The organism is Candidatus Culexmicrobium sp. (assembly GCF_058356305.1).
The window spans coordinates 1-56,413 of sequence record NZ_JBTVBB010000030.1; the positions used below are offsets into that span (position 1 = coordinate 1).

A 56,413-nucleotide genomic window follows, 5' to 3' on the forward strand; every position below is an offset into this window, starting at 1 on the left:
ATGAAGGTTCATTGTCGCTGAGATCAGGGAAAACTGACAGATATAAATGCAAGTATGTAAACAAAGACCCAGTTCTCCATTGGTATATAATAAAGCTACTTAAAGAGCTGGGAGTTGAAAATCCAAACCCACCAAAATATCGAAAATCAGAAGACGACTATGAAATAAACATCAATGCAACCATAACTAGAATACTACGTAGAATTGGAGTAGAACCTGGACACAAAACTATAACAAATCCCACCCTAGACCCAAGAATCTTCACAAACCCTGAACTAAGAAAATACCATTTCCAAGCAACATTAGCTGAGGAAGGTTCAAGCTCACTACGCATAAAGGGTAGAAGAATAATCTTGAGAATATCATGGGGGCGAGCGATTGATATAACTGACAAATTATCACCCCAACAACAAGAAGTAATAAAGGAATTAGTCCCACCTGGTAAAAGAAGAGAGATGGCTATAGGAAAGTTATTAGAACAAATCAAAGACTCGCAATTAATAAAAAGTATTATGAATGTTATAGATAGAAATCGACCTAATCTCATCAGAGATGAAGTCTCCCTTCTAAGATATTTTCACAAAGATTTTTTCAAGGAAGAGTCCTCTTTTATATACCCTCACAAAATAACTGTTAGCAAAGATAATAGAATAACTGTATTGTGGGAAATATACATAGAGAGTCCAAAAACAGTAGAATTAATTGTCAAAGAATATGGAATGCTTCCGGGAACTTGGAAGGACTATAGATTGGAAAAACAGTTGGAAATTTATAGAAAATATAGGGATAAAAAACTTAGCGACATAGAAATAATCAAAGTTAATCAACAAATTGCACAGATACCTGAAAGCATACCAAAGGAGTGGATGAATAAAAAGTTCAATAAGGAAACAAAAGATTTTAACTATGTTTCAAGTAAATGAGATGATGAGAAAATGTCAGTTAAAAAAAGCTTTTCGGATGTAAAAATTCTTAGGAAATTGATAAGGGAGCCTTTTAAGTATTATGATAAAAAGATCTTGTATAAGGAGGAGTTTTTCCATTATTTTAGGGAGAAGGGTTGGGAGGAAAAGGATATTGAGGATTTATGGGTTATGGGTATTGCTAAGAGTGGTATTGTGCAGTGGGGTATTATTCCTGAGATTGTCGAGTTTCCTTCTAAGGTTGAGGCTAAAACTGCTATTAGGCTGTTAGAGTGAATTTTCTTAGAGAGGTTAGATTGAAATATTACTTTGTACTTATCAATTTAGGGTTTGATGAGTGGATTTAATAGATTTGAATGAATTAAAGAGATTGCTGTTAACTCCTTTTAGATATTTTAATAGGAATTATGTTTTCAAAAATGAGTTTTTCCAGTATTTTAAGGATAGTGGTTGGAGTGAGCAGAGGATAAAGTAGTTGTGGGTTTTAGCTGTGGCTAAGAGTAGGATCGTTAGGTTGGCTGTTACTTTCGAGGCTGATGAGTTTCCTCCTAAGGAAATCAAGAGTAGGTCTGTGCTTGAATTGGTTGAGGATTATGAATGTGAAGATTAGTGATTTTTCTTGATTTTTGTTGGTTTATGGTTAAGTTAATTTGTTTTCATTTTTGATTATAAGGTTATGATTTGAGTTTGATTGACATGTTATAATATTCTGTTAATTTTACTCTCATATTTTTACATGTCTATGTAAATATTTAAATTGCTTGTTTATCGATGTTTTTTGATAAGATTATCAAGTATTTTTATTATGCTTTTTTGGGATATATTTTACAGCAATGTCTCATGTTAAGGTTATTCTATATACTACTCCATTGTGTCCTAGATGTCTGGTGTTGAAGGAGTGGCTTAAAGGTAGAGGTATAGTGTTTGAGGAGAGAGATCTTTCTGATCCAGATGTTATGGCTGATTTAATTATGAGGGATGTTTTTGTGGCTTCTTCACCGCTTCTTGAGGTTGATGGTAAATTTTATTTGGATAGTGATCTTTTTAGTGATTCTTCTTTGAATGAATCTTTACTTTTAGAGTTGTTGGAGGGTTAAGTTTTGGATAGGGCTGAGTGGCTTAAGCGATATGTTGGTTGGCTTGGCTCCTTTAAGTCTTCTTCTACGAGTAGGGTTATGGTTAGGACTAGTAGTGGCTTCTTTGAGCCTTGGAATAGAAATAAGATTGTGGATCAATTGTTAAGGGAGACTGGGTTAGCTGAGAAGTTTTTTGGTATTTCTCCTATTTCTAGGGAGGAGGCTGAAGTTATTGCACGTGAAGCTGAGCGTAGAATATTTAGTATGAATGTAAGCTTTGTTAGTGCTCCATTAATTCGTGAGGTGGTTAATAATATACTTTTGGAATGGTCTGTTAAGAAACCTGAATATATTATTTATAGAAATATTTTGACTAGGGTTGGCACTCCTGTTTATGATGCATATTTAATTGATTTGGGTTTAGGTTTTGAGGCTAAGGAGAATGCTAATCTTCAACCTAATCCTGAAACTTCACATAAGAAGAAGGCTGACAAGCTTTCAAAGGAGCAGTATCTACTTTTATTGCCTTTACATGTGGCTGATGCACATTTAAAAGGTGATATTCATATTCATGACTTAGAGTATTTTGGAACTCGGCCCTTCTGTATCTCAGGGGACGAGAAAATTGTATTCCAGAATAGTGATGTTATATGTATAGAGCCAATTAAGTCTCTTGTTGAGAGATGTGATTTAGTGGAGATTGTAGATGGTTGGGAAGTCTATGTTCCTAATAGGGAAATTAAAGTTTTGTCTGATGGTGTTTTCCGTAGAGTTAGGAAGGTGTTTAGAAAACGGTATAATGGTTTTCTTTTAGAAATTGAAACTGTTAAGGGGTTAAAGCTGAAATGCACTCCTGACCATAAGGTTAAGACTAAGGATGGTTTTAAAAGAGCTGATGAATTGAGAATTGGAGATGAAATTGAAGTTGTAGGGAAAATTGAATGTGATGAATTAAATGAAATTGATTTGCTGAAAATTATTGATGATAAGGATAATTGGTATGTTAAACCCGTGGTAATCTTTAATGTATATAGGCTTCATAAGCTGTTAAACATACCATATAGTACTGTCTATTACTGGAAGAGAAAGAAATTTATGCCCCTTAGCAAGTATATTGAGCTCCTATCAATACTGGAGGATAATAGATATTTGGAGAAATCTATTGTTCTTCCTAAGGAGCTTTATATTAAATTTGGAAAGTCAAGGAACTTTGTTAAAGCTAAACTTTCAGTGAATAGGGATTTTGGTATGTTGCTAGGCCTCTATATTAGTGAAGGTCATTATGACAGTAAGGAAATTGCCATAAAAAATAGTGACTTTGAAATTTTGGATAGATTTAAAAAGCTATGTAAAAGAGTGTTTGGACTTGATACGAGAAGAAATGTTAATTCAAGTACTCCTCGAGAAGTTTTGTATTCGAAAACAGTTTCACAGATATTTAAGGCTTTAGGTTTGGATAAGAAATCATTTGAAGCATCTCTACCCCCTATTTTCTTGAAGGGTACCGCCGATTTTCTAATAGGCTTTCTATCAGGTTTAGTATCTGGGGATGGTAGCGTTAGAATACTTAAAGGTAACAAGCAACAGTTAACACTTATAATATGTTCTGAAAGATTAGCTGATCAAGTCGTCTTTATATTCAAGCGACTCGGTATTACGCCCAGCATATCTAAACACTTTAAGTTTAATCGAGTACGTCCTATGTTTCAAATTACTATATCTTACAAGGAAGATATTGAAGCCCTTTTATCTCAAGGTTTTGAATTAATTGGGAGGAAACAAAGATTTTTAAGGAGCTTTTGTCTTAAAAATTCAAAATTCAATGAGCATTTAAAGGTAACTCAAAGGAAAATAAAGGTTAAGTCCATTAGAAAGATACCTTGTGATGATTATGTGTATGACTTAATGGTAGATAGTGAAGAACATTGCTACTCAAATTTGACTGGAATAATAGTACATAACTGTCAAGATCATGACCTCCGCTATTATCTTTATTATGGATTGATGCCTGACGGTACTGGATTTAAGACTAGTGTAGCTGGACCTGCTAAGCATCCTGAAGTAGCTGTTCTCCATTCAGTTAAGGTTTTGGCAGCTGCACAGACTAATTTTGCTGGCGGCCAAGGCTTCTATAACTATAATGTATTTCTAGCTCCCTTCATGGAGGGTTTGAGTTATCGTCAAATTAAACAGTTGGCTCAAATGATGTTCTATGAGCTCAGTATTGATGCTGATGAGTATTTAGTGGTGGAGAATTCAGGTGAGCTTAAACTGGTTAAGGCCGGTGAATATTTAGATAGTTTCTTTGATGGGGCTAAAGGTAGTTTTAAACTTAATTTAGATGTTCTTTATGGTCCTAAATTTAAAGTTTGTTGTTATGATCCTGTAGCGAAAAAAGTGAGATTTGTTGATGCTACAGCCATAATCAGGCATAGTATCGATGAACCATTAATACAGATTACAACGAGGAATGGTAGAATAGTGAGAGTTACTGGAGACCACTCACTCTTCACTATAAATGATGATGGATATATTGTACCTGTTAGGGCGAGGGAACTGACTAAAGGTGACTGGATAGTTGCAATTGGATGTTGGCCTCCACCTTCAGATAATATAGAGGAAATCAATCTTATTAACCTCATAAAATCGAGAGGCCTCTTAAATGAACTAGGCAATTATAGGGTTAACTTGGCTGAACATGTTTTACTCAAATATAAATCTAATATCAAGACTATTGGGTTAAAATTAGGTTTCACCGATAAAGCTATTGAGGGATGGTTTGCTCGTCGTAGAATTCCTCTCAAGGTTGTTGCTTCACTTGAATTGGATCGCCAAGAACTTATTGACGCTAAAATAGTGCCACCCTACCATAAGAGGCCTTATGTTCCATGTCTATTAACTTTAAATGAAGGTCTCTTGAGATTACTGGGATACTATGTTGCTAAGGGATCAATATGTAAGAAGCACTTAGATTTAGGGGTTATAATGTCTATTTCTGATGAGTGCATTAGGGATGAAATTTCAATTTATGTAAAAGAATTATTTGGTGTTGAACCCCTTAGGAATAAGAGGTCTATTAGGTTTGGTGGTAAAATTCACGCCCTTCTTTTCAGTAGATTACTTGGTGCTGGACCTACTTCCCATGAGAAGCACATCCCTCCCATACTCTTTAAACTTAATTTAAAATTGATTTCAGAATTTCTTTTTGCCTATCATAGGGGAGATGGCTTTACTTGTAAAGATCGAGTGGGATTCGATACTGTTTCTAGAAGCCTAGCCAATGGACTAGTCTTTCTATTACAAAGACTAGGTCTCTATCCTATTATAAAGAAGCGTAGGAGAATTACTCGTTTCACTAAAAATGAGATGAAGGTGATTTATAGAATTCTTATAACTGGTCGGCGAGATATCTCAAGGTTATTGGAAATAATTCCAAATCTCAAGGATGCAAGCAAACTAAATTACATACTATCGAAGTCCAAGGGTAGAGAAATTAAACGTAGAATACCATTATTCAAAAAATTAAGAGAGGAACTTAAAAGGACTAGACTTCCAAGTGCCTTTAATCCTAAAGTTAAAAGTGTTACTATCGAAACAGTTTTAAAGAAGTTGGGAAATCATGCCTTTCAAATAGGTGATTTATCTAGTCTTCTAAATGGTCAATTAGTAGCTGAGGAAATAGTTTCAATTGAAGAAGTTGAATCTTCCAATGGTTATGTCTATGATATTGAAGTTTTAGGTTTTGAAAACTTTTCCGGTGGCCATTTGGGACAATTTCTACTTCATAACACTCAATGCTATGTTGCACGTGGAGGTCAGCTAGTTTTCTCTAATATTCAGCTTTCTCCTGGTGTGCCTAGGATTTGGAGAGATAAGCCTGTAGTTTTGAGGGGATGTGTTGGGCCTGATACATATGGTGATTATGAGGATGAGGCTCGCTTATTCTTTAGGGCAATTTATGAAGTTGCACTTGAAGGTGATTTTTGGGGTAAACCCTTCAACTTCCCTAAACTTGAGACTTATATTACTCCTGAATTCTTTAATGGGGATTACTATGAGGATTGGCTTGCAGTTCATAGAGTTGTAGCTAAATTTGGAACACCATATTTCGATAATGCTATTCCAGCATATCGTGGCTACGGTAAGGGGGTTTCCTGCTATCAATGCTGCGCTTACGCATTTACTGAGACTCCTGAGAGTGATCCTGAATTTCATGATAAAATGTATTTTGTTGATGGTAAGCATTTCAGTATGGGTGCATGGCAAGTTGTGACACTTAATCTTCCTAGGGCAGCATATAGGGCTAGGGGTGATGATGATCTCCTTTTAGAAGAGTTATTTAGATTGATGGATTTAGCTGTAGATGTATTTAAGTCTAAGATGAAATGGATGGATTTAATGATTCAAAATGGTAGGTTGCCCTTCGCTACTCAGAGGCCTAGAGATCCAAGAACTGGTGAGAGGGGGGCACCTGCAGTTGATTTCAATGAACTTGTATATGTTATAGGTGTTGTTGGTGGAAATGAGATGGCTCAATGGCATACTGGATATCAATTACATGAATCTGATGATGCTGTTAGATTATTAGTTAAAGTGCTTCTTCATATGAGAAGGTATAAGGAGGAGCTTGAAGCTAGGCATGGAATTAAACTTGCATTGGCAAGAACTCCTGCAGAGAGTTGTGCCCAGAGACTTGCAGTATGTGATCTATTGTCTGATGAATTCAGATCTATGGCTGAGAGGACAGTTAAGGGTGACGTTGAAAGTGCTAAGAAAATGTTAAGTAGGGGTGAGCGTGATGTTCCAGTCTACTATACTAATGGTACACATATATATGTTGGAGCAAATATTCCATTGAGTAGAAAATTATCAATTGAACATAAATTTTTCCCAATATTGTCTGGGGGTAATATCTTTCATATATGGCTTGGAGAAGCCTATCCTGATCCAAATGCTCTACTTAAAGTTACTGAGAGAATAGCTACAAGGACTCAAATCGGATATTTTGCATACACTAAGGACTTGACTATCTGTAATTCTTGTGGAAGGGTTTCCTCTTTACTTCATAAGCACTGTCCATATTGTAATTCAAGTGATGTATGTTGGTGGAGTAGAGTTACAGGATATTATCAGGATGTGAGTGGATGGAATGAAGCTAAAAAACGGGAGCTTCTAGATCGATATAGAGTTAAGGTTTCAAAGTTTTAATAGCTTCATCCACTAATACTTTTCCACCAAGCTTCCTATGTCTAATGAATACTCCTGGGAGATTCATTTTTGATGCTAGTTCAATTATTTCATTCACTTCTATTTTTCTAGCTTTTCTCATTATTTGTTCTGCACTTTCCTCAGTTATTACTTCAGCTAATATGAGTGAGAGTTTCTTCTCATTATATTTGTCTAGATAGCCAAGTTTAACTAGTTCAGAGGATATTTTATCTAATGCTTCATATGAGTCATTTATTGATGGAATTAATGGGATTCTTAATTCAAGTTTTACATTGGAATTGAATGCAATTTCTATTGTTTCCTTTATTTTATGGATTAATCTACTGCTTACATGTATACCTATTGCTTTCTCATAACTTTCAATGTTGAATGGTGCCTTAATGTCAATTGCTAGACAATCCAAACAACTATATTTAAACAATAAATCTCTGATTACTTCTGGATTTGAACCATTTGTATCTATACCAAACTTCATTCCAATTTCATGTGCCTTTAATCCTAGTTCTATTAGTGCCTTTGATTGAAGTGTAGGTTCGCCCCCCGTGACTTTACATGCCCTTGACAATATTGATGATCTCTCCATAAACTCTTTTAGCTTATCAATTTCCATAGCTTGCTCCTCTCTTATTTCCCACATTGAATGATTATAGCAGTATGGACATCTGAAATTACATCCAGCAAACCAAAATACACATGATGGCTCATCTGGATAGTCTATTAGGCTTAGCTCCTTAAATCCAGCTAGATAAACCTTCATTTTTAACCTAATTTTAATCTTGTGTTACTATAACTTATTGTTTACCTAATTTATGTGGACCTCTTTAATTTACAGTATTCGTTAATCAGCTTCCTTACTTTTCTGGCATCTACAGGGTTTTCAGTTTTTCCCTTAACTTTAAAGTAACTTCCAATTATGAAGCCATCAGCAAATTTCCAGTAATTTTTGATGTTTTCTAATGTTATTCCACTTCCAATGAATATTTTTGCTCTACTTTTTCTTGCCTCTTTAAGTAGGTCAAGTCTTGGTGGTGTTCCTGTTTTTGGACCAGTTATTATTACTGCGTATGCATTTCCCCTTTCTATTGTATCGTTAATGACTTGATTTATGCTTCTTTTGGTTAAGGGTTGTCCATGCTTTACATTTATATCTGCTAAGATTTTAACTTCATTATCTTCTATTTTTAACTTGAAGATTGTTTCTGCTATTTCCCTTGCAACTGGACGTAATATTCCCTCAGGGGCATCTATTGTTTGACATAATGCATTTACTCTAATGAATTTCCCTCCCGTTAAGTATGCGATTGCCATGGCTTCTGGACCTGAATTTCTCAATAGATTTACTCCTACTTTCAATTTTTCTTCAAATTTTACCACTATCTCTCTAGAAATAATGCTCATAGCAATTATTGTTTCTTTCTCTCTTACTCTCACTTGATATGGTTTATCACCGAAGTTTTCAATTAAGACATATTTTACTCCACCTTCCATGTAACTTTTTGCGTCTCTTAGTGCTCTCTTTATTATGTTGTTAAAATTTCCTTTATATCTTGGTGAGCCTGGTAGGGGTGGCAGATGTATTACTCCTATAATTGGCTTCTCTTCTTCAAACAACATCTTTCACCATTATATATTAACTCCTAGCTTTCTTCAATAGATTTATTGTTCTATAGTTGTAATAAGTATCAGTTTAATGTTTAATTGGGTTACTAAGTTTTCCTCTTCCTCTAAATATTTTATACACTAAACATTTCTACTATTATGAAAATGTTTGTGTAGTGGTTTATATGGATCAGTTTTGGAGTAAAAACGGTCTGTCGGTTAAAGTTCTATTTTCTCTTCCAGGAGTTGCAACTCAAATAGTGATTTCAACTTGGGAGAATGTTGATATTCTTCTTGATTGTGGTTCAGGAGTGCTTAGGGACTTGCTTTTCAATCACTATTACAAACCAGAATTATTTAGTGATATTTCAGCCATACTGATATCACATGAGCACTTTGATCATGTTGGCGGCCTATATCCGTTAATGGACTTCATGCACATGATTGGAAGAGAAAAACCATTAACAATAATTGTTCCAAGACCATCAGAAGTAGCAAAGAAGCTCATTGAAGTGTTGAGAACTTTCCGTAAATCGAAACTTACATATCAAATAGCCTTAATTGAAGTTGAAGATCAAGATATAATTAAAATTGAGCCATTAACAGTTAAAGCTTTCAAAGTTGTTCATCGTGGAAGTACAAGGATGGAGCCATATGGCTCCTTAATCCCTGCAATGGGATACACAATTCTATATAGAGATTTGAAAATAGTTTATAGCGGTGATACTGGCTTCATAAAGACACTTGAAGATGAGGTAGAAGGTGCTGATTTAGCGATTCTAGAGGCTACATGGCCAGAGGGTAAAGGCGTGAATGAAATTCACTTAAGCGAAAAAGAGGCAGTTAAAATTGGAAGGAGGGCAAAGGAGTTTATGTTAATTCATAGGTTGAGGGATCTTAAATCCATATTGAAGTAGCCTCATTCACATGGAATGTAGTCTGTTATGCTTTAATGGATGATTGCTTCATTTCATCTCTTAACCTCATAAGTCCATTAAACATTGCCCTTATACTTTCTTCGTATTTCTCTGGGGATTGACCCATTCCAATTCTAGCATATCCCTTAAGTTTAAATGTCTCGCCCGGACAGATTAGTATTCCATAGTTTCTGAATAGTTTTTCACAGATTTTATTGCTGTCATTTGACCACTTAAACTTCCCAATAAAGTATGCTCCCGCTTTTGGATGGTAAATTTTCATTAAATCCCCATATTTTTCAGATACTTTACTTAGGATTTCCTTATTTCTTTTGACTATTCTTCTTCCTCTCTCTAACAATTTGCTTCTAACATTTTCATCTAGGTATTTGGTTGCTAATGAATCACTTAATTTGGATAGTGAAATACTTGTATAATCTTTTATGCTCCACATCTTCTCAATTAATTTTTCTTTAACTATTATCCAGCCTATCCTTAGTCCTGGTAGTCCATATGCCTTTGATAATCCGCTTGTTACAATTACATTTTCAATACTGCCTATTTCAACTAAGCTGTCAGTTTGCTCTTTATGCTCTAATCCTCTATAAACTTCATCGAATATCATTAGGGATTTGAATTTAGAGGCTTCATTATATATTTCAGCTAATTCTTTGCTTGATAGGATCATTCCTGTTGGGTTATTTGGATTTGTTATGAATATTGCCTTAGGCTTCACATCTCTTATAGTGTTGATGAGCTTGTTTAAGTTGAGTTCAAAATTTTCTTCGGGTTTCCTCCAAGCTTCAATAATCTTTGTTTTTCTCCATTTTAGTAAATTGTATATTTGCATGTAGTTTGACATTTCCACTATGACTTGTTCTCCCCTTTTAACTACTGATAATATTGTTAGTAGGTTGGCTTCTGAGCTTCCACTTGTTACTAGAATGTTTTCTTCATTTTTTAGCTCTATAGGTTTCAGATATTGCTTTTCTCAGTTCTGGACTCCCCTTAGTCCAGCCATAGCTGACTTTTAATTCTTCTTCAAATAATGGTTTTCCAATAAGTTCTTTTAGTTCGGCAATAGTTAATGGTTCAACACCACTTTCACTCAACAATACTCTTGCATAATTCTCCCTTAAGCTCTGCCATCTCTCCAATTCAAAAATCGGTAAATCTTCATCTACCAATACTATTCCCTCTGTGCTTAAGGTGGACTTGGAAATTTAAAATATTTAATTGTCAAAAAGCTTTTAGTCTACTTTTCATTTCATAATGGTTAATCTTTCTTGAATCTTCTTCTTATTTCATCCAGTCTATCCAGGAATGATTTTTCAAGGTCTATTTGATAGGCAATTGCTATTTTGAAGATATGATATAGAACGTCAGATAATTCCTTGGATAATTGGCTTCTGGCTTCTTCAAAGTTTTTATTTCTTCTCTTAAGTTCAAGATAGGTTATATTTCTAGCTACTTCTCCAACTTCTTCAATCATATGTGTGAAGATGTAAAATCTATTATGCATTAATGTCCAGTTAGATGACATCTCGTTTAAAAACTTCTCCACCATTTGCTGGACTTCACTTATTGTAATATGTCCATTACACTTTTTCATGTCATTATCTCTTAGGGTATTACGCTTTAATTTATGTTGCTTAAATAGAAAATTGATCTAAAAGATCAACTAAATTTTGCAAGTATTTTTCATAATCTTTTACACGTGGTGGCTTCTTACCTCTACTCTTCAAGATGATGTGCCCCTCTTTCCTTAAACGTTTGGCTTGAACCTCCACTCCGCCTGGGAATTTTGGGTTTAAGCTACCATCATCTTTAACTACTCGCCAGTATGGTGTCACTTGCTTTTTACCATTTCTAATATCCTCCTCTGTGGCTTCAGCTACTATTTTCAGGAATATTCCTGTGGTTAATGAACATGTAACTTTAACTCCATATTTCTCAGCTAGTCTCTCTCTAATTTGACTTTGAGTTATAAGTTTGCCCTTTTCAACTTTCCTTATTAATACATCAATGTCAAGTGGGCTTGGTATTAACATTTTTCCTTCTCCAAATCTTTTAATCATTCTTGGTGGTATGTCGACTATTTTTTGTTTCTTCTTCATTTTCTCCTTCCAACTTATACGTGTCTTCATATGCTTTCTTCCTTTGAACTTTAATGTTACCTAATTCATGGTTAGTATTGTAATTTATAATGTCTGATTATTATTTCAGCTATATTTAGTTTTTCTAGAATTCTTATGGGTACTTGTAGGCTTACTTGAACTATTCCGGGTAGTCTGCCTATTTCTACTGCTCCTGATATTGTAACTCTATTTCTTACTTCTTCAATACTCATGTCAAGTAGTTTTGTTATTCTTTTAAAGCCGTTGACTGCTGCTTCATTGATAGTGGGTCCTGAACCTATTATCTGTATTGGAGCCACTGGCTCTGGCTCTATGCCATACTGTCTACCTAGCCTTAATATTTCCTCCCACTCCTCTTTCCTCCACGGTTTAGCTAGGGGAGGCAGATCTTCCTCCGGTGGTAGTAATATAGGTCCATCTAAAGCTAATCCCTTAATTACCTTAACTTTCACGGTTAATTCAGCTGTAATATCTGTTGTATGGCCGGCTACTTCTCCATCACCTTGCATTGCATGTGCATCTCCAGCATAGATTCCTGCACCCTTAACTTTAACTGGTGCTATTAGTATTGCTCCAGCTCTAACTGAGTTTACATCTAGGTGGCCATCAGTTAGATCCCTCTCATACTGCTCTCTAGTAATTCTATATGGGTGTGGAGCGTCTATTAGGAAGTATCCAAAGTCTCCAGCATTATGTGAATCTGGTATATTTACTGCTGGTGTAGTTCCCAATTGCCCCATAAAAGGCCTTAATCTTGAAGCTAAACCAATAATGTCTGCTTTACCGAAGGTTAATATTGAGACTTGCTTTGAATTAACTGGTATAGCTGAATATTCACTTGCACTTTTAGCTATTTCTCTAGCTAAATCTTCATTTACTGTTAGGCCAAATTTTCTTTTTTCATCAAAGATAATAGTATAGCCATTAACCATTCTAAATGGACTAGATGGGGCACCACACTTTTTACATTTAATAGCTTCTTGACCAATTCCTTCAACTGTAAATTCAGGCCATGGGTCATGGCAAACTGGACATCTCTTAGCTACATATGGGTCCCCAATAAAGGCTCCTTCAACAGGTTGATCAACACCAGAGGATGTAGCCTTAGACTTGACCCTAATATCTTCAATATATATTGCGACTGCATCTCCAACGTCAGCTCCTTCAACTAGAACTGGAACATTAACTTCATGTCCTCCCCTCAAAGTTGGAGTAATCATTGGCCCCCAACAGCCGGGAGCAGTGAGAAACTTTATCTTCCCTCCATCAGCAATAGGTCCAGTCATCTCAACTTTAGGTCCAATAATTCCATTCGTATATATTTCATTATATAATTCGGAGCTCATAACCTACACCAAATAGACTCTCTATATAAATCTATTTTAACATTGAGTTTAGCTATCTCCATAAATTAATTGACAAGTGAATATGGAAGTTTAACTTAAACTTTATCATTATGTTATCTAATTCACTTGTCGGCTTGAATAATTTTCTTTTCAGGGAAAACCAACTTTTATAAGTACTCTAACAACTTCTAAGAACACGCCCACTGAAACTGTTAAATATTTGAAGGGTAATGGTGGAACGACTATACACCATGAAGGAGGCATCGAAGCTACTAGGTGTACATATTAGGACTATTCAGAAGTGGGATAGGGAGGGTAAGATTAGGTGTGTTAGGACTATTGGTGGTAAGAGAAGGGTTCCTGAGAGCGAGATAAGGAGGATTCTAGGAATTCACGAGAAGAGGAAAGTGGTTAGATATGCGAGAGTCTCATCACATACCCAGAGAGATGACTTAGAGAGACAGATTGAGCTTATAGAGAACTACGCTAGGGAGAAGGGATGGGAGGTAGAGATACTCAAAGATGTGGGTTCTGGATTAAAGGAAAACAGGAGGAACTTCCAGAAACTGCTAAAGATGGTTATGAATAGGGAGGTTTCAAAGGTCATCATAGCATATCCAGATAGACTGGTGAGGTTCAGGTTCAAGACCTTAGAGGAGTTCTTCAAGAGCTATGGAACTGAGATCATAGTGATAAACAGGGTGGAAAAGAGTCCAAAGGAGGAGCTAATTGAGGATTTGATCACAATAATATCCCACTTTGCTGGTAAATTGTATGGAATGAGGAGTCATAAGTATAAGAAGGTGGTTGAGGGTGCAAAACAACTCATACGTGACCCTTAGCTATAAGATAAAGCACAACTACGATGTCAAGGAGTTTTTGAGCAGTTACAAGTATCTCCTACAAAAAACAATAGACACTATCTGGGATAACATCACATGGACTGAAAAAAAGACAGAAGAACTACTACGTGGTTAAGCGGAGAGGAAGAAATGTGAAGAGGTACTATTATGTAAAGCGACTAATTCCAGTAATCCCCAAGTCCAGGGAGTTCAAGAGGAGTTTGAGGAATACTCTACTCAAGGACTGGAGCTATGCATCACACTATGTAGATTCAGCAATAAAGACTGCTTACTCAATAATCAATTCTTGGAAAAGGAACTACATCAGGGGTAAGAGAAAGAAGAGGAAGCCAATGGTTAAGAGGAGGTTCGTCAGGGTTAAGGAGACATTGTACACCTACAGAGATTATAGGATTAGGATGACCATCAAACCTAGAAAACTCTACCTAGAATTTGACTTATCGAGAGCGTGGTTTAGGAGGAGGGTTAGGGGATGTGACCTTGGAGAGTTAATCTTAAAGGAAGATGAACTGATAATAACCTTCAGGAAGCCGTTGAAGGAGAGAAGTGCAACAGAGTACATTGGTTGGGACTTGAACAAGTGCAGTCTGGATGGTTTTTCACCAAAATATGGGTGGATTAGAGTTGACCTAAGAGGGCTATATCACATCCACAGAGTACATGAGATCAAGAGGGGGAGGGCTCAGAGTATTGCCTCGAAGAAACCCTCGTTAAAGTCCATAGTCTCAAAACATGGCAAAAGGGAGAGGAATAGGGCTAAGGACTTCGTACATAAACTGACCACGGAGTTAATCAGAATCTTTCCTAACGCTATGCATGGATTTGAGGACTTAGAAAAGCAAGGGATGTATACTAAGAGCAGGAAGCACAATAGGGATGTTTCAAAACAGAACTGGAGGATGATAGTCCAGCACATGAGCTATAAGAGTAGGGTTATGCTGGTCAATCCTAGAGGAACTTCATCCACATGCCCCATGTGTGGAGAGAGGTTGATGAAGCTCCGAAAGGGGCGGGTGGTAAAGTGTCCTAGATGCGGTTTGACTTTAGATAGACAACTGTGTGGTGCGATAAACATATACCTTGAGATGAGGGGTTTTCCTCCCTCTCCAAGCACCTTCTACCATGTGGTGATAAAACTAATGATCCCTAGGTGGAAGGTGTGGATGAGGAGAGGAGTGGGGTTACCCCGATAGGGGCTGAGGGCAATGATAAGCCTCCTATGAACTCAAGAAGGGGATTGAACCTGATGAAGCCCAAGGCTCACATAGGCTTACCAATGCCTATGTAAGCTGAACCCCAAGTATAATTTAAACACTTAAACTTGAACGTGCCTTATTCAAACATTAGTGGTGCGGGGGGTGGGATTTGAACCCACGAAGGCCTTCGCCACAGGGTCCTAAGCCCTGCGCCTTTGACCTGGCTCGGCAACCCCCGCTCACAACTTTCTAATATTGTTTACTGGGATAAGTTTTATGTTTATCTTTTGGTTTACATGTTTGTTTGTCAATTATATTCTATATCTTTCTTTCAGTCATTGTTTGCTTTATTAATTTTGCTTTGGAGCTGAATATGGCTGTTATTTTAAATGTGTTTCCAGAGGGTTAGTGGTGTTATTCTTTTTTCATTAAGTGTTGGTGTAAGTCTTTTCTCTCTAATTCTATTTAGGGCTTGGGTTAATGGTTCAGCGTCGAGAGCTATTGTTGTGATAAATGCAGCTAATCCACACCATTTTCCCCATATGGAAATCCATTTTTCTTCAGCTTTCTTTACTGGTACACCATAAACTTCACTTATAATTCTAGCAAGCCATCTATCAATTGGAGGGAGTTTGTATCTTCTATCTGATAGTATTAATGCTAGTCTAACAGTATACTTTCCAATACCCTTAATTTCAATTAAATCTTTTTCATCATATTTATGTAGCTCTTCTTCCGAAAGAGTTTTTGAATGGAATGCTTCAGCACATTTTTTAACTGTTTCAGCTCTATAGCCGAGTTTACATTTTCTAAGTTCATTAATGCTTGTTTTCACTATTTCCTCTGTGCTTGGAGGGATAATGGTTGTTTTTCTATCTTCAATTTCAACTTTTAGTCCTAAGTTTTTATGGATTAATGCAAGCATGTTCCAGCCTTGCTTAAAGCTTGCATTTTGCTGGCATATTCCTATGAGTAGTGAGTTCCATAGACTTGTCTTCCTTAGATGGAATCCCTTAAGGAGATTGTATGATTGGGAGAGTAGTGGATCTCTTCTCCATATATTATGGAAGTCTTTTAGGTCTTCATTTATTCCTAAAATATTCTGTACCTCTTCAAAAGGATCATTGATGTAATTAATTTTATTTTGGGAGAATAAGGCTATCTTTAACTTTCTTGAGTTTTCCTCTCTCACTATTGCTATGATTGGCTCTTCATGGCTGATTGGAATGGTTAGTTCAAATCCATTAAAATACCATGAAAAATTATAGGTTGAAGCTGTTAATTTGAATGAGAAGTCTTCTGGTAGACTAATGGTTTTTGAAGCTATTTTGTGAAGCTTCATAATACTCACCAATTAATTGTTTCAGTTCAAATATCTCTAAGCGATTAATGTTTTACTTTAACTTATAAGCAGTTCATATTGTTAAGTTATCTTGGGGTTTTCATGTTGAGGGTGGCACTTGGCTCTATTAATCCTGTTAAGGTGAAGGCGACTTATAATGTTATGAAGCGAATTTATGGGGAGACAGTTACTGTAATTCCAGTTCAAGTGGAATCTGGTGTGAAGCATACTCCTATAGGTGAAATGGAAATTGTTAGTGGTGCGAAGAATAGGGCTAGAAATGCCTTAACGAAAGTCAATGCTGATCTTGGAGTTGGAATGGAGGGTGGAATTGTAAGGAAATTTGAAAAGTATTTTCTTACCGGTTGGTGTGCAGTGATGAATAAATTAGGGGAATATTTTCTTGGATGTAGTGTGTATATGGAGCTTCCTAGATATATTGTAAATAAGGTCTTTGAGGGTTTAGAGTTAGGTGCCCTCATAGATGAATTGACTGGTATTAAGGATACTAAGAAAAAGATGGGTGCAGTTGGAATATTTACTAGGGGTATTATTAATAGGCAAATGGCTTGGGAAACTGCCTTAACTTATGCCATGGCTCCCATAATATCATCAAAATATTATAGGCATCCTCATTTGTGATTTGAGAATCTATCACTTCAAGAAGGTTATCTTTCAAATATTGTGAATAAGATTTAAAGTATTTGAATATAGTTGAAATAATTTAAGTTCACCCTACTTAATTATCTTCATTCAATTCAACTATGATTTCTGATTGAAATATTTTTGTATTAGTGTTAACTGAATTATTCTAGGTTATTTCGAGGTTAGATGATGAAGCTGGATGAAATTGATAATGCAATACTCCGTATTCTCCTTAGTAATGCTAGAGCTTCAATTTCAGATATCGCACGTGAGGTAGGTATTAGTCGGCCTACAGCTAGAAAGAGAATTCAAAAACTTTTAAACTCAGGGTTAATTAAGGGTTTTACAGCAGTTATTGATGAAGATTTACTTAAAGGTTTTCAAGTTATTTTTTGGATTAAATCTCCTGATATCGATAAAATTGTTGGTGAACTTGAGGGGATGAGTGAGGTAACAAATATCTATGTAACTAGTGGTGAGCGAAACATAGTCTGTATTGCTAGAATTCCTGATATGACTAGTCTTGAAAATCTAATTAATAAGCTATCCAACTACAATTTGCCCTTCGAGTTAAGCATCGTTTTAAAATCTATATCAAAATCATTATTTCCAGAATTTCTAAGCATTATAAAGTTGAAATGTGATTATTGTGGTAAGGAAATTATAGGTAAAGCATTAACCCATATAATACATAATAGACGTCTTTATTTCTGCTGTCCAACATGTCTTAGGGAGTTTAGTAAAAGGCTTAAGAGACTCAGACTTGATAAACCTTCATAATTGCGTCTAAGTTGCCAGTTGTCTTAGGGGAAAAATTTTGACATGAGGGAGAAAGAAAGAGGATTTGGCAAAATTGTCTTCTTCTCTTATTTTATTGAGTACGTGAATATGTTTATGATGGAAAGCAATTGAATTGTTATGTTCAACCTATTTTTCTCCCTTAATTTCTTTCTTTAATCTTTCAAAGAATTCTAACATGAACTTGTATCTTTCTTTAGCAATTTGCTTTGCCTTCTCAGTATATAATCTTTCTGGTATCTTCTTTAATTTAATTTCAAATTCAATGTTTGGTGTATGCTTTGACATGTCTTTAACTTTTCCATTAATCAAATTTTCTTCTATATATTTTGATGTAGACATTTCTGAGTATATTCTCTGATTAAATTTCCCTGCTAACATATATGCTCTAGCGATTCCAATTGCGCCTAATGCATCAAGCTTATCTGCATCAGATAATATTTTTGCTTCAATTGTTTTTGGCTCAACTTTTCCCCTAAATCTATGTGAAAGTATACAGTGTTTTATTTTCTCTATTTTCTCTTCTGTGTAGCCTATTTTTTCTAAGAATTCTTCTGCCATTTCTGCACTTAGAACTGCGTGATCATATCCTTCTCCCTCTTTTGCTCTAGCTATGTCGTGGAGTAGAGTAGCTGTGACTAAAACGTCTAAGTCTACTTCTGGGTACTCTTTAGCTATTAGTAGACATAGCTTATAGACTCTCATTACATGCTGGAAGTCATGTGCAGAATCTGCTTCTACCATCATTTTTCTTGCGAAATCCATGACAACTTTATATTTGTCATCAATTCTATTTCCCATTTCAAATTATTTTTTATCTTAGGTTTTTAAAGTCTTTAGTTTTTATGTCCAAGTATAAAGTTGGTTGAAATCTTAGATAATTATTAACATTTTATGCTATTACTTTGTCAATAATCTTTCTAATTTTCCTAATTTTTTCCAATGCTTCTTCTAGATAATCAATACCCTCTTCAGTTATGATGTAAACTCTTGTTGCAGGCCCCTCCTCCTTTATATGCCATTTAGAGAGTAGTAGACCAAGTTTCTCCATTCTCCTTAACACTCCATAAATTATTGGTTTCGGTACATCTATACCATATCTTTCTTTTAGCTGACGATAGATTTCTCCTCCATGAATTGAACTATCCTTTAGGATTTTTAATATAAGTATGTGTAGGAGCCCTCTTACCGGGGTTTTGCTAAAGAACATGTGTGGATGTCCATGGTGCTTGTGATGTTTATGATGTTTGCATTCTCCCTGTAGTTCATCAAACATTAATGTCACCTATCCAAGTATATAATATTCTTAGATATAAAATTTACTTTTGACTTCATATTTCACAACACTAAAGTCCATTGCATTCCCCTTATTTACTCAAAATGAAATTTCATGAAGAGTACTTTAATCTGATGAGACAAGAGCTAATAAATTACGGATTTTAAGTAGCTCTTCCAAGAGAGTTTTTATTCAAGCTTTATTTCTTGTCTAAGTTCTAAGACTTGTAGTTTCAATATGCATTGTGAAAGAATAGTCGATCTTCGATATGTCATGGATTTGTAATCCTTACTACATCATATTATATAGCAATCCATTACTAGGATACTGGTAACTTTTAAATTTTAATAAATTGTTGATGTTCATGCTGAAAGTAATATAGTGTATCAAGATTTAGCGAAGCAAGTTTTATTATTTAGAGAGTATTTAGCTATGTTTTGAAGTAAAGATTAAGGATCAGCTTGAAGCCATATTTGTTGTAGGAAGGTTTGAAGAGATGTCTTCAGCTTCATTTTCTTTTTTAGATTATATGCAAAATTGAATTCTTATTAAATAATATTTTGCTCATAAAGTTACATTTTATATTTGTTTCTAATTTTAATGAAGTTTGCTTTTAATTTTATTTTATTTGAAATATTTAATTATAGTAACTATCTGTAAGACTTATTAACTGTAAATTTCATATTTGGATATAGAACAATTTATTGTAGAATGGCCTGAATTTAATTAAATATATATGCGTTGAGGTGTTGCTGTGTCTGCTCTCAATGAGAAGTTAGATGAGAGAGCTTATCCATTATTTTTAGGAAACCTTATATTCATCAAGAATGAGAGGGTTTTTGGCTTTCAAATTAAAGCCATCAATATGGCTAGTGTTTTAGCAAGAATCTTCGCTATATTCGATAGTTACAACCTTAACACTTTATCGATAAATTTTCCACCCATGGTTAAACGGGGGCATAGAACTATATTGTTCATATTAACAGAATTTCCAGAAGAACTGAGAGATCCAAGTATTGTCAAGAGTGCACTTCTGGGAATTATGGGTGTAATTGAAGTAAAAATCGTAAAGCCTCATCCATGGGGAGTTCTTTTTGATTTTTGCCATTTTCCATTAGTTGATAATCTTAATCGAAGATATATTCTCTTTTCAAAGACAGCTATGAAATCAATTAGTGTAATGATTAAAGAAAAGTTTGGGAGTGGAGGCTTAGTTCTAATTTATTATACTGGCTTTCTTATGGGTGAAAGTGAGGCTGAAAACTATATGAATCGAGGCATTAGAGATCTTAATGAAGCCATTGAAATGTTATTGTTAGAGGCTTTTGCGTTAGGGCGTTATCGAGGAGAAATTGTTAAGTTACATTACACTAGACTATCTAATGAAAGTGAAATTATCATTAGAGCCTATGATCTATGGGAATGTATGATTGCTCTAGAACATGGTGCTAGTGGCCCCTCAAGCCAATTAGAGAGAGGTATAATTGCTGGATTGATAAGCAAGTATACTAGGAGGAAGGTTAATGTAATGGAAGATAAGTGTGTTGCAAAAGGGGATTCGTTCTGTGAATTTCACGTGGTTTTTAATGGTTAAACCACTATAGTTAATCCAGCATCTTTTGGTCCTACTATTATTATATATCTATGTGTCCTTATTAGTTCTGGGAATATTTCACTCACACCTTTTTCTAGGATTAATTTCATATTATATGCACATAGCCCCATCATTGCTAGTTCTAGTTTTTTATGAAGCATTCTCTCATATTTCAGCAATCCATCTATTAGGTTATGTGTTATGAAACATGACATTTCTCCTGTTGCTCTTAAGTTCTTAAATCCTAGCTCTTTCACCTTTTCATACTTCTTTTTCCATAGATTTATAGTGTATTTTGGATCAACTTTTCCATCTTTAATATACCATCCTTCATAGCTTATCACTTCTAATGCTCCATCTTTCTCATATTTTTCAATTTCAATACCATACTCTTTCATTTTCTTTCTGACTTTTTCTGGTGTATCTTCCCCTGCTACATATATTCCAGCATAACCTTTTTCTATACCTGAAATCAAGTATGTGAATAAAACATTATACTTGTCTACTGGTCTTTCATAAAATAATATGACATGATCTGTTGGATTCATTTCTCGTACAAACTCTAAAATTTCATCTTTACTTTTAAGGAGACTGCTAATCTTACTTGTCAAGTTTCTCCCCATTTGAGCTATGTGATATGTTTCACATATAAATTGAAGTTTTTAACAGTATTTAGAGTTGCCTGTTAAGCTTAGGGAGACTATGGTTTTTCGGTTTTCGTACTAGACATGTTTGATCTAGTTCAGGAGGATTGTGTTTTATAGATTATAGCTATACTGAAGATTAATAAGGAGAAGTTTGCATTTTATAAGTGGCAATATATTTGATAGAAAATATTTTACTAGATTGGTTTGGTACGTTATGTAATCGTGAAGTTATAAGTGAAAAATATCCTTTTACTTTATCTTTAATTCTTAAGGAATGGTTTAATGGAAGTTTAGATATTTGGTTGCATGCCGAGAAGTTGACTCATGAGTGGTTTGAAGGATATTGGTCTTCTAGAATTGGTGATGGAGATTTCCTTGAAGTCTTTAGGGAATCACAGATTTTATGTATGAAGAAGTTATTTTATTTTGCTGGTGTTGATATCTCTTTCAATGATGATGAAATTTTTATGCTTAGTAGAAAGTTGGATTATGAAGTGGCATCCAAGGTAGATGGCATATATTACGATGCGAGGAATTGCCTTGAAGGATTACAGGCCTTTGATATTCCTTTATTTATTTCAAGTGGGAGTGATATTGCCTCCATTTTAGGGGGTTTGAGGGCTTCAGATATTACAGGTTACTTCTATGGTATTTTTTCTTCAGAATGTTTTAATGCTTGGAAGAATAGTGAAGTTTTCTGGTTAAATATAATTGACATATTGAGGGTTAATCCTGAAAGATGTGTTGTAGTTGATGATGATTTATCTGTCCTAAGTTTCCCAGGTGAATTAGGTTTTAATTGTGTTTTGATTGATCGTAGGGGAGTTATAAGCAGTAATGAATGTGAGGTTGACCATGTAATTTATGATTTGAATCGTCTTTCATCTCTGATTTCCAGTTTTAATGATTGAAGTGGTCTATGACATTTTCTAGTTGCTTTAGATAGTTTAATAGAAGACTGGGGGAAGTAATGCTCTTACAATTCTTTCTCATCTTGACAACAATGAAGTTTATCTATCTAGGTTGAGATGACTATTTGGTGATTAACGTGGTTAAAGACCCTGTATGTCTTGTAGATGTTGACGCTGATACTGCAAAGTACAAGGTTGAGTATAATGGCAAAGCATACTACTTCTGTAGTGAAAGGTGTATGAATCTTTTCAAGTTGAACCCAGTTAAGTTTTCTTCAAGGTTCGATTTCAAGCTTTACGACAATCCGTGTAGTAGATGCAGCCTTTGCCGCTGGTAAGTGACATCTCTTCCAAAGTCCAATACACCTAATGTTTTAAATTAATTATTTAGCGTTTATCAACCTTTGCTTCATTCCCGGCTTGTTGAGCGTTGGGGGATGAAGTTGACTTTATAATCTAATGGTTTAAACTATCTGCCGCCGATTGTGGAGGGTCTAAAGGGGTTGTGATAGAGCTTTCACTATTATACTCTCAGCTGCTTTTTAACCCATTTTTCTACTCCAAGTCTTTTTAGCTCGTCTAATCTTTCTTCAGCTTAGGGAATTGTTCTTTGATTATTTTGCATGGAAACTGGTTACACTCATAACAGAATGTAATTTCCTTCTCTATACAGCATTTTCTTAGTGGACATCCACTTCATCCTCCCCCTCTACAAGCACCAATACAAGGTCCCATTGTGGATAGCCATCGAAGACCCTTCAAGAAGTCTTCATAATTGAATTCTCTTGTAGATTCAACGAACATCTTAAATTCTGGGTGTTTCTCAACAATCTCTAACGCTTGTCTACCCACTTCTCTAATTCTCCCAGTATAATAGTCGCATAGACGGCAGTAAATTTCACAATAACCAATGAGATCTAATTCTTTCTCATAATTTCCCATCTAGTACCCTAGAAATTTATTTCCATACCATTTTATAATTTTACCATTAACTTCTTTTCCATTTTGAAAATAATGAGCTTTATCTGAATGTGTTCAACTAGTTTTATTGAGGTGAATTTTTTGGCTCGGGATCCAGTATGTGGAATGGAGGTTGATGAGGCTACTGCAAAGTATAAGACTGAGCATATGGGTAAAACATACTATTTCTGTGCTAAGGGTTGTCTAGAGGCATTCAGGAGAGAGCCTGAAAAGTATGTTAAGCATGGCTGTTGCCATTAGATACATTATTTCTTTTTATTATTGATTTAATGAGGATGAGATTATTGAGTAAGAAAACTGTTGTTATAAGGATTGGAGGAATGCATTGTGTTACATGTGCACGTTCTATAGAGAGGGCGATTAGACAATTGGATGGTGTAGTTAATGTTAATGTTAATTTTGCTACTGAGAAGGCTGTGGTTGAATATGATCCTAGTAGGGTGGATTTAGAGGGAATCTATGATGCAATTAAGGAAGCTGGATATGAGCCTATTAGTGCTTCTAGGATTGGTGAGAGGGTTAGAGAGATTTCTATTAGGATTGGAGGTATGAGTTGTGCTTCCTGTGCTATGAGGATTGAAGAGGCTTTGAAGAATATTAGGGGAGTTGAATCTGTAACTGTTAATTTTGCTATGGAGACTGCTACTGTTAAGTATGATCTAAATTTGGTTTCAATTTTAGATTTGAGGAAGGCTATTACTGATTTGGGTTATACTGTTATTTCTGAGGAGGAAGTTGATAGGTCTGTTGAGGAGATGAGAAAAGCCCGTTTGAGAATGTTTGTTGCATGGATTTGTACTCTTCCTATTATCATTTGGATGATTCCTGAAATGTTTTTCGGCATTGTTTGGCCTAGTGGGTTTATTTATAATTTAGCTTTAATCTTATTTGCTATTCCAACTTTGTTTTGGGCTGGTTTACCTACTTTTAAGTCTGCTTTTAAGTCTATTATGCATAAAACTGCGAATATGGATGTTCTAATAATGATGGGCACTTTTATTGCATTTCTTACTGGCCCTTCATCTTTCTTTACATCAATTTTCAATTATGCTGGTGTTTCGGCTATGATTATGTCCTTTCATCTTACTGGACGATATTTTGAGGCTAAGGCTAAGGGTAAGACTTCTCAAGCTATTAGGCGGCTTTTAAAGTTGGAGGCTAAGACTGCGAGGATACTGGTTAATGGTGAGGAAAGGGAAGTTCCTATACAGGAGGTTAAGGTTGGAGATGTAATGATTGTTCGGCCTGGTGAGAAGATTCCTACTGACGGAATTGTAGTTGAGGGTGAAAGTTCGGTCGATGAGTCTATGGTTACTGGTGAATCAATGCCTGTTTATAAGAAGCCTGGAGATGAAGTTATTGGTGCAACTGTAAATTTAGAGGGTTTGTTGAAGGTTAAGGCTACGAGGGTTGGTAAAGATACTTTTCTTGCTCAGGTTATTAGGATGGTTGAGGAGTGTCAGGGTACTAAGGTTCCAATTCAAGAATTCGCAGATAGGGTTACAAGTTACTTTGTACCTTCAGTGTTATTAATTGCATTATTAACCTTTACTTTATGGATGGTATTTCCAGCTGGAATGATGGCTGTGGCTAAGTGGGCTGCACCATTTATACCTTGGATTAAATTGGATCAACCAGTAATAATGTTGGCTATTTCAGCTACTATTGCAACTTTAGTTATTGCTTGTCCCTGTGCACTTGGTCTTGCTACTCCAACAGCTCTAATGGTTGGAACTGGAATGGGTGCAGAGAGGGGTATATTAATTCGTAAGGGTGAAGCAATTCAAACTATGAGGGAAGTTAAAGCAATAATTTTGGATAAAACTGGCACTTTAACTAAGGGTAAGCCTGAGGTGACTGATGTAATTTCATTTACAAGTGATCCTAATGGAGAAGAATTAGTCTTATATTATGCTGCCAGTATTGAGCAGGGATCTGAGCATCCCCTGGGAAAAGCAATTGTTAGAAGGGCTAGGGAGATGGGAGTTAGGCTTGATCAACCTGAAGCCTTTAAGGCGATTAGAGGTATGGGTGTTACTGGTTTAATTAATGGTGAAAAAGTTATTGTGGGTAAACCTGCCCTTCTACCAGATAATGGGTCTTCTCTTAAGCCTGAAGTTAAGGAGAAGTTTAGTGAGTTACAGGAGCAAGCTAAAACTGTCATGATTGTAGCTGTAAATGGAAGTGTAATTGGGTTGATTGCAGTTGCAGATACTTTGAAGGATGATACAATTCCAGCAATTAATGAAATTAAAGATATGAGTTATAGAGTTATTATGCTTACTGGAGATAATTGGAAGACTGCCAGAGCTATAGCTAGACAAATTAGTATAGATGAAGTTTATGCTGAAGTGATGCCTGACGAGAAGGTTGATGTTGTGAAGCAGTATCAGGAGAAATATGGTTTAGTTGCTATGGTTGGTGATGGAATTAATGATGCTCCAGCTCTAACACAGGCAAATGTTGGTATTGCTATTGGAACTGGTACAGATATTGCAATTGAGGCTGGAGACATAATTCTTGTTAGAGGTGATCTTTCAAGTTTAGTTACAGCAATAAAGCTTTCAAGAGAAACTTTTAGGAAGATTAAGCAAAACTTATTCTGGGCTTTCATTTATAATCTTGTTGCAATTCCAATGGCAATTTTTGGTTTACTTCATCCAGTAATAGCTGAATTATGTATGGCTTTTAGTTCAGTTTCAGTTGTCACTAATGCAAATCTGCTACGGCGAGTTAATATTAATCCATCCTACATGGAAGGCTGAGTAACTGGATTTAGCTTAAAGAAGTATTGTACATATCTTAATTAGAGTGATGATGCTATTTGTATTGAGGTGAGATTATTGGTTAAGGATATTATTTGTGGAGTAGACGTTGATGAAGAGAACTGTAAATATAAGATTGTCTATATGGGTAAGAAGTACTGTTTCTGTAGTAGGAAGTGTATGGAAACTTTCAGGAATAATCCTATTAAGTATGCTCCTCCATATGATTGATTCAGCTATCAATAATCACTATTTGAGTTCCTCTTCAATAAATTCTACTAGTTGATTGAATTTTCTCCATCTGCTAAGTTAATGTTTTCGCTTCTGTTTCTTTTATCCTCCATCCTCGACTATGGGAGCTAGTTATTATCTCCTAATTCTTTCCATCGAAGGTGGATTCATATAGACTCCTACTTTTCATCTTTTCATTTGAGTCGTTATCTGCTGTGCTCATATACTTAGGAGTATACTAAGTATTTCTGACAACCTCATGGAGTTGATATGAATATTTATCCATATCCATAAAAGTTGTAACTGTGAATGTTATTATGTGTTTCAAGTTTGATTAATGGAATTAAATTATTTTAGTTATCATAATTTTCGTAAGATAAATGTATTAATCTCAAAAGTCATATTTACATGTTGGATTTCATATTCTGATTTAATATGAGATTCAATATAAACTTCCCTGTTTAAACCTGAAGATTAATTAGTGATGATTAAATGTCGAGCTATAAGTTATCATTTTTATATAATTTCTTCTACATATCTTAATGGAGAGTGTTCTATTGAAGAAGAGATTAATCATTGTGGGCAGTAAAGTTCATGATATCGGTTATCGTCCATTTCTGTTAGGCATTGCCGAATCACTAGAAATCGAGCGTTTTTATGCAGAAAACATTTTCATCCAAAATATGCAAGCAATCGAGGTTCTAATTGACACAAGTGAAAATAAGCTAAGAGGCTTCATCAAAATTATTAAAGAAAAGAAACCGAGTGGAGCTATAGTTGATAGAATCGATATACATGATTATGAGGGAAATGTGATGAATATTGAGTCATACTATAGATATCTTACTGCCATGCAATTAGTGAAAATAGCTGATATAGGTGTTCAAATGTTAGATAAACAAGACATTATGATTAAAAAGCAAGACTTAATGCTTAAAAAACAAGATTTAATGCTTGAAAAACAGGATTTAATGATCGAAAAACAAGATTTAATTATTGAGAAGCAAGATTTTATGCTCAAAAAGCAGGATGTAATGCTTGAGAAGCAAGATTTGATGATTAAAAAACAAGATGATTTACTTGGAAAGCAAGATCAAATAGTTACTGAGCTCAGAAATCTGAGAGATGACTTAAAGTCATTTCTAAATGAAAGATTACTAAAATTGGAGATGGAAATTGCAAAGATAAAAGCCAAAATAGGATTATAACAATTTATAAAGCATCTTAAAATTCAGTAGATTTTGTGAAATTTATTTACAGTCTATATATTAGCTGATTGTTCATTGTTTCGTAACCAAGCTTTTCAAGACTTTTAAAAATGTCCTTGTTTCTTTTATCTACAATCTTGATCTTCTCAGCTTTATGGAATTTTGCAAGTTCTTCAATTCTCTTCAATATTTTCTCCCATTCGTCCTCTTCAATTTTCCTTGGGATGTTGAATTCCTTTATTATGAAAGTTTTATTTTTCCTAATCCATTTTCGGGTTTATGAAGCCTATGAAATTATAGTTCATCAGTATGCTTACTTGCCATCGCATACTCTTCTTTTGGAAGTATTCAATTTTAAATGTATAGCCGAATAATTCTTCAAGCCACTTCCTGTCCCTTATAAGATTGTCCATTGGAGTTAATAATGAAATGAATTCTTCCCTCCTCTTTTCGCCTATTTTCTCTAGATCTTCAATTTTAATCCATTGATTTTTCTTTACGCCTTCAATCTTTAACTCTCTTTATTTCTTCCTCCTCTAATTCCTTCAAGATTTTCTCTGTCTCTTTAATCTTATATCCAATCCAGTAGGCGATGTGACTTGAAGGTGATATTCCAAAGGCTGAAACAGTCTTCAACACTAGCCATCTTGTCGCTTCATCCTCTTCGACTTTTCTAGATCTATTTGTGGGTGAAGTATATTTAATAGACTATAGTGGGGCATTTGAAACATTCCTAACTCTCTCTTCGCAATAGCTATTTTACCCATATAGAATAATGCTCTAAGCTTAGTGTAAGAGAAGTCTTTTATGCTTACTGTACCCCTCTCCTTGATTTTCTCAATTATATCTTGAAGCTCCCTCATGGACTGCTTATTTACCGCTCTCTGAATCCATCCTCTCCTGAAAACACGTTGAACTGCTTGATAATAATAGGATAGTTCATCAATTGGAACTATATGTAATGCTTGCCTCATTAACACAAATTCTATTAGCCTTTTATCCTCATATAAGAGTTCATCTAGGAATTTTGGTTTGAAATCATCAATTCGATTCCATAAAGTCAAGTATTGTGCTTGCATGATAACTGGCAGAGGATCATACTGTACACCTGCAATATCTCTGACAACTTCAACGACTTCCTTTCTCCCTTTACCTTTAAAGCTTGGGGGGCCTCTGTTTTCAACTACTATCCTTCTAGCCTCATCGATAGATAGGTTTTCTAAGGTCAATATTAATCACAATACTGTGATGATTATCTTTCGATAATATTTCTATTGTGACTTGATAGACGATTTTATGGCTGGCAGTACTACCAGTTACTGAAGAGTTAGTGAAATATAAAGCGAAGCAGCCTCCTTCACCTATAATCACATTTCATGTGTTATTTAACTAGAAATATTTATGATAGTTGAATGAATATTTAATTGGTGTTATGGATTGTCTGAACAATTAGTTCTCATGATTGCTGCAATTATAATTTTTTCATACCTACTTAAATACTACTTTGAGGAAAGACGGAGAGAGGAAGCCCTATTAGCTGATATTAAAGCTAAATTACTACCGGTTTTAACTAGAAATTTAAGTTCAATTTCTTCCCTATTGAGAGATGAAGAAAAATTGTTGAAAGAGAAGACTAGGCTTGAAGAAATCTTTAGTAAAGACTTAAGTAAAGCGTTATTCGTAGATTTCAAACAGCATTTTTATGATGTTGGCTCAAGATTAAGTGACTTTAGAAAGGAATTAATTAAATTTGATGAAGCAATTCTAAGTGATAAAGTGAGTTTAGATGAATTGAAAAATAAGATGAATAATTTGAGGAGTGAAGCTGACCAACTATTAGAGCAAATAGAGAAGTTAAAAGATGTTAAAAAGCTTCCTCCAAGGAGATTTAGTCTAAGATAATTTTTTTCTTAACATTGTTTAAATCAAATTATTTTTCATCTCCTTTCTTGCTTTCTCCAATATTTCCTCGACATATGATGTTTTTAGCTCAGTATATTTGGCTGGGTTTAATCCAGCTTGTAGGCTCCACTTCTTCTTTAACTCATAATATCTCTTGGTTTCCTCAGGATGCTTTCTAAGATAATCTCGAAAAAGCAGCTTGTCTCTATGTTCTTTACTACCGTGAAATGTTATGTGAATGTGTATATGTAATTCTTTTCCTTTATATTTGTATGGCCCTGAAACAAAGAGTCTTTCTGGAGGAGTGCCACCGCCAGGATTATACTTTAATCCTTCAGCTTCTAGTAGCTTAACTATTTCTTCCATGTACTCCTTCCTAGTAATTATTAAGACGTCAACTACTCCCTTCCCTCCAAGTCCTGGAACAGCTGTACTCCCAATATGCTCTACTTCAATTTCATAAGGGATTTGGTTCAGTAGAAAATCTTTTATATTATCAAATATTTTTGGAGCTTCATTATTATATGGTACTATTTTTACAGCTAAACTTCGATTTTCATCAGTCATTTAATTCATGCTGTTAATTTCTAAACTTTAAATTTTTCTACTTATCTCCTAGAAAGACCTTACAATTTTAAAATAGCTCACGTAATATATGCAATGCTAAATTGAATCCTATAAAATTCAATTAGTACTATAGTCCATATTGTAGTGCATTGTAAAGTCTGTCAAGAAGAATAATGTGGATAGTTGAAGATTCAGGAAAAATGAATAGGACTATAACTCTGACATATATTGTTTCAGAACTAGTAAATGAAGCCGATATTTTAACACTACAAGACTCGAGAGTATTAGATACTCTCAAAATATTTAATGAACACACTAGTTACGTCTAGAAATGAAAATATAATTCATGTCCAATCTGAAATATTAAGCGAAACATAGACACCAGCAAATTAAGAAAATAAAATTCACTTATCCATACACATGACTGAAATAAAAAGGTAACAAGGTTATACCATTACCCTAACAGCAAAATTTATGAAATAAAAAATCAATTTAATCAAACAGCCAAGGGGCCGCCGTCGTTCAGCCAGGTCAAGGATACGGGCCTCTCGAGCGGTTTAAAGTGTTTGGGGCACGGGGATAGCCCGGGACCCGGGTTCAAATCCCGGCGGCGGCACTATTTTCCTACTTCTAGATTGAAGTTGAGGTGTATGATGGTCGTTATTGTTTTAAGATTGTTTGTGTAGTCTTTTTTGAATAATTTCTCCTTTGAGGTGTTGTTTATGGGTGTTGATGTTTTAGGTAGAGTGTTGGAGGAGGCTTTCCTTCTTAATCATAGGAGGATGCTTGTTATTTGTGGTGATGATAATTTTAGGCTTGCTTCTTCTGCTAGGGATTTCTTGGCTGAGGCTTGTAGGGTGATTTCGCGTTTTAGAGGTAGAGTTAATGTTTTGTATGCTTATCATTCTTTTTATGATGATGCTTTGGAGAGATTGGGTGTTATTGAGGGTTTTAAGGGTGAGTTTGAGGGTGAAGTTGACTTTCAGGCTATTAGCTTTAAGCGTACTGATACGGTTTTAGGCTTAACTTTTGATGTTGTTGTTTTGGATTTATTGAATGATTTTAATCCTAATGATGTTGGTAGGTTGACTGGTCTTGTTAGGGGTGGAGGTTTAATTGTTTTTTTGACTCCTTCTCTCGATTCTTGGCCTAGTGTTATTAGTAGGTTTAAGATTGAACTTGCAACTATTCAGTATCCAATTTCAACTGTTAGAACTATTTTTATTAGGCGTATTATTGGTAAGCTTTTTGAGCATGATGGTATTGCAGTTTATAGTTCTGATGAGGGGAGATATGTTAAGTCCTTTACTTTACTGGCTGGTAGATACGCTTCTTCTACTGTTAAGCGTTCTATTAAGATTCCTAGGAAGAGTGTATTTCCTAGGAGGGCTTTTCGTTTAGCTTTGACTCAAGATCAAGTTGAAGTTTTAAAGTTGTTTGAAAATTTGGTTGATAGGCCTAGAGGTAGATTGGCTATAGTTATAACTGCTGATAGAGGTAGGGGTAAGTCCTGTTCTGTTGGTATTGGCTTAGTTCTCTTGGGTAGGGCTATTAGCTTTAAGAAGATGCCTGTTAAAATTTTAGTTACTGCTCCTAGTTTGCTTAATGTTCAACCTTTAATGGAGCTTGCATTGAAGACTTTTAAGTATCTTGGATATAAAGAGGTTAATGTTCTTCGTAGAGATAATTTTATTGTCAGGATTGAAACTAGACCTGTAATTATCGAGTATAGGGAGCCTCTTGATGCCATTACTAGGAGGGCTGATTTAATTGCAGTTGATGAAGCTGCAGGTATTCATGTACCAATGCTATATGAAATTTGGAGGCGTTTTAGACGCTTAGTTTTCTCTTCTACAATTCATGGATATGAAGGTGCTGGTAGAGGTTTTTCTGTTCGTTTCCTTAAGGCCTTGAAGGATGATCCTGAAACTAGGGTTATAGAGTATGAAATGACTGAGCCTATTAGATATGCTAAAAATGATCCTATTGAGAAATGGCTCTTCGACGCTTTAATGCTTGATGCTGAGCCTGCTGAAATTGATAATCAAGATTTAAAGTTTATTGAGAGTTTGGATTTAAGTTATGTTAAGCCTGACTTAGAGTCCTTGTTTTTGAAGGAGGATGAATTGTTGAAGCAATTTATTGGTATTTATGTTCTTGCTCATTATAGAAATCAGCCTAAGGACTTGGCTATGATGGCTGATGCTCCTCATCATACTATTCGCATGCTTATGACTCCGACTGGAAAGGTGGTTTGTAGTATTCAGCTTGCTGAAGAGGGTCCTATTCCTGAAAGGATTGGTAGTGAACTTTTAATTGGAGCTAGAATTCAAGGTAACATTATTCCAGACCGCTTTATCAAGCATTTTAGGACTACTGATTTCGGAAGATTTGTTGGCTGGAGAATTATACGTATAGCCACTCATATTAACTTGATGGGCAGGGGTATTGGCTCGTTAATGCTTAGAAGAGTTTGTGAGGAGGCAAGGGAGAAGGGCTATGATTGGATTGGAGCTGGATTTGGTGTTTCTGAGAGGTTGCTTAAATTTTGGATTAAAAATGACTTTATACCTATTCACATTAGTCCTGACAGGAATCCTATTAGTGGTGAGTTTACAGTTATAGTTATCAAGCCTCTTAGCAATGAAGTTTTAAGTTTTATTATGGAGGCTAATTGCGAGTTTAGGAGGAGACTTATTAATTCTCTCTTCGACACTTATCGTGATCTTGAGCCTGAAATTGCCTATTTACTGCTTAAGTCTTGGGGGCTCCCTGTAGTTGAGGGTTATTCTCCTCAGCTTTCACGTGTTCAGATTGAGAGGTTGAGGATTTATGCTTGGGGTCCAATGACCCTTGAAGGTGTTGTTGACGGTGTCTTTGAATTGGCTAAATGTTATTTCTATGATGTTGAAGATAGGAGGCCTAAGTTGACTTATATTCAAGAGTTAATGTTGATTTCTAAGATTCTTCAAGCTAGATCTTGGCGTAATGTAAGCGACCTACTTAATATTCCTCCACCTATATTGATGACTGAGATGAGGATTATTACTAGAATTTTGCTTGAGCATTATTGTAATGTTTCACCCTTAACTGGATATGAGGAGTTTAACTAGTTTTTGCTTGGATATAATAGTGCATTGAAAAGCATTTTGAAGGTTCCTGGTGTTTGACATCTAAATTGTACTGGTGTTCCGAATAGTATTACTCTTCCCTTACCCTTTTGTATGTCTACTATGGCTGCAAGGTTGTATAGGTGTTTATCTCCATGTATATATCCGCTTAATAGTGGATTTGTCGGTGGATATTTTGCTACTACATATTTTTCTTGACATTTGAAGGCTGGACTATTCACGAATAATACTGCTGCATCTATTGGCATTCCATATCCTATTGGATGATTATTGTTTACTATTGCTCTTAGTATTGCTCCTGGCACATAGAATTCATCTTCACTTAATCCTTCTAGTGCATTGCTTACTGGTATCCACATTTTCTTTATTGGTAGCATGCAGCTTTGATTTAGAGTTATTAATATTCCTCCATTAACTATGAAGTTGTTTAGTTTTTCTATTCCTATTTCACCTATTCCTCCACAGTATTCTGGTGGATAGTCTTCTTCACTTCTACCGTTAATTATATTTTCAAGTTTTTGGCTTGGAATTATGATTACATCGAATTTCTCATTTAATTTTCCTCTTCTAATGTCTATGTCATGTATTGTTTGGTATGGGTAGCCGAATTTTTCTAGTATAAATCTAGTCCATCCTTCATCTGCTATTGGGAACCAGCTTTGATAGATTCCTATTCTTGGCATTTTAACTTCTATTAATTCACTTGTTGGAATTTCATTTAGTGCATATACTTTTATTGGTAATTCTCTTATTAATTGCAGAATTCTTTCTCTAACTTTATTGTCCCCTATTACTATGAAGGTTCCTGCTGGCAATTCTTCTCCATTTATCTTTATTGTCTTTACTGTTCTTTTCACTTTGAATTTCTCTTTGAGTAGGGTTGCAACTAACTTGTATGAGGCGTTTGATTTAGGTGTGAATGCATAGTATTTTGCATTTCCTTCTCCCACTATTTCTCCACTGGGCATTTTCACTTCTTTTACTTCTTCCACTTCAGCTTCAAACTTCTTATTCACTGTTACTACTTTTACGTCCATTAATAGTGGCAGTGTCCATGCTGTTAAGTCATATGGTTTTGTTTCCTTTAATTCTGGATATTTCTGTACTTCTAGTAATGTCTTTGCGAAGCATCCATATGGCTGCGCGTAATATATTATGTAGGTTCCCTTCGGATATTTTATTCCCTCTGCTTCAAATTCACTTTTAGCTCTATGGATTCTTACATCCCCTGTTTTCAAGATGTCTAGTAGCCAGTATGTGTTGTATAGGTCTCTTTGACCTGGTGGTATTAGGAATGCATATGGACCTTTTTCTGGATTTAATGCCTTCTTGAATATTTGTAGTGTATTGTATAGCCATATTTCCCTATATTTTGCTGCATTTCTCAGGCATGCCATTACTGCTATTAACTCGTAATCAATAATGTCCCTCAATGTCCATTTTCCTCCTAGCCATGGATTTGGATTATTCCATCTTTGCAACTTAGGGTCGAAGCCTCTTCTCTCTTCAAGTTCCTCCTTTTTTATCTCGATAGGTGTAGCTATCTTTACACTTGCAGCTTCTGATAGTATTCTTACTCCTCCATGGTAATGTTGATATGCTCTAGCAGGAGTCCATGCATCAAAGATGGTGTGGCATGCAACTCCCTTCTTTCCTCTACCTATAAGTTCATTTGCCATGGAGGAGCCTAGAAAAACTATTTCTTGCTGTAAAATCGGATCTACATTCGGGTCTATTGGATCTATGTAGGGTGGAAGCCAGAATCTAGCTCCATATGATCCCATTTGATGTAGATCATACACTATTTGTGGATGCCAACGATTATGAATTTTCTCTACTGCTAGTCTTGTTTCAATTTGTGTGAACATGAACCAGTCTCTATTATTGTCATGGCCTACATATTTATGGTACATGTAGGGTGGACGTGACCCTTCATATTTTGTTCCAAGGGTCTTCTTATACCATTCTACAACCTTAATTATTCCATCTGGATTTAATGATGGAACCAATAGGAAAATTACATTTTCAAGTATTTCCTTTACTTCTTCTGAATCCTCTGTTGCCAGCTTATATAGAAGCTCCATGGACATTTGACTTGCAGCTATTTCAGTTGAATGAATGCTACATGTTACAAGAACTATTGTTTTCCCTTCTTCAATAAGCTTCTCTGCCTCTCCTTCACTTAATCCCTCAGGATTATGAAGCCTCATTTGAATTCTACGATATTTCTCTAAGTTTCTAAGATTTTCTGGGGATGATATGGTTGCAAGTATAAACTCATTTCCTTCAGTGGTTAATCCTAGAACCTCTACTTTCACCCTGTCTGAGAGCTCTCCAACCTTCTTGAAGTATTCAACTATTTGATTCCAATTTGCTAGTTTCCTATCTTCACCTATTTTAAACCCTAAAAATTCTTCAGGCTTAGGAATTACATTTTTATTCATGTTTTAATCTAGGATTAAACCATGTAATTAACCTTTACATAATCTCCTCTACTTTAGAATCTACCTTGTTATTCCACTGTTCCAATTTAACTCTACCAAGAGTCTAAATTCCAATTATGGTCTATTCATTCTGTTAAATAATATGTGTGTTTTTATAGGGGCTGAAGTGAAGATGATTCAATGACATTACAAAATATTTAGGTTACTTATGTTAAGGTATTGTGAGGTGGCCCTTTATTGGATGATGCTAGGAGTGGGAAGATAGTTGTTGTTTCCCATTGTATTCTCAATGTTCACTCCTTAGAGGATGGATTGGCTATTCATCCAGGGCTTGAGGAGGATGTTGTTAAGGTTTTACTGGAGGAGGGTGTAGGCATATTTCAACTTCCATGCCTGGGAATGCATATATTTGGAATTTTCCGTAAACCTCTGCCTAAGGATCCGTATGAGCATTCAAGTGTTAGAGATAAGTATAGGGGTATTGCTAAGGCTGTTACTGAGCAGTTATTATGGTTTAAGAGGAAGGGTTATGAAATTGTAGCTGTTCTTGGAGCTGAGGGTAGTCCTGCTTGTGGAATTAGTAGAATTGGAAGATGGAAGGATCCTATTAAGAAGGGTAGTTTTCCAGATGATGTTATTTTCATTGAGGGTATGGTGTCTTTATGGAGGAGTTCAAAGGGGTTTTAGAGGTAAATAATATTTATCCAGCTTGGATTGGTATTCCAGGAAAATCTATTAGGTCTATCGATCCAAATGCCTTTAGAATGGTTATTGATATGCTTAAGTCTATTCTTTAGATTTTCTTATTTTAACTTTTGTTGAGTTGAATATTGGGCCTCCACCTATTTTCTGTGTTGTACTTGGCATTAGTATGTTTAGTGGTTTTCCATTTAGATCGTTTAATAGTTTCGGGGTCCATAGGATTTTAGGTGGAATTCTATCTGTAACTATTGCCTTTACCCTTATTCCTCCTAGTTCATTGTATATTTGAATTATATCTCCTCTATTTATCCCTAGTTTCTCTGCATCCTTACTGTTTATCCATACTATTTTTGGTATTGGTCCATATATGTCTTGGAATTGGGTATGGGTGTAGTAGGGAAGGGCGCTACTTAGGAGTATGAATTCATTTTCGCTTAGATCTATTTGCATTTGTGTTGGCAGTGGGTTTAATCCTATTTCTTCAGCTTTTTTGGAGTAGAATTCTATTTTTCCTGTGGGTGTTTGATACCTATTTCTCGGCCTTGATTTCAGCTTTAATATATCATCTCCCATTAGATCATTGAATGATCCTTTTTCGAAGGCTCCTCTAAATGCCTTTTTAAGTGCATTCCATGGATCCTCATAGATCCATTTCTCCTTTAATCTTAACCTTTTAGCCATTTCCTTCATAACCCATACTTCATCTCTACTTTCTCCTAAGGGTTCTATTGCTTTTCTAGATATTCTTACATATCCATGACTGTAAGATACAACAATATCTTCTTTTTCCAAGTATGTGGTGGCTGGAAGTACAATGTCTGCATAATTGGTTGTTTCTGTCCAATGTGTTTCATGTACTACTACAAATACATCTTTTCGCATTAATCCTCTTCTGAAGGCTCCTTGGTCTGGAAGTGTTGATGCTGGATTCATACAGTAGATGTATATAAACTTAAATTTTCCCATTTCAACTAGTTTGCTTAATGCAACTTGACTGACTGTTCTTATCTTCTTATTTGTAAGGCTTTCTCCAGTTAAATATGAGTTATTTACTAGCCATCCTTGACTGTTGGTGTAGTAGAAGCCTCTATGAAGCCCTAATAATGCTGGGATTAGAGCCACTGCTCTAACTGATTCTGCTCCATAAATGCTTTTTTGAAATCCTAGCCCAATCATTGTTGCACTCGGCTTTCTTTTGCCATAGGCTTCTCCTAATCTTTCAATTGACCTCCATCTTACTCCTGTTACTCCTTCAATTTTACTTGGAGTCCACTTCATAACTTCCTCCTTGAATCTTTCATACCCATAAGTCCATTTTTTAATGAATTTCATGTTTACATAGCCATGTATTATTAGGTATCTGGCAATTCCAAATGCTAATGCTACATCACTCCCAGGCTTTGGTTTAATCCATATGTCTGCATCTCTTGCACTTTCACTTTCTCTCGGATCTATAACTGCGATTACTGCTTTTCTTCTTCTAGCTCTTAGTGCAAGGGCCCATAGGTGAGGTGAGCTTACTCTAGCATTAAACCCCCAGAATACTATTAACTTCATGTTCGGTAGTTCTTCTGGCTGTATTCCATAGGTTAATCCATAGTGCAGTGATATTGCTTCATGCCCTGATCTGCTACATAAACTATAGTCTGTCCTGGTGGCTCCAATAGCATACCAAATTCTCTGTGAGAAGCTTTGTGTTATTAATCCTGAATTCCCACTATATTCTAAGTGAAGTATAGATTGTGCTCCATGATTGCCTATTACCTCTTTAATCTTTTCAGATATTATGCTTAAGGCTTCATTCCATGATGTCTGCTTAAATTTTCTACTAGGTTTATCTCCAACTCTTACATGTGGATTTAAAACTCTATTCTTACTATAGACGCGTTCAAAATCTTTAACTCCTCGGGGACAGAGGAATCCTTGAGTTATAGGGTTATCGAAGCTTCCTCTAATAGAGATTATTCTATTTTCTTCAACTAAAGCTAGAAGAAAACATGTATCATAGCAATCCCTTGGACATACAACTTTAACTTCCTTCACAAGATCACCTGGAGTTATCACGCTGTTAATTTACAATAACAATTTCAATATGATAATTGTAAGTAACATATTATATAGTTTAATCATTATTTTTATTTTATTATGATTTACATTTTGTATATTCTGCGGAGTTTTCTTACGTTAAAAAGTTTCAATTTTAGCTACTATTTCAGCCGTTTTTACTGTTTTAATGCTTAACTACCTCCTTTAATAATGCAATTTTGAAGGCTCTAAAGGCAGATTTAAAGAGTAGTACTTTCTCTTTTAACTAGAGAGAAGCTTATTGATTTGTTGAAGAAAAGCTGATGTTGAATAAAATTAACTCTGTTAGTTTAAGTTTTCTAGTTCAGTTACATTTTCCAGTTCACCATTCTTCTTGATTATAAATGTGTCCTCTTTCTTCACTTGCCCTAGTTTACTCATCATTAGTGGAGAGTGTATGAATGCTAATGCCATTCCTCCTTTTGCTTCCATAAGTCTGTCTCTTGGTAGTATTGTTGTTATTGGCTTCTCTTCTATTTGTAAGCCTACTCCATGCGTGTAGCCTACTACTCTATAGTCGATCAAATTATATCTAGCATATATTCTGTCTAGTTCTTTAATTACATTCATGAATTTTATACCTGGCTTAGTTAGTTCTACTGCTAGATTGAAGGTTTCATTCATACATTTTATGGCTTTTCTCGCTAATTCACTTGGCGATCCAATATGAATTGTACGTGACATGTTAGCATAGTATCGATTATAATCTGCACCTATAATCAAGGTGACGAAGACTCCTTTTTTCGCGATATTGTCTCTAAGTGGTTCTGAATGTACTCTTGGATGAGGTCCTATATTGACATATACGTGTGGTTCTTCACATCCCTCTTTGTATAGGTTCATGTATGCTTCAGCTGCTATTTCTGTTTCTGAAACTCCCTCCTTTACAATGGACAATAATTTTTCCATAACTCTAGTTGCAATTGAGCCTGCCTTACGAATACAATTCAATTCGTATTCATCTTTTATTAATCTCATTTCAGTGATTATTGGGCTAACATCAACAATTTTTACTTGAGGGTTGAGCTTCTTGAATACTTCATAGAATAATATGTAAGCATCTCTTTCTAATCCAAATTCTAGGCCCACAAATCTATAGTTGCTTTCTCTAATGGTTCTAGAGACTTTTCCCATTAATTCTCCACCATCAGTGTATGTGGCAATGTTTTTGATTCCAGTTTTCTCTATGAAGCCTTCTTCTTCTCCTCGAGCTATGAAAGCTAATGGTTCACCTTTAGATGGAATTAGTAGTGCCGGCCTCAACCACTTTACTCCAGTAAAGTAAATGAAGCTTGAGAGTGTTCTGAGCATCACAGCGTCAATGTTGTTTTCTCTCAATTTTTCTTGGAATTTAGATAACCTTCTTTCTAAAACTTTCCTTGGAAATCTCATTTTTATCATTCATTATTTACTCTTAGCTGACTATTAACATTCACTATCAAACACTTAGCTTTCATTACGCATAACCGTTTTATGATAAGCGTTGACATACTAGTGGTGTAGGTAAGGGTTATGGTTATGTTCAATAGTGAATGGCTTGGTAGAGCTGAAATTAGCTTGAAGAAAGCTGTAGCTGGAAGCTTTAAGTCATGGACTATAACGTACATTGTTGGAAAATATGGAATTGACGATAAGGGCAACATTCTCATTGTTCAAAGAGATGTCTCTGACATGCAGATCCCTCAATTTATCTCCCCTAAGGAATCTGGATATGTAACTGTTAAGACTACTGGTAATGCAAAGTTGAAGGCTAAATTTTATAGTAGATTCTTTATTCGCCCTTGGCGTAGTGGAATATTTATTCAGGTTTATGATGGTGCTTTGCGTGAGGGTGATAAGGTTATAGTGACCTTTGGAGATAAAGTTGAGGGTAGTCCTGGATTTAGAGTTCAAACTTTTCGTGAGAAAAGGCATGTTTTCAGAGTTTTGGTTGACCCTTTTGGTACTGGTAAGTTTATGGATATTAAGTCTTCTCCTTTAATGAAAATTATTGGTGGGCCGGCTGAGAAGCTTGAAGTAATTGCTCCTTCAATTGTTAAGGTTGAAGAGAGCCTTCATATACTTGTAAGGGCTTTAGATAGGTGGGCAGTGACATAATATGTTGCTTTTGTAGCATTTAAATACCTTTTGTTGCATCATAAGGTTTAAATCAGGGTATTACCCCAATATTATTGATGAGTGAGATAGTGCTATCAGTACCGTTCAAATATGAAAAATCCAGCAAAGTACTTAAGGTACTCGAAGATTTCAGAGACATGATAAATTTCTGTGTTGAGAAAGCACTAGAGAGTAATGTTACCTCTTTTGCAAGGCTTAGAAAACTAGTGTACTATGAGTTCAAGGCTAAGTGGTCTAATTATGCTTCTCACTATTGTCATTCTGCTGTTAGAGTAGCAACTTCTATGTTAAAGTCATGGCGTAATAGGTGTCGTAAGGGTTTAGCAGACTTGAATAGGCCGCCAAGGGCTAAGAAGTTGTTCATGAGGCTTGATGACCACATAGCGAGGTTTAGGGGCAGTAAGGTTATCATCACGACAGCTCCGAGAAGATACATTGAACTGAGACTCGTGATAGGTGATTATCAACAGAAGTTTATTGATGCTTGGAGGAAAGGTGAATTTAGAGTTGGGGAGATAATAGTAAATGAGAAGTATGTACTCATACCATTTAGAAAAACTATTGATTTAACTAAACCTGATGAGTGGATAGCTCTCGACATGAACGAGATGAACATCACAGGAGTGAGCACAAATCCACACGTATATCGCTGGAACACATCTGAATTACGTAGAATCCACTGGATCTACCATGAGATAATGCGAAGAATTCAGGCTATCAAGGGAAAGAGGAGGAAGAGACTACTAGAAAAGTACTCCAGAAGGCTTAGGAATAGGGTAAGGGATCTATGCCACAAGGTCTCTAGGACTATTGTGGAAGAGGCTATGAAGATGAAAGCAGGGATCATAATGGAGGATCTAAGGGGGATAAAAAGAAGAAACAGAGGAAAGCGTATGAATAGAAGGCTAAATAACTTTTGGTGTGTTAGGAGAATTCAATTCCACATAGACTACAAGGCTAGACTAATAGGACTACCAGTCCATTACGTGAATCCTATGGGCACCAGTACCCTATGCCCAATATGTGACAGCAGGCTAGTGTCAAAATGGTATAGGGTACTGAAGTGCCCAAAGTGTAATTTAGAAGGCGATAGAGATATCATCGCATGTCTGAACATCCTCAAGATGTGGGGAGCCTCCATTCCCCCTGAACGCCCTCCCATGATAAGAGGAGGGAAGGCTATCCGCTACAAAAGAAACAAATATTATGAAGGCAACGGATAGTCAGAACGGTAGAAGAGATGTAATGACAATTCCTCATGTTGGAGGTAGACCAGCAAACTTTGACTTTTATGATCCAAATTTTATTCATGTCATAGAAATTTATTCTCAACACGGTTTATTCGAATGGTTTGCTAGAGAAGCCCTTGATAGAGGTTTAGAGGTTGGCTTTATAGCTGGTAGTGATGATCATACTGGTAGACCTGGACTAACTTATCCAACGGAAGAGCTTAATATTGGGGAGCCCTTCGGTGTTAAGGGTGGATTAACTGGTGTTTTTGCTAGAGATTTAACTAGAGAGTCTATTTGGGAGGCATTAAAGAATAGAAGGTGTTATGCAACAACTGGTGATAGAATCATTCTCTTCTTTACTGCTGACGGCCACTTTATGGGTGAAAAGTATAATGTTGAGAGCCCTCCAAGACTTAGTTTAAGAGTTATTGGGACTAGTGGTATTCAAGAAGTTGAGTTGAGGAGAGGCTCATCTACACTTTACACCTTCATAGTTCCATCGAGAGGCTCTAAGCGCTTTTTAAAGATTGAGTGGAGTGGTCTTAAAACTAAATTCAGATCTAAAAGGACTGTTTGGGATGGGAGGCTAACTTTAAGTGAGGGGAGAATTTTAAATGCTCTTCCATTTGCCTTTGATCGATTAGATGAGGGTATAACTTCTATTTCTGATAGAAGTGTTTCATGGAAGTCTACTAGTTATGGTGATCCTGATGGAGTAATTTTAGAGTTAGATGCACCTCAAGATGCAACTCTCACATTTAACTCTACTCAGGGAACTTTTACTATCAAATTGAAGGAGGTTGAAAACAAGATTAAGACGATAAAGTTTGGCCCTGTAGATAAAATGGTTAGAATAGTTCCACTATATGATTCGAGAAATATAGTTGAAGTCAACTTTACCTATGTTGACTATGGAGTTAAGCATGGTTTAAATCCATATTGGATTAAGGTGGTTCAGTGGAATGGTGAAATTGCTTGGAGTAGCCCTATCTTCGTAAAGTATTTTAAATCTACATGAACTCTTAAGAGGTAATATTACTTTCTTCTTTGCTTGGAAATGGATTTCCAAATTTCTCTAAACTGGCAATTTCGCTTAGCTTTTTCCTTCTTCTAAATAAGTGTAGAATTTTCCCCATGAAATCCATTTTCTCCCTTGGATAACCTATGGTTAATAGTGCTACTACTTTGAATCTGTCTGGAATGTTTAGAAGTTTCTTTACCTGTTCTTCATTGAAGCTTCCAATCCAGCATGTACCAAGCCCCTCTGCAGTAGCTGTTAGAACCATGTTTTCCATGGCTATAGCTGTATCAACTATATGCCATTTGGGCGATGCTTTCTTATCTCCACAACCAACAATTACTATTGGAGCTTCAGCTATAAAGCCTGCAAATCGACCAGTCTTAGCAATCCTTCTTCTTGTTTCTGGATTTGTTACAACTATGAAGTGCCATGGCTGAATGTTTGCAGCTGAGGGTGCTAGACGTGCAGCCTCTAGTATTTTCCTAATTTTTTCCTCTGGAATTTCCTTCGATTCATATGCTCTAATAGATCTTCTTCTTAGAATTGCTTCGAAAACCTCCATTTCTCCCTCCCTCATAAAAGTTGGTTATTGATGTTTCAATTATCAAAGAACTTTAATATTAAAATCTATATATGGGTGTATGCGGTGATATGATTATGGCAACCTTTACCTTCTTTATATTTTTCAAGTATAAGAAGGACTTAAAGCCAGAGGATTTTGAGAGAGCTAGAAAGCATTGGAGATCCTTTGTTAAGAAGTGGCCGTTAAACGTGGTTTTAGCAGGGGTCTACACTCATGCTTGGGGAACACCCTATAATGGCATTCTAGTAATTGAATGTGACAATCTTGAAGATTACCATGAATTTTGGCATTACTTCAGAGATGAAACAAGATGGTATATAGGTGAAGTGAAAACAGTAATAGCCCATAAAGTGGAATTAGAAAAGTAGTGTTTCAAGAATTTTTTATTTTATTAATTTTAAACATATTTCACATTTAGATTTCATACCCTTCTTAGATACAATCCATTTCATCAATGTCCACATTATCTCTCTAAGTTCACGTCCTTCATCAGTAAGGGTGTATTCAACTCTAGGAGGAATTTCAGGATAAACTTTCCTCTTAATTATTCCTATGGCTTCAAGCTCTCTTAATCTACTGGTTAGAGCCTTTGGAGTAATACCTGGAATTTTTTTCATAATTTCAACAAACCTTAACTTCCCATGATTACCAATAACAGTAATTATTTGTAACGCCCACTTCTTACCAACAGCATCAATGATTTTTTCAAGAAAGCTTAAGCACTCTCTTTCGCTTCTACATTCCAATCTTACTCACCACTTATATACTCAGTATACTAGTGTAAACTGTCCAATATAAATGCTTCAAAATCAAACTACTTATCTGGAGGAATAAAAATGTGTTGTTGCTGTAAGAAACCTGCACCAACTGATCCATGTCCATGTGGATCTGGAAAGAAATACAAAGACTGCTGTGGAAAGAAAACCTGTAAATAACTCCCCTTCATTTTTATTTTTTCTTAGTAGTTGCCCGATACCTTTGAGTTTTCTTTATTCTCATTCACATATGTGGAGTTGGAAATATCAATGGTACTTCTCTCCTATTAAGACATTTATTTTAACAGGCAATGATGTCATTGTCAATTTGTTGACATTATAATTCTTTAACATAATGCTTAAATAATTTTTTAATGCTAGATTTAAATAATACTAGTAGTATGGTGGTCTATATGGTTAAGAGAAAGAGGAAAAGAGAGACAACTTCTATTAAAATTGATCCTGAATTATGGAAGAAAGTCAAAATAGAAGCCATAAAGAGGGATATGAAGATCTATGAATTAGTTGAACTCGCCTTGAAGCATGAATTAGGAATTAAAGAGGAAGAAAATGAATTCATGGGCCTCTAAAGATATTCCAATAATTTTACGTAACGTGTTCTTAATTTATTTAACTAGATTCCTAGCACTATTAGCTTATTCTTCGATAAAATGGTATTTACCGATACTAATTGCTGAGAAGCTTGGAATAATAGAGTTAGGTTTAATTTATGGTATTACAAATCTACCTAACTTATTTATGTTTGCTGGGGGAGTAGTTGCTGACACGATTGGTGTAAAAATTTTTACGATTATAATTCCACTAATTACTTCAATTTCATTAGTTTCATTATACTTCAGTTTTAATTGGAGTTCATTACTCTTGTCGTTACTTGCAGTCAATATGCTAAACTTGGAAGGGCCAGCGTTAATATCACTTTTAACAAGATCTGTTGAAGAAAGACATCTTGGTAAATTCATATCTCTATCAAGAACAGTGATTTTGGTGGCTGTGACAGTTGCTCCTATTTTCTCTTCCTTAATTTTAAGTTGCTTTTCTTTCAAAAATTTCATTATCATTCATGTTGTGATGTTTATAACTATAGTTTTGTTAAGATTGTTTTTAGTGGAGATGGAAGAGCAAATTGAAGATCATAGAGGCTCTCTAGCAATTATACTCTGTAAATTGAAAGAAAATTTCTCCTATATACCAGTAGGCCTAAAGGAATATTCAGTAATAGTGATATTGAATTCATTAAGCTTTATCACCTTATCGTTAATTGAACCATACGCAAGATACTACTTTATAGATATGTTGAGAATAGAGTTAACAGTTATAGGTTTATTATCAACAGTAGGTAATATACTTCAAATTGTATTCCAACCGATAGGTGGATTAATATTAGATAGGTATGGTGAAAGATTAGCTTTAATAACAGATTTCTCAACTAAATGCTTAACCATTATATTATTCATTCTTTTTATACCTATTAACAAAGTATTGGCAGTAGCAATTTACCATGCAAAGTCGATGACAAATTTTGCTTCATCAGCCTATATGACGTATATTGGAAAGCATCTACCTAAAGAACGTATAGCCCTTTTCATGGGAAGTTTAGGTAGCTTAGTATCCCTTCTAGCTTTATTTACACCTATGATAGCTTCATATATATGGAAGTTGAATTTGAACTATTCATTCCTGCTATGCATATTAGGATACATGTCTTTAACGGCATTAAGCATTAAACTTAGAGGTCATCAACAACTTGACGGTAAATCTGATGATACTTAAAATTCTTAAACCTTCTAGTTGCAGAAAAAGTCATTGTCGGATGAGTAAGAAGTGATCATAGAAATATTAATCTCAGAAGAGGAATTTGTCAAGGAGTTAAATGAGTTTAAATGCTTTTATTAGAGATATAAGATCAGTTATTTGAATGCTTTAATTATTTTTTCACCAGTAATTTCTATAGCCTTTCTTATTTTTTCCTTCTCGATCCAGTATGATTCTAGAATTATGTGTTCACAACCTGCCTCTACATATCTAGCAATTTTATCTATACACTCATCAACAGTGCCATAAATAATGGTTTTTTCAGCTAAGTCGTCTGGTACTTTCATAGCTAGTTCATCCCATAGCTTTCTATTCAATATTATTTGATGGGTTCTTAGTCCAGGATGGTCTAGAAATCTTCCAGCTGTCCACAGTATATCTGGATAGTTTGCCAGGTAGTGTTTAGCTACATTAATTAGTTTATTAAAAGTTTTGTCATCTGTTTCAAAGGGATAGTAGATTACTCCTAGACATGGTTCGAAACATTCCTTGCTCCTATCAAATTTTTCCATTAGACTATAGATTTTCCTTAATGTTGTCTCATAGGTTTCTGGAGTATGTGACTCTGGAAGCCATCCATCAGCTAGCTTAGCTGTTAACTCCAGCATTTTTGGTCCATAGGATGCTATGTATAGGGGAATCTTGCTTCTAGGTTTTAGTGGTGATGATGCCCTTTGAAGCTTAAAGAATTTTCCATTATAATAGGCAGGCTTTTCTTTTGAAGCACTCCATAAGAGTCTAATAACCCTTATGCCTTCCTCTAATCTCTCCCTCAATTTATTCATTTTAATACCATATGGAATTTGACATAGTCCTCCCCCTGCACCTAAACCCAATACAACTCTTCCTGGAGCTAGGTGTGATAGGGTTGCAAAGGCGTGGGCGTGAACCATTGGATGTCTCCTAAGAACATCAGTGACCATTGATCCAATAATCATTTCTTTCGAGTTTGATGCGATTAAAGTTAAGGTTACATAGTGTTCAAGGATGCTTGCACTTGGTGCTTGATAATCGGGGCACCATACTCCGTCTAATCCTGAGATTTCACAAAGTTTGACTTCCTCAATTAGCTTCTTAGGGTCATCTAGATTGAATAAAGCCCAACTAAACTTCATAATATAGATTTAGTGTAGTGAATTATATGTAGGTTATTTTCACATGGACAACTGTAATTCTAACTATAATTGAAGGTTTGATATCCGTATTGTTTTTACTTCGCTTATTTTTTCAAAGTGTTTTTCTTCATCTAATATTATGACCGGAGTTTCTTTTTCATTACTTAAACGTAGTGATAATGCTGATGCTGATAGGTCACCCCATGGTATTCCTCTATACTTTGATTTTAATTTTCCAAGTTCAATTGTTGTTTTTTCATCTTGAATGACCTTTAGAGTTGCATATGCTGCTCTAATCACATCTTCTGGTTTTATGTCTCTGACTAAGAGTTTCGGATTCTCTCTTCTTATTCTATTGATAATCATGTATGCTTCAGATAGATTGTTTGGATGAATATAGATTTCAATTTCTCCTTTTTCGTGCTTTAATACAGCTAACCTAGCAATGTTAGCTCCTTTCTCTTTAGTGAATAAGAGTAGGAATGGACCTGTATCAAATACGAAGCGCTTCACCTTTATTTCCTCCGATATTCTAGCTCAGAGATTCTCTCCTCCTCAACTTCAACTTCCCTCTCCCTCTCTTCAAGTAATAGCTCTGTTGCCTTTGCTTCTCCTAGGAAGCCGAATAGTTCACTCAGTCTTGGAGCCCTCTCAATTATAAGCCTAGTCTCATCTAAAGGTTTAATGATAACTTCTACTCCTTTTTTAAAGCCATACTTCTCTCTAATCTCCTTGGGAATTACTATTTGACCTTTAACGGATATCTTGGTCTTGAACTCCATATTAACACCAAAGTCATATTCAACATAATAGATATAAATCTTACGTTTAACGTTAAACGTAAGATTACTTACATTGATTTCTCTTTAAACTCTACGTGTGCTCGTGTAAAATTAGGTAAACACTGTAGTATTACTATTGTATGGATAAAGTTTGTCTTAACATTTAAAACATAAATTAAAAAATAAAATTGGGTTATGCAAGTTTATTCAGCGGGATTTAATGTGTAGTAGCCATTATACTTTATGTCACTGGTGTTTTCCTGAGGATTTCCTACACCTATACTATACCATCCTTCATAGGGTGGATACATAGATACCTCTGCATAGCCGTTGTAGCGCTCATAGTAGTAGAAGTGTCCGTAAGCCCAGTATATTAATCCAAGATATATCGGCTGTGATGCTGGCTTCCAGTTGCATACAATATCTACACGTTGTCCTGTTAGTAAATAGTGATATCCGTGAGCGTTTACATATCTTGGACTTACAGTTCCGGATATTGGAAATGTACCTGTTTCTTGTTGAGGTCTAACTTTAGATACGATATATTTCTGGTCATTAACCGTTATTTCACCGAGTTTCTTGATAAAAACTAATTTTTGGGCTGGAGGAGTCTTGGTCATTATGCATTTAATTAGTTTTTGAGGCTTGGCTAGGTGGTAGACATCTCCAATTTTCACCTTCGATAAACCATGTACCTTTACTACTTTTACTATGAAGTAGTCGTTGTTTTCTCCTATTATTTGAAACTCGAAACCTGTGTAACCCTCAGGCCAATTACTGTTTTTCCGTATACCTAGAGCCTTCATTATTTTTTCGAGGTCTAGGTGATTGTCGTGGGTGAATGTGTTTGATGAGAAAGCGGTAGCATTGTATGTATTCGAAATTATGAGTAGTAGGATTGCAGTTATGGCTACGAGAAGTGAAGTTTTCTTTTCTTCCTTTAACATGATCTTCACCTGAAGCTTTGGATTGTGTGAAAAAGCTCTTAAAAATTATGTGAAATGTATTTCACGATAACTTGAAATGCTTTTTCACACACTAATAGCTTGGTGGTGGTTGTTTGAAGAGAGATTTCATGTTGATTATGGTTATAATTTTAGTTGCGTTTGGATTGGCGTACTTGTCCTATAATTCTGGACTTTATCTGCCTTCTCAACCAGAGGTAATTAAGCTTAAAATAATCAATTACACTGAGGCAGGGAGAGTCTTTGGGGTTAGGATTGTGTCTCAAAATGCTACTCATATTGTGATAGAGGTGAAGGGGATTTTACAACGACGGGAGGTCAGTAACATTGTTGAGTTAAGCCCAGAAGACTATCAATACACCATAGTCTACTTGAACAATTCAGTCTATGTGTTTGGTAGAGTGGAAATTAAAGACTTGCCTCCTAGGTCGTGGTATTATGTGAAGGTTGCTTTTCCGTTGAGATTTAGTGTCAAGCCGTATGTGATTTTGACTGGAGCGTTAAAGTATGGTGAAACATGCCATCTAGAGGGTCCATATGACTCTGAGGCCTTTCCTGTGTATTTGGGTTATTTCTGGTGTGTCATTTATACGACTGATGATGGGGTGATTGCGTTTACATTTATGGCCATGGCTCCCTCAAGCTAAATTAATCTATTATTTTATTGAATAATCTAAATGGATGGAATTTGAAATGGAGGTAGATGTTAAGAAATTGTTTATAAGTGCCATGCTATTTGCGTCTATCTTCACTTTGATTAGTAAGTTGCTTACGCCTACACCTATTCAGATAATTGTTAGTGGTGAGGAGAAGCCTATAGTTGTAAGGGAGCTTGTAAGTTATACTATCACTGACGTGATTATAATTATGTTTTCTTCAATTCTGGTTTGTATAAGTTCTTTCTACATGATTTTCTCCGGTCTTCTTGAGGGGAAGAGTGGTCTTAGTGGTTTAGATTTCTTTGATTGGGATGTTAAGTTTGCATTACGTTTGTTGGATGGTGATCAGAAGAGGGTTTTTAGCTTAATTGTTGAGGCTGATGAAGGAATTTTACAGAGTGAGTTGGTTAGGAGGACTGGTTTTTCTAGGGCGAAGATTACCCGTATTCTTAATGAATTGGAGTTTAAGGGTCTTATTATTAGACAGAGATATGGTATGACTAATAAGGTTAAGGTTAATAGGAATATGAGGTTTATTGATTCTAAAACCAATCGTAAACCTTAATTTTTGGTTTATATTTTGTTTTCTTCTTTCTAGTTTTTATGTATAGTATGAGGAGGATTACTATTAGTGTTATGTTGATTGGTGTTATGATTTCTAGTTTTTGATTCGGATTTAATTTTAAGATTAGATTTGTTATTGTGTTTTCAATATTTAATATGCCTGCTTGTATGAGATTGACTTCAATTATAATGTAGGTTAAAATTATGATTAAAATGCTTATAATGGTTATTTTATTTTTATTACTCATTTTACTCGTCCTAATTTAGTTTTTATAGTTATGTTATTTAAGGGGGTTGGAGGTTATTTTATTTGGTGTTTAGATGTCTTCATTGGATGATTTGAAGAGGAAGTTTATTAATCTTCATAGAATGTATTTGGAGCCTAATAATTGGATTATTGCAGCCTTCTATGCTGATTCTGATGTTAACAGATTGAATAAAATTCTTTATGATAGGTGGGTTAAGGCTGATATGCATGGAATTCCATTAGATTATGCCTCTGAGAAGGAGCTTTTATTTCTGATTAAGAAGGTTAATAGTTATGCTAGTCTTAGTCCCACTCTTGTTATGAGACAGTGGGTTGCTGGTGGAGGTTTCCCTAAGCCTAGTAAGGGTTTAAGTTTTCTTCGTTTTCTTAAAAGATTGTTTTTGGGTGGGAGATAGCTTATTTAGATTGCATAGGAGCCTTCTTAAACTCTCTTTATCTTCTTCTTAGTCTTGGATTTAATATTTCATCCATTGCATATCCTATGAATATGAATGCTAGCACTAATAATAGTATGCATACTCCAGGTGGAACTACATACCACCATAGTCCTCCTGCTATTGCTCCATGGCCACTGGCATAGTGGAGTATCATTCCCCAACTTGTATGATGGGGGTCTCCTAGGCCTAGGAAGCTTAGTCCTGCTTCTGATAGTATTGCCCCTGAAATCCCTAGTATCATGTTTGCAAATATTAATGGTAGTACATTTGGGAATATGTGGCTGAACATTATTCTTGCATCTCCTGCTCCAACTGCCTTTGCAAATTCTACGAATGGCCTTTCTTTTAGAGATAGTACTTGGGATCTTACTAGTCTTGCTGTTCCCGGCCATGTTGTTATTGCTATTACTATTATTATGTTGTTTATGCTTGTTCCAAGCATGGCTGCTAACACTATCATTAAGACTATGCTCGGTATCACTAGAAATGCATCTGTTATTCTCATTAATATGTCATCTATTACTCCACCATAGTATCCTGAAATAATTCCTACTAGTCCTCCCATGGAGGCGCTTAGTAGTGCTGCGAAGAATCCTATTAGCAGTGACACTCTTGTTCCATATATTACTAGGCTGAATAAGTCTCTTCCAAGTTCATCTGTTCCAAATAGATGTTTTATGCTTGGTGGTGAGAATGGTGGTGAAATTGCATATTCCCATTCACCGTAGGGTGCTATGTATGGTGCAAATATTGATATGAATATGAAAATTAATAGTATTGATAATCCTGCCATTCCAAACTTATTGCCTCTGTATAGGAGCCAGAATCCCATTATCTTTCTTTTCCACGCATACAATATTCTTCTATATTTTATTAGGATTGGTACTGGTTTTACTGATGCTATCATTCTCGTCTCCCTCTTTCTAGTATCTTATTCTTGGGTCTAGGTAGGCGTAGATTATGTCTGCTAGGAAGTTTGCTAGTAGGACTAGGATTGAGGTTACTATGAAGATTCCTTGTAGTAGTGGATAGTCTCTTTCGAATACTGCGTCTGCAACTAGTTTTCCTAGGCCAGCCCATGAGAATACTGTTTCTGTTAGTGTTGCTCCACTTATTATGAAGGCTAACTGTAGAGCTATTATTGTTACCATCGGTAGCATTGCATTTCTCATTGCATGTTTAAATAGTATTTGTCTATCGCTTAATCCTTTAGCCATAGCTGTTATTATATAGTCTTCTGATAATACGTCTAGTAATGTGTTTCTCATTATTAGGAAGTTGCTTCCTATCTGAATTAAAGTCAAGCATATGGCTGGTAGTGTCATATGCCACAGGTAATCCTTTAAGTATTCCAGGAAGTTGGCGTGATATACTCCTGCTGTAACTGTTCCTGAAACTGGAAACATTTGCATTCTAACTGCAAATATTAGGAGTAGGAGCATTCCAAGCCAGAATACTGGCATTGAATAGAATAGTAATGAGAATAGTATTGAGCTTAAATCTATAATTTTTCCTCTTTTCCACGCTGCTATGCATCCTAATATCATTCCAATTATTATTGCCAGTATTGTTGATGATCCTACTAGGGTGAATGTGTTTATGAGTCTCACTCCAAATATGACGTCTATAACTGGTTTTCCATGATAGAAGGATACTCCGAATTCGCCTTCAAACAAGTTTTTTATGAATACGAAGTATTGTATATGCCATGGTAAGTCTAGACCTAGTTTTCTCTTTAGTAGTATTCTTGTTTCAGGATCTAATTGTGGGTTCAGTAGTAGCATGGCTGTAGGGTCGCCTGGCATTATCCTAAATAGGAAGAAGCTTATGGTTACTAATATGAAGAATGTAACTACTAGTTGTATGCTTCTTCTAATTAGGTACTCTTTCATTCCCAAGCATTCTATCCTCCTAGTCTTTAATTTATTGCTTAGAACTTAAGTCTTTAGCAAAATAAAATAGGTGAGTTTAAGGATTTATGTTGGCTTCTTAGTCATATAGTATATTAGTGCTGCAACTGCTACTATAACTACAATTGCTATTGGTATGGCATATTGCTCTATTCCTGGCGGCTTCTCTTCTGGTGGTGGAGCTGGTGGCTTTGGCGGCTCGGTTCCCGGTACTTCTCTTATTCCATCCTTATCTACATCTATGTATCCTGCTGCATCCAGTATTTTAGCTGCTATAGTTAAATTGAATTCATATTTTGGAATATCAAAGTTACACCATGCCTTATAGCCTGGATGAATGTAGGTGTATGCTGGTGTTGCCCATCCTAGCATTAATAGGTTTACTATTGTCTCCTTATCTATGGCATGGGCTATTGCTCTTCTAAGCTTTACATCTGCTAGTCTTGGATCTCTAAGGTTTATCCCCACTATTCCTAGGTATGTGTCTGGGTATGGTGCTGGATTTATGTTTGGATCTTCGACTGCCTCTTTAATTACTGCATATGGGAGTGTCCATGACATCATTTGTGTTTCATTGGTTTTTAGTGACATGTATTGGGCGTCTGGATTAGTTACAATCTTGTAGATTAGTCTATCTATTCTCGGATATCCTGCCTTGAAGTAGTTTTCATTCCTAGCGAATTCAATAAAGTCTCCTTCAACTCTTCTAACCCACTTGAATGGTCCACATCCAATCATTGGTGGATCTGTTGTATTCCATGGTAAATCCTTCCATAGATGTCTTGGTAGGATTACTGTTGTACCGAATCTTCTTAGGAACCATACGAAGGGTTCTGATAACCTAATTTTAATTTTGTAGTCGCTTAGCACCTCCGTCGATTCAATATATTTTACATCTGCATACCATCCTGGAACTTCATTTTCCTTAATATACCATATGGTGAAGTTTATGTCATAGGCTGTTAATGGTGTTCCGTCATGCCATGTAATGTTCCTGTAGATTTCGAATACCCATATTAAACCATCTTCAGATACACTCCAGCTCTTACACATCCACGGTATTAATTCCAGGTTTACATCTTCCTTGAATAGAGTGTCATATAGGACTACGTCTTTCCAGTAGTCCCACCATGTATCTTGCATTAATACGTTTAGATTGCTTATATCATCCATCATTGATATGGCTACTGTTCCATGACCTGGATTTGTCCTTGACGTCATGTTTATTAATGTCCAGAAGTTTAATACTCCTCCTGGCATTCCAACTACATCTGCAAGTTCAACTCTATAAGCTTGCATCCAATCTCTAATATATAGCGGTATAAAGGGTACATTTTCAGCTAATACTTGTTGCATCTGGAAGATCAATTCTCTGCGTTTTTCTTCATCAACTGTCTTATCAACTAGTTCTGCTAGTTCATCGTAAGTGTCATTGTGAAGTCCCCATGGATTATTTCCGTCAGGATAATCTTCCCATGAAACATGATATGCACTTAAATACCATGGCTGGAACATTCCTGCAGTTTCTATAATGTAGAAGTGAAAGTCATGTTGAGTGTAAACTTTGTCAATTAAAGTTGTAAATTCAACTGGTTTATTTACTAGTTTAATTCCTATTTTAGCAAACCATTCAACCATTAAATCTCCAATTCTAACTCTCACTGGATCATACTCTGGGGTTAAAATTTCAAAAATCAATTTTTTCTCTTCTGGTATTTGCTCATATACTTGTTTTCTTGAGGATGTTACTTGTATCTTAATTACTGAGAGAGATAATATTGCTAGTAATAGTATGGCTATTTTAAATCTATTATTTAATTCCATTTCATAAACCTCAAAATAATCTTATGCCTATGAAATTTTATTAACTTTACGTGCTCAACGTAACATTTCTCTTTTGCTTTAACATTAAATTTACAATTTGACGCAATTTATATCATGGAGATATTATTTTTGGAAAATGATATCTCAGCAATATCTTGTAGGTTGCTGGTTGTTTCACTTCAATTAAAATATAGGTTATTATTGAAAGTTCGTCTTTGATATATTCCAGTCTTGTTTTAGGTATTTTGACTTCAACTTCCTTTATGATGTAACTTGAGTGGATGACTGGTGTTTTTAAGTATCTAGTTGTATTTGTCCATATATATGTCCCTTTAGAGTAGATTATAGTTTGAATACTTATTAAGTAGATTTTGAAGTCTAGTGGATTTGTTATGTTGTATGTTATGCTGATTAATCTTTTTTCTTGATTAATTAGGGTTATGTTTTTAATTTCTACCTTTAGATTTCTTGTGGCTAGATATGATTTTATTGATGTAGAGTGTGTCATTGTGATTATCATTATTGAGTATGCGATTAAGAATACTAACAGTATGATGGCTATTTTTTCTGAATTTTCCATTGTAACCACCATATTATTTATTTGTAAAGAAGGAATTAAAGATAGATTTTAATGTCTTCTTTATGATATGAATGTGGGATGATGAGGCATTTTACTGTATATCCCATTGTTATACTTGCCTTATCCATAGTTTTCACTGCTTCTAATTGTATGATGATTTTTTGGGGTGAAAGTTCTCAGTGGCTTGTTTTAGTTGTTCTTTCAAGTATTTCTCTTGGCTTATTGGCTGGTGATGTTTATAGTCAAGTTAAAATTTTGCTTTTTTCATGGATAATAAGCTTGTTTTTAACTGTCTATGTTATCTGTTATCCATTAATATTTTTTGGTGGAAGTTCTGCTAAGCTAAATGAGCTTCTTTTCAATGTTGTAGGTAAGCTTATTTTTATTGTTTTGATGGGCTTAATTTTATCTTCAATTATAGCTGTTGTTTCTTCATTTTTTGTGGAGAAGACTGTTAAAGAGGTTAAGCTTCATTTTAGAATTATTTTGAATATGGTTTCCCTATTGGAGTTAGCTCTAGAGTTGATTTAAATCTAATTAATGTTTCTCCAAAGAAGGTTTTTGTAAATAGGGTTCCTGTAATCTTCCAATTCCATTTGTCTAATTGGATTGCTTCATGAATTGTAAACATTCTTTCTTTTGGTACTGTTACTTCTCTTTCTATTGTTGTTTCCTTCTCTGGTGTTAGTGTTATTATATCGGTTATTTTGTCTTCAAGTATGTATTTATTGTTTAGATGTAGAGTGTATGTTAATTTATGTACTTTGAATGTTTTCCCCCTTGGTGTTATGGTTAATTCTATTTTTAGCTTTAGTTTTCCATTTTGGAATTCAGCTTTTTTGATTGTTGCTTCAATGGTTGTTCCCATTATTTGCATGTAGGTGTCAAGATAGTTACTGGCCATGTATATTGTCAGTATTGCTGCTATTAATGCAGCTGTGACTAGTATCCCCTTTTCTAATTGCAATTTCAACACCAATTGACTTTGATTTTTTGCGTCATATATTTTTGCCCTATATGTTACTTTATTATTTGGAGGGTTAGATTTTGGATTCAAGTTTTATTCGTGATGTCTTTATTCCCGCTGTTTCTTGGAGTGTGATTGTTAATTGTGCTTATCTTGCTTATATTGTTTTGAATATTCCAGTTGAGTTTCCAATAATATTTTTACCTGTTCTTGTTGGTTTTTATTTTAGTTGGTTTATAGAAGACTTGAAGAGAGGTCTCTTATCTTTACTTCTGTTTGTTTTG

General features: G+C 35.3%; 64 protein-coding genes, 2 tRNA genes and 2 pseudogenes (1 of these 68 cut by a window edge). 34 read left to right on the forward strand and 34 right to left on the reverse strand.

Annotation, left to right across the window (positions count from 1 at the left end; genetic code table 11):
- From ACW8TM_RS08570 to nrdD, 4 genes are all read left to right on the forward strand, one after another.
- The coding region (locus tag ACW8TM_RS08570; protein WP_491532879.1) for a hypothetical protein at positions 1–923 on the forward strand (923 nt) is incomplete at its 5' end.
- 12 nt (positions 924–935) lie between these two features.
- Positions 936–1,199 (forward strand): hypothetical protein, encoded by a 264-nt coding sequence (locus ACW8TM_RS08575; RefSeq protein WP_491532880.1) that lies wholly within the window; start codon positions 936–938, stop codon positions 1,197–1,199.
- 557 nt (positions 1,200–1,756) lie between these two features.
- Positions 1,757–2,020 carry a glutaredoxin family protein gene (locus ACW8TM_RS08580; protein ID WP_491532881.1) on the forward strand — a complete coding sequence of 88 codons (264 nt, stop codon included), beginning with the start codon at positions 1,757–1,759 and terminating at the stop codon, positions 2,018–2,020.
- Between the two features lie 78 nt (positions 2,021–2,098).
- Positions 2,099–7,207 (forward strand): anaerobic ribonucleoside-triphosphate reductase, encoded by a 5,109-nt coding sequence (gene nrdD / locus ACW8TM_RS08585; RefSeq protein ID WP_491532989.1) that lies wholly within the window; start codon positions 2,099–2,101, stop codon positions 7,205–7,207.
- Here nrdD and ACW8TM_RS08590 read toward each other — a convergent pair.
- Both ACW8TM_RS08590 and ACW8TM_RS08595 read right to left on the reverse strand, forming a co-directional pair.
- Positions 7,188–7,985, reverse strand: coding sequence for an anaerobic ribonucleoside-triphosphate reductase activating protein (locus ACW8TM_RS08590; RefSeq protein ID WP_491532882.1), 798 nt, complete (start codon positions 7,983–7,985; stop codon positions 7,188–7,190). The two genes, nrdD and ACW8TM_RS08590, sit on opposite strands and share 20 nt — an antisense overlap.
- Positions 7,986–8,035: 50 nt before the next feature.
- Positions 8,036–8,839: a BtpA/SgcQ family protein gene (locus tag ACW8TM_RS08595; RefSeq protein ID WP_491532883.1), complete on the reverse strand. Its 804-nt coding sequence runs from the start codon at positions 8,837–8,839 to the stop codon at positions 8,036–8,038.
- A gap of 173 nt (positions 8,840–9,012) precedes the next feature.
- Between ACW8TM_RS08595 and ACW8TM_RS08600 the strand changes: the two genes are divergently transcribed.
- A complete protein-coding gene (locus tag ACW8TM_RS08600; RefSeq protein WP_491532884.1) occupies positions 9,013–9,744 on the forward strand; it encodes an MBL fold metallo-hydrolase in 732 nt (243 codons plus the stop codon).
- A 25-nt stretch (positions 9,745–9,769) separates the two neighbouring features.
- Here ACW8TM_RS08600 and ACW8TM_RS08605 read toward each other — a convergent pair whose 3' ends face one another.
- From ACW8TM_RS08605 to ACW8TM_RS08625, 5 genes are all read right to left on the reverse strand, one after another.
- A complete protein-coding gene (locus ACW8TM_RS08605) occupies positions 9,770–10,723 on the reverse strand; it encodes a pyridoxal phosphate-dependent aminotransferase (RefSeq protein ID WP_491532990.1) in 954 nt (317 codons plus the stop codon).
- Positions 10,698–10,931 (reverse strand): hypothetical protein, encoded by a 234-nt coding sequence (locus ACW8TM_RS08610; RefSeq protein ID WP_491532885.1) that lies wholly within the window; start codon positions 10,929–10,931, stop codon positions 10,698–10,700. Before ACW8TM_RS08610 ends, ACW8TM_RS08605 begins: the two co-directional genes overlap by 26 nt.
- Before the next feature lie 89 nt (positions 10,932–11,020).
- Complete coding sequence (locus ACW8TM_RS08615; RefSeq protein WP_491532886.1) at positions 11,021–11,356, reverse strand: MazG nucleotide pyrophosphohydrolase domain-containing protein; 336 nt, start codon at positions 11,354–11,356, stop codon at positions 11,021–11,023.
- Positions 11,357–11,396: 40 nt separating this feature from the next.
- The gene (locus ACW8TM_RS08620; protein ID WP_491532887.1) at positions 11,397–11,891 is read right to left on the reverse strand and encodes an MGMT family protein; all 495 of its coding nucleotides are present in this window, start codon (positions 11,889–11,891) and stop codon (positions 11,397–11,399) included.
- Between the two features lie 41 nt (positions 11,892–11,932).
- Positions 11,933–13,228 (reverse strand): acetamidase/formamidase family protein, encoded by a 1,296-nt coding sequence (locus tag ACW8TM_RS08625; RefSeq protein ID WP_491532888.1) that lies wholly within the window; start codon positions 13,226–13,228, stop codon positions 11,933–11,935.
- 230 nt (positions 13,229–13,458) lie between these two features.
- Here ACW8TM_RS08625 and ACW8TM_RS08630 point away from each other — a divergent pair, with 230 nt between their 5' ends.
- Complete coding sequence (locus ACW8TM_RS08630) at positions 13,459–14,070, forward strand: IS607 family transposase (RefSeq protein WP_491532889.1); 612 nt, start codon at positions 13,459–13,461, stop codon at positions 14,068–14,070.
- A 128-nt stretch (positions 14,071–14,198) separates the two neighbouring features.
- Entirely contained in the window at positions 14,199–15,284 is a 1,086-nt protein-coding gene (locus ACW8TM_RS08635; RefSeq protein ID WP_491532890.1) for an RNA-guided endonuclease InsQ/TnpB family protein, read from the forward strand.
- Positions 15,285–15,438: 154 nt separating this feature from the next.
- On the opposite strand, the gene ACW8TM_RS08640 is transcribed toward ACW8TM_RS08635, so the two are convergent.
- A tRNA-Leu gene (locus tag ACW8TM_RS08640) sits at positions 15,439–15,526 on the reverse strand.
- A 146-nt stretch (positions 15,527–15,672) separates the two neighbouring features.
- Positions 15,673–16,629: a DNA-3-methyladenine glycosylase family protein gene (locus ACW8TM_RS08645; protein WP_491532891.1), complete on the reverse strand. Its 957-nt coding sequence runs from the start codon at positions 16,627–16,629 to the stop codon at positions 15,673–15,675.
- 102 nt (positions 16,630–16,731) lie between these two features.
- Here ACW8TM_RS08645 and yjjX point away from each other — a divergent pair, with 102 nt between their 5' ends.
- Together yjjX and ACW8TM_RS08655 are read left to right on the forward strand one after the other, a co-directional pair.
- Positions 16,732–17,271, forward strand: coding sequence for an inosine/xanthosine triphosphatase (gene yjjX, locus ACW8TM_RS08650; protein WP_491532892.1), 540 nt, complete (start codon positions 16,732–16,734; stop codon positions 17,269–17,271).
- A 189-nt stretch (positions 17,272–17,460) separates the two neighbouring features.
- Positions 17,461–18,054, forward strand: coding sequence for a winged helix-turn-helix transcriptional regulator (locus ACW8TM_RS08655; RefSeq protein WP_491532893.1), 594 nt, complete (start codon positions 17,461–17,463; stop codon positions 18,052–18,054).
- A gap of 147 nt (positions 18,055–18,201) precedes the next feature.
- Here ACW8TM_RS08655 and ACW8TM_RS08660 read toward each other — a convergent pair whose 3' ends face one another.
- Together ACW8TM_RS08660 and ACW8TM_RS08665 are read right to left on the reverse strand one after the other, a co-directional pair.
- Complete coding sequence (locus ACW8TM_RS08660) at positions 18,202–18,873, reverse strand: HD domain-containing protein (RefSeq protein ID WP_491532894.1); 672 nt, start codon at positions 18,871–18,873, stop codon at positions 18,202–18,204.
- A 91-nt stretch (positions 18,874–18,964) separates the two neighbouring features.
- The gene (locus tag ACW8TM_RS08665) at positions 18,965–19,348 is read right to left on the reverse strand and encodes a PadR family transcriptional regulator (protein WP_491532895.1); all 384 of its coding nucleotides are present in this window, start codon (positions 19,346–19,348) and stop codon (positions 18,965–18,967) included.
- A gap of 754 nt (positions 19,349–20,102) precedes the next feature.
- Here ACW8TM_RS08665 and ACW8TM_RS08670 point away from each other — a divergent pair.
- Positions 20,103–20,942, forward strand: a complete 840-nt coding sequence (locus ACW8TM_RS08670; protein WP_491532896.1) for a V4R domain-containing protein — start codon at positions 20,103–20,105, stop codon at positions 20,940–20,942.
- On the opposite strand, the gene ACW8TM_RS08675 is transcribed toward ACW8TM_RS08670, so the two are convergent.
- Entirely contained in the window at positions 20,939–21,553 is a 615-nt protein-coding gene (locus ACW8TM_RS08675; RefSeq protein WP_491532897.1) for an MEDS domain-containing protein, read from the reverse strand. The genes ACW8TM_RS08670 and ACW8TM_RS08675 overlap by 4 nt on opposite strands.
- A gap of 212 nt (positions 21,554–21,765) precedes the next feature.
- Between ACW8TM_RS08675 and ACW8TM_RS08680 the strand changes: the two genes are divergently transcribed.
- Together ACW8TM_RS08680 and ACW8TM_RS08685 are read left to right on the forward strand one after the other, a co-directional pair.
- A complete protein-coding gene (locus tag ACW8TM_RS08680) occupies positions 21,766–22,500 on the forward strand; it encodes an HAD family hydrolase (protein WP_491532898.1) in 735 nt (244 codons plus the stop codon).
- A 137-nt stretch (positions 22,501–22,637) separates the two neighbouring features.
- The gene (locus ACW8TM_RS08685; protein WP_491532899.1) at positions 22,638–22,838 is read left to right on the forward strand and encodes a YHS domain-containing protein; all 201 of its coding nucleotides are present in this window, start codon (positions 22,638–22,640) and stop codon (positions 22,836–22,838) included.
- Between the two features lie 241 nt (positions 22,839–23,079).
- On the opposite strand, the pseudogene ACW8TM_RS08690 reads toward ACW8TM_RS08685, so the two are convergent.
- Positions 23,080–23,178: pseudogene (locus ACW8TM_RS08690) on the reverse strand (DUF3795 domain-containing protein); the annotation flags it as partial.
- A gap of 18 nt (positions 23,179–23,196) precedes the next feature.
- Complete coding sequence (locus ACW8TM_RS08695; RefSeq protein ID WP_491532900.1) at positions 23,197–23,442, reverse strand: hypothetical protein; 246 nt, start codon at positions 23,440–23,442, stop codon at positions 23,197–23,199.
- A 120-nt stretch (positions 23,443–23,562) separates the two neighbouring features.
- Between ACW8TM_RS08695 and ACW8TM_RS08700 the strand changes: the two genes are divergently transcribed.
- From ACW8TM_RS08700 to ACW8TM_RS08715, 4 genes are all read left to right on the forward strand, one after another.
- Positions 23,563–23,721 carry a YHS domain-containing protein gene (locus ACW8TM_RS08700; protein WP_491532901.1) on the forward strand — a complete coding sequence of 53 codons (159 nt, stop codon included), beginning with the start codon at positions 23,563–23,565 and terminating at the stop codon, positions 23,719–23,721.
- Positions 23,722–23,756: 35 nt separating this feature from the next.
- On the forward strand, positions 23,757–26,246 hold the full coding sequence (locus ACW8TM_RS08705; RefSeq protein ID WP_491532991.1) for a heavy metal translocating P-type ATPase: 2,490 nt from the start codon (positions 23,757–23,759) through the stop codon (positions 26,244–26,246).
- Positions 26,247–26,324: 78 nt separating this feature from the next.
- Positions 26,325–26,477 (forward strand): YHS domain-containing protein, encoded by a 153-nt coding sequence (locus ACW8TM_RS08710; protein ID WP_491532902.1) that lies wholly within the window; start codon positions 26,325–26,327, stop codon positions 26,475–26,477.
- Between the two features lie 557 nt (positions 26,478–27,034).
- Positions 27,035–27,685, forward strand: a complete 651-nt coding sequence (locus tag ACW8TM_RS08715) for an acylphosphatase (protein ID WP_491532903.1) — start codon at positions 27,035–27,037, stop codon at positions 27,683–27,685.
- A gap of 46 nt (positions 27,686–27,731) precedes the next feature.
- Here the strand turns inward: ACW8TM_RS08715 and ACW8TM_RS08720 are convergent, their stop codons facing one another.
- The 4 genes from ACW8TM_RS08720 to ACW8TM_RS08735 all read right to left on the reverse strand — a co-directional run bounded on the left by ACW8TM_RS08720 (position 27,732) and on the right by ACW8TM_RS08735 (position 28,914).
- Positions 27,732–27,872: a hypothetical protein gene (locus ACW8TM_RS08720; protein ID WP_491532904.1), complete on the reverse strand. Its 141-nt coding sequence runs from the start codon at positions 27,870–27,872 to the stop codon at positions 27,732–27,734.
- Positions 27,873–27,945: 73 nt separating this feature from the next.
- Positions 27,946–28,098 (reverse strand): hypothetical protein, encoded by a 153-nt coding sequence (locus ACW8TM_RS08725; protein WP_491532905.1) that lies wholly within the window; start codon positions 28,096–28,098, stop codon positions 27,946–27,948.
- A gap of 91 nt (positions 28,099–28,189) precedes the next feature.
- A complete protein-coding gene (locus ACW8TM_RS08730; RefSeq protein WP_491532906.1) occupies positions 28,190–28,321 on the reverse strand; it encodes a hypothetical protein in 132 nt (43 codons plus the stop codon).
- 2 nt (positions 28,322–28,323) lie between these two features.
- Complete coding sequence (locus ACW8TM_RS08735; RefSeq protein ID WP_491532907.1) at positions 28,324–28,914, reverse strand: DNA glycosylase AlkZ-like family protein; 591 nt, start codon at positions 28,912–28,914, stop codon at positions 28,324–28,326.
- Between the two features lie 208 nt (positions 28,915–29,122).
- On the opposite strand from ACW8TM_RS08735, the gene ACW8TM_RS08740 reads away from it, so the two are divergent.
- Positions 29,123–29,587 (forward strand): hypothetical protein, encoded by a 465-nt coding sequence (locus ACW8TM_RS08740; RefSeq protein ID WP_491532908.1) that lies wholly within the window; start codon positions 29,123–29,125, stop codon positions 29,585–29,587.
- A gap of 18 nt (positions 29,588–29,605) precedes the next feature.
- On the opposite strand, the gene ACW8TM_RS08745 is transcribed toward ACW8TM_RS08740, so the two are convergent.
- A complete protein-coding gene (locus tag ACW8TM_RS08745) occupies positions 29,606–30,154 on the reverse strand; it encodes a GrpB family protein (RefSeq protein WP_491532909.1) in 549 nt (182 codons plus the stop codon).
- Positions 30,155–30,327: 173 nt separating this feature from the next.
- Between ACW8TM_RS08745 and ACW8TM_RS08750 the strand changes: the two genes are divergently transcribed.
- The 3 genes from ACW8TM_RS08750 to ACW8TM_RS08760 all read left to right on the forward strand — a co-directional run bounded on the left by ACW8TM_RS08750 (position 30,328) and on the right by ACW8TM_RS08760 (position 33,267).
- Positions 30,328–30,483 carry a hypothetical protein gene (locus tag ACW8TM_RS08750; protein ID WP_491532910.1) on the forward strand — a complete coding sequence of 52 codons (156 nt, stop codon included), beginning with the start codon at positions 30,328–30,330 and terminating at the stop codon, positions 30,481–30,483.
- A 182-nt stretch (positions 30,484–30,665) separates the two neighbouring features.
- Positions 30,666–30,770 (forward strand) — tRNA-Glu (locus tag ACW8TM_RS08755).
- A 106-nt stretch (positions 30,771–30,876) separates the two neighbouring features.
- The gene (locus ACW8TM_RS08760) at positions 30,877–33,267 is read left to right on the forward strand and encodes a tRNA(Met) cytidine acetyltransferase TmcA (RefSeq protein ID WP_491532911.1); all 2,391 of its coding nucleotides are present in this window, start codon (positions 30,877–30,879) and stop codon (positions 33,265–33,267) included.
- Here the strand turns inward: ACW8TM_RS08760 and ACW8TM_RS08765 are convergent.
- Positions 33,264–35,729, reverse strand: coding sequence for a M14 family metallopeptidase (locus ACW8TM_RS08765; RefSeq protein WP_491532912.1), 2,466 nt, complete (start codon positions 35,727–35,729; stop codon positions 33,264–33,266). The two genes, ACW8TM_RS08760 and ACW8TM_RS08765, sit on opposite strands and share 4 nt — an antisense overlap.
- A gap of 237 nt (positions 35,730–35,966) precedes the next feature.
- Between ACW8TM_RS08765 and ACW8TM_RS08770 the strand changes: the two genes are divergently transcribed.
- Positions 35,967–36,416, forward strand: coding sequence for a hypothetical protein (locus ACW8TM_RS08770; protein ID WP_491532913.1), 450 nt, complete (start codon positions 35,967–35,969; stop codon positions 36,414–36,416).
- Positions 36,392–36,526: a hypothetical protein gene (locus ACW8TM_RS08775; protein WP_491532914.1), complete on the forward strand. Its 135-nt coding sequence runs from the start codon at positions 36,392–36,394 to the stop codon at positions 36,524–36,526. The genes ACW8TM_RS08770 and ACW8TM_RS08775 overlap by 25 nt, the downstream gene beginning before the upstream one ends.
- Here ACW8TM_RS08775 and ACW8TM_RS08780 read toward each other — a convergent pair.
- Together ACW8TM_RS08780 and ACW8TM_RS08785 are read right to left on the reverse strand one after the other, a co-directional pair.
- Positions 36,516–38,474 carry a molybdopterin-dependent oxidoreductase gene (locus ACW8TM_RS08780; protein ID WP_491532915.1) on the reverse strand — a complete coding sequence of 653 codons (1,959 nt, stop codon included), beginning with the start codon at positions 38,472–38,474 and terminating at the stop codon, positions 36,516–36,518. The genes ACW8TM_RS08775 and ACW8TM_RS08780 overlap by 11 nt on opposite strands.
- Before the next feature lie 327 nt (positions 38,475–38,801).
- Positions 38,802–39,908 (reverse strand): M24 family metallopeptidase, encoded by a 1,107-nt coding sequence (locus ACW8TM_RS08785; RefSeq protein ID WP_491532916.1) that lies wholly within the window; start codon positions 39,906–39,908, stop codon positions 38,802–38,804.
- A gap of 120 nt (positions 39,909–40,028) precedes the next feature.
- Here ACW8TM_RS08785 and ACW8TM_RS08790 point away from each other — a divergent pair, with 120 nt between their 5' ends.
- From ACW8TM_RS08790 to ACW8TM_RS08800, 3 genes are all read left to right on the forward strand, one after another.
- Entirely contained in the window at positions 40,029–40,613 is a 585-nt protein-coding gene (locus ACW8TM_RS08790) for a hypothetical protein (RefSeq protein ID WP_491532917.1), read from the forward strand.
- 89 nt (positions 40,614–40,702) lie between these two features.
- Positions 40,703–41,857 (forward strand): RNA-guided endonuclease InsQ/TnpB family protein, encoded by a 1,155-nt coding sequence (locus ACW8TM_RS08795; protein WP_491532918.1) that lies wholly within the window; start codon positions 40,703–40,705, stop codon positions 41,855–41,857.
- Complete coding sequence (locus ACW8TM_RS08800; RefSeq protein WP_491532919.1) at positions 41,841–42,884, forward strand: DUF3604 domain-containing protein; 1,044 nt, start codon at positions 41,841–41,843, stop codon at positions 42,882–42,884. The genes ACW8TM_RS08795 and ACW8TM_RS08800 overlap by 17 nt, the downstream gene beginning before the upstream one ends.
- A 4-nt stretch (positions 42,885–42,888) precedes the next feature.
- On the opposite strand, the gene ACW8TM_RS08805 is transcribed toward ACW8TM_RS08800, so the two are convergent.
- Positions 42,889–43,449 (reverse strand): nitroreductase family protein, encoded by a 561-nt coding sequence (locus tag ACW8TM_RS08805; RefSeq protein ID WP_491532920.1) that lies wholly within the window; start codon positions 43,447–43,449, stop codon positions 42,889–42,891.
- A 95-nt stretch (positions 43,450–43,544) separates the two neighbouring features.
- Here ACW8TM_RS08805 and ACW8TM_RS08810 point away from each other — a divergent pair, with 95 nt between their 5' ends.
- Positions 43,545–43,838 carry a hypothetical protein gene (locus tag ACW8TM_RS08810; RefSeq protein WP_491532921.1) on the forward strand — a complete coding sequence of 98 codons (294 nt, stop codon included), beginning with the start codon at positions 43,545–43,547 and terminating at the stop codon, positions 43,836–43,838.
- A 15-nt stretch (positions 43,839–43,853) separates the two neighbouring features.
- Here ACW8TM_RS08810 and ACW8TM_RS08815 read toward each other — a convergent pair whose 3' ends face one another.
- Positions 43,854–44,216, reverse strand: coding sequence for a winged helix-turn-helix transcriptional regulator (locus ACW8TM_RS08815; RefSeq protein WP_491532922.1), 363 nt, complete (start codon positions 44,214–44,216; stop codon positions 43,854–43,856).
- 105 nt (positions 44,217–44,321) lie between these two features.
- Here ACW8TM_RS08815 and ACW8TM_RS08820 point away from each other — a divergent pair.
- The 3 genes and pseudogenes from ACW8TM_RS08820 to ACW8TM_RS08830 form a co-directional block, all read left to right on the forward strand.
- Positions 44,322–44,405: pseudogene (locus ACW8TM_RS08820) on the forward strand (SEC-C metal-binding domain-containing protein); the annotation flags it as partial.
- Between the two features lie 233 nt (positions 44,406–44,638).
- Positions 44,639–44,815: a hypothetical protein gene (locus ACW8TM_RS08825; protein ID WP_491532923.1), complete on the forward strand. Its 177-nt coding sequence runs from the start codon at positions 44,639–44,641 to the stop codon at positions 44,813–44,815.
- On the forward strand, positions 44,796–46,016 hold the full coding sequence (locus ACW8TM_RS08830; RefSeq protein ID WP_491532924.1) for an MFS transporter: 1,221 nt from the start codon (positions 44,796–44,798) through the stop codon (positions 46,014–46,016). The genes ACW8TM_RS08825 and ACW8TM_RS08830 overlap by 20 nt, the downstream gene beginning before the upstream one ends.
- Positions 46,017–46,153: 137 nt before the next feature.
- Here the strand turns inward: ACW8TM_RS08830 and ACW8TM_RS08835 are convergent, their stop codons facing one another.
- From ACW8TM_RS08835 to ACW8TM_RS08850, 4 genes are all read right to left on the reverse strand, one after another.
- Entirely contained in the window at positions 46,154–47,173 is a 1,020-nt protein-coding gene (locus ACW8TM_RS08835; protein ID WP_491532925.1) for an LLM class flavin-dependent oxidoreductase, read from the reverse strand.
- Positions 47,174–47,236: 63 nt separating this feature from the next.
- Entirely contained in the window at positions 47,237–47,686 is a 450-nt protein-coding gene (locus ACW8TM_RS08840; RefSeq protein ID WP_491532926.1) for a PIN domain-containing protein, read from the reverse strand.
- Between the two features lie 2 nt (positions 47,687–47,688).
- On the reverse strand, positions 47,689–47,955 hold the full coding sequence (locus ACW8TM_RS08845) for an AbrB/MazE/SpoVT family DNA-binding domain-containing protein (protein ID WP_491532927.1): 267 nt from the start codon (positions 47,953–47,955) through the stop codon (positions 47,689–47,691).
- A 203-nt stretch (positions 47,956–48,158) separates the two neighbouring features.
- Positions 48,159–48,902, reverse strand: coding sequence for a hypothetical protein (locus ACW8TM_RS08850; RefSeq protein WP_491532928.1), 744 nt, complete (start codon positions 48,900–48,902; stop codon positions 48,159–48,161).
- Between the two features lie 113 nt (positions 48,903–49,015).
- Between ACW8TM_RS08850 and ACW8TM_RS08855 the strand changes: the two genes are divergently transcribed.
- Complete coding sequence (locus tag ACW8TM_RS08855; protein ID WP_491532929.1) at positions 49,016–49,567, forward strand: hypothetical protein; 552 nt, start codon at positions 49,016–49,018, stop codon at positions 49,565–49,567.
- Between the two features lie 46 nt (positions 49,568–49,613).
- Positions 49,614–50,144, forward strand: coding sequence for a helix-turn-helix transcriptional regulator (locus ACW8TM_RS08860; protein ID WP_491532930.1), 531 nt, complete (start codon positions 49,614–49,616; stop codon positions 50,142–50,144).
- On the opposite strand, the gene ACW8TM_RS08865 is transcribed toward ACW8TM_RS08860, so the two are convergent.
- On the reverse strand, positions 50,122–50,391 hold the full coding sequence (locus ACW8TM_RS08865) for a hypothetical protein (RefSeq protein ID WP_491532931.1): 270 nt from the start codon (positions 50,389–50,391) through the stop codon (positions 50,122–50,124). The two genes, ACW8TM_RS08860 and ACW8TM_RS08865, sit on opposite strands and share 23 nt — an antisense overlap.
- Positions 50,392–50,464: 73 nt before the next feature.
- Between ACW8TM_RS08865 and ACW8TM_RS08870 the strand changes: the two genes are divergently transcribed.
- The gene (locus ACW8TM_RS08870; protein WP_491532932.1) at positions 50,465–50,806 is read left to right on the forward strand and encodes a hypothetical protein; all 342 of its coding nucleotides are present in this window, start codon (positions 50,465–50,467) and stop codon (positions 50,804–50,806) included.
- Between the two features lie 37 nt (positions 50,807–50,843).
- Here the strand turns inward: ACW8TM_RS08870 and ACW8TM_RS08875 are convergent, their stop codons facing one another.
- The 4 genes from ACW8TM_RS08875 to ACW8TM_RS08890 all read right to left on the reverse strand — a co-directional run bounded on the left by ACW8TM_RS08875 (position 50,844) and on the right by ACW8TM_RS08890 (position 55,162).
- Positions 50,844–51,755 (reverse strand): ABC transporter permease, encoded by a 912-nt coding sequence (locus ACW8TM_RS08875; RefSeq protein ID WP_491532933.1) that lies wholly within the window; start codon positions 51,753–51,755, stop codon positions 50,844–50,846.
- Positions 51,756–51,771: 16 nt separating this feature from the next.
- The gene (locus tag ACW8TM_RS08880) at positions 51,772–52,740 is read right to left on the reverse strand and encodes an ABC transporter permease (protein WP_491532992.1); all 969 of its coding nucleotides are present in this window, start codon (positions 52,738–52,740) and stop codon (positions 51,772–51,774) included.
- Between the two features lie 84 nt (positions 52,741–52,824).
- Positions 52,825–54,582, reverse strand: a complete 1,758-nt coding sequence (locus ACW8TM_RS08885; RefSeq protein WP_491532934.1) for an ABC transporter substrate-binding protein — start codon at positions 54,580–54,582, stop codon at positions 52,825–52,827.
- 112 nt (positions 54,583–54,694) lie between these two features.
- Positions 54,695–55,162, reverse strand: a complete 468-nt coding sequence (locus ACW8TM_RS08890; protein ID WP_491532935.1) for a hypothetical protein — start codon at positions 55,160–55,162, stop codon at positions 54,695–54,697.
- A gap of 81 nt (positions 55,163–55,243) precedes the next feature.
- Here ACW8TM_RS08890 and ACW8TM_RS08895 point away from each other — a divergent pair, with 81 nt between their 5' ends.
- Entirely contained in the window at positions 55,244–55,693 is a 450-nt protein-coding gene (locus ACW8TM_RS08895; RefSeq protein WP_491532936.1) for a hypothetical protein, read from the forward strand.
- Here the strand turns inward: ACW8TM_RS08895 and ACW8TM_RS08900 are convergent.
- Positions 55,644–56,129 (reverse strand): hypothetical protein, encoded by a 486-nt coding sequence (locus tag ACW8TM_RS08900; protein ID WP_491532937.1) that lies wholly within the window; start codon positions 56,127–56,129, stop codon positions 55,644–55,646. The genes ACW8TM_RS08895 and ACW8TM_RS08900 overlap by 50 nt on opposite strands.
- Before the next feature lie 80 nt (positions 56,130–56,209).
- Here ACW8TM_RS08900 and ACW8TM_RS08905 point away from each other — a divergent pair, with 80 nt between their 5' ends.
- Positions 56,210–56,413: the 5' portion of a hypothetical protein gene (locus ACW8TM_RS08905; protein WP_491532938.1), read on the forward strand. It continues 183 nt past the right edge of the window; the window shows 204 of its 387 coding nt (coding positions 1–204); the start codon lies at positions 56,210–56,212; its stop codon lies beyond the right edge, outside the window.

What these genes read in the sequence shown, in the direction of transcription:
- ACW8TM_RS08600 (WP_491532884.1), top strand. Translation starts at nt 9,013, where the DNA reads ATGGATCAGTTTTGGAGTAAAAACGGTCTGTCGGTTAAAGTTCTATTT.
- ACW8TM_RS08620 (WP_491532887.1), bottom strand. Translation starts at nt 11,891, where the DNA reads ATGAAGACACGTATAAGTTGGAAGGAGAAAATGAAGAAGAAACAAAAA.
- ACW8TM_RS08865 (WP_491532931.1), bottom strand. Translation starts at nt 50,391, where the DNA reads ATGAGTAATAAAAATAAAATAACCATTATAAGCATTTTAATCATAATT.
- ACW8TM_RS08805 (WP_491532920.1), bottom strand. Translation starts at nt 43,449, where the DNA reads ATGGAGGTTTTCGAAGCAATTCTAAGAAGAAGATCTATTAGAGCATAT.
- ACW8TM_RS08870 (WP_491532932.1), top strand. Translation starts at nt 50,465, where the DNA reads ATGTCTTCATTGGATGATTTGAAGAGGAAGTTTATTAATCTTCATAGA.
- ACW8TM_RS08835 (WP_491532925.1), bottom strand. Translation starts at nt 47,173, where the DNA reads ATGAAGTTTAGTTGGGCTTTATTCAATCTAGATGACCCTAAGAAGCTA.
- ACW8TM_RS08575 (WP_491532880.1), top strand. Translation starts at nt 936, where the DNA reads ATGTCAGTTAAAAAAAGCTTTTCGGATGTAAAAATTCTTAGGAAATTG.
- ACW8TM_RS08885 (WP_491532934.1), bottom strand. Translation starts at nt 54,582, where the DNA reads ATGGAATTAAATAATAGATTTAAAATAGCCATACTATTACTAGCAATA.
- ACW8TM_RS08615 (WP_491532886.1), bottom strand. Translation starts at nt 11,356, where the DNA reads ATGAAAAAGTGTAATGGACATATTACAATAAGTGAAGTCCAGCAAATG.
- ACW8TM_RS08750 (WP_491532910.1), top strand. Translation starts at nt 30,328, where the DNA reads ATGTGGATAGTTGAAGATTCAGGAAAAATGAATAGGACTATAACTCTG.
- yjjX (WP_491532892.1), top strand. Translation starts at nt 16,732, where the DNA reads ATGTTGAGGGTGGCACTTGGCTCTATTAATCCTGTTAAGGTGAAGGCG.
- ACW8TM_RS08655 (WP_491532893.1), top strand. Translation starts at nt 17,461, where the DNA reads ATGATGAAGCTGGATGAAATTGATAATGCAATACTCCGTATTCTCCTT.
- ACW8TM_RS08875 (WP_491532933.1), bottom strand. Translation starts at nt 51,755, where the DNA reads ATGATAGCATCAGTAAAACCAGTACCAATCCTAATAAAATATAGAAGA.
- ACW8TM_RS08890 (WP_491532935.1), bottom strand. Translation starts at nt 55,162, where the DNA reads ATGGAAAATTCAGAAAAAATAGCCATCATACTGTTAGTATTCTTAATC.
- ACW8TM_RS08810 (WP_491532921.1), top strand. Translation starts at nt 43,545, where the DNA reads ATGGCAACCTTTACCTTCTTTATATTTTTCAAGTATAAGAAGGACTTA.
- ACW8TM_RS08880 (WP_491532992.1), bottom strand. Translation starts at nt 52,740, where the DNA reads ATGAAAGAGTACCTAATTAGAAGAAGCATACAACTAGTAGTTACATTC.
- ACW8TM_RS08705 (WP_491532991.1), top strand. Translation starts at nt 23,757, where the DNA reads ATGAGATTATTGAGTAAGAAAACTGTTGTTATAAGGATTGGAGGAATG.
- ACW8TM_RS08760 (WP_491532911.1), top strand. Translation starts at nt 30,877, where the DNA reads ATGGGTGTTGATGTTTTAGGTAGAGTGTTGGAGGAGGCTTTCCTTCTT.
- ACW8TM_RS08625 (WP_491532888.1), bottom strand. Translation starts at nt 13,228, where the DNA reads ATGAGCTCCGAATTATATAATGAAATATATACGAATGGAATTATTGGA.
- ACW8TM_RS08830 (WP_491532924.1), top strand. Translation starts at nt 44,796, where the DNA reads ATGAATTCATGGGCCTCTAAAGATATTCCAATAATTTTACGTAACGTG.
- ACW8TM_RS08775 (WP_491532914.1), top strand. Translation starts at nt 36,392, where the DNA reads ATGGAGGAGTTCAAAGGGGTTTTAGAGGTAAATAATATTTATCCAGCT.
- ACW8TM_RS08800 (WP_491532919.1), top strand. Translation starts at nt 41,841, where the DNA reads ATGAAGGCAACGGATAGTCAGAACGGTAGAAGAGATGTAATGACAATT.
- ACW8TM_RS08745 (WP_491532909.1), bottom strand. Translation starts at nt 30,154, where the DNA reads ATGACTGATGAAAATCGAAGTTTAGCTGTAAAAATAGTACCATATAAT.
- ACW8TM_RS08850 (WP_491532928.1), bottom strand. Translation starts at nt 48,902, where the DNA reads ATGTTAAAGGAAGAAAAGAAAACTTCACTTCTCGTAGCCATAACTGCA.
- ACW8TM_RS08630 (WP_491532889.1), top strand. Translation starts at nt 13,459, where the DNA reads ATGGTGGAACGACTATACACCATGAAGGAGGCATCGAAGCTACTAGGT.
- nrdD (WP_491532989.1), top strand. Translation starts at nt 2,099, where the DNA reads ATGGTTAGGACTAGTAGTGGCTTCTTTGAGCCTTGGAATAGAAATAAG.
- ACW8TM_RS08645 (WP_491532891.1), bottom strand. Translation starts at nt 16,629, where the DNA reads ATGAAGCTTCACAAAATAGCTTCAAAAACCATTAGTCTACCAGAAGAC.
- ACW8TM_RS08580 (WP_491532881.1), top strand. Translation starts at nt 1,757, where the DNA reads ATGTCTCATGTTAAGGTTATTCTATATACTACTCCATTGTGTCCTAGA.
- ACW8TM_RS08790 (WP_491532917.1), top strand. Translation starts at nt 40,029, where the DNA reads ATGGTTATGTTCAATAGTGAATGGCTTGGTAGAGCTGAAATTAGCTTG.
- ACW8TM_RS08860 (WP_491532930.1), top strand. Translation starts at nt 49,614, where the DNA reads ATGGAGGTAGATGTTAAGAAATTGTTTATAAGTGCCATGCTATTTGCG.
- ACW8TM_RS08785 (WP_491532916.1), bottom strand. Translation starts at nt 39,908, where the DNA reads ATGAGATTTCCAAGGAAAGTTTTAGAAAGAAGGTTATCTAAATTCCAA.
- ACW8TM_RS08590 (WP_491532882.1), bottom strand. Translation starts at nt 7,985, where the DNA reads ATGAAGGTTTATCTAGCTGGATTTAAGGAGCTAAGCCTAATAGACTAT.
- ACW8TM_RS08725 (WP_491532905.1), bottom strand. Translation starts at nt 28,098, where the DNA reads ATGGACAATCTTATAAGGGACAGGAAGTGGCTTGAAGAATTATTCGGC.
- ACW8TM_RS08665 (WP_491532895.1), bottom strand. Translation starts at nt 19,348, where the DNA reads ATGTTTGATGAACTACAGGGAGAATGCAAACATCATAAACATCACAAG.
- ACW8TM_RS08845 (WP_491532927.1), bottom strand. Translation starts at nt 47,955, where the DNA reads ATGGAGTTCAAGACCAAGATATCCGTTAAAGGTCAAATAGTAATTCCC.
- ACW8TM_RS08695 (WP_491532900.1), bottom strand. Translation starts at nt 23,442, where the DNA reads ATGGGAAATTATGAGAAAGAATTAGATCTCATTGGTTATTGTGAAATT.
- ACW8TM_RS08825 (WP_491532923.1), top strand. Translation starts at nt 44,639, where the DNA reads ATGGTTAAGAGAAAGAGGAAAAGAGAGACAACTTCTATTAAAATTGAT.
- ACW8TM_RS08895 (WP_491532936.1), top strand. Translation starts at nt 55,244, where the DNA reads ATGAGGCATTTTACTGTATATCCCATTGTTATACTTGCCTTATCCATA.
- ACW8TM_RS08765 (WP_491532912.1), bottom strand. Translation starts at nt 35,729, where the DNA reads ATGAATAAAAATGTAATTCCTAAGCCTGAAGAATTTTTAGGGTTTAAA.
- ACW8TM_RS08660 (WP_491532894.1), bottom strand. Translation starts at nt 18,873, where the DNA reads ATGGGAAATAGAATTGATGACAAATATAAAGTTGTCATGGATTTCGCA.